This window comes from Cerasicoccus arenae (assembly GCF_014651635.1).
GTDB lineage: Bacteria > Verrucomicrobiota > Verrucomicrobiia > Opitutales > Cerasicoccaceae > Cerasicoccus > Cerasicoccus arenae.
Window position 1 is genome coordinate 91,279 of the sequence record NZ_BMXG01000001.1, and the last position, 57,671, is coordinate 148,949.

Genomic DNA, 57,671 nt, shown 5'->3' on the forward strand with positions numbered 1-57,671 from the left:
GAGCAGCCAAACCAACCCGGCGGTCAACCCCGCCAACTCAATTTGCAAACCTTGGCCACCCAATTAATGGGCGGCCTACAGCGCCATTTTGATATGCTGGCGTTTCATTTAGCCGCGCAAGACTGCGTGACTGAAGAGGCCTACCAGTCCCGCGTTACCGCGACCAAAATGATGCCTGCCCCCCCCGCTCACCAGAATTTCGAGCAAATGCAGGCATACGCACTCGACCTGATGCAGCGGAACACCATCGGCGATGTGCTGAATCTCTGCGTCGCCGGTCTGAATAATTACCATATTTTTCTAGCCGCCATTAAATCCCAGAAGGAACACGGTCAAAGCGCTGAAGGCCAGCAACAGGTCAACCAGACACAACAAGAGTTCCTCAAGGCCCAGATCGACGCCAAGTTTAATACCCTCGAAGAAAACTACGGCATTCTCTGCGAGCTGGAAGACACCATCATCTCGCTCGGTTTCGCAATCCAGGCAATGATGCAACACCAAGGCCTCGTCCAGCCCGCCCATCTTGATGACCAGGGCGAGCTCGCCTTCGACCTCAAATGTGTGGAACTCATCAACGAGCCCGCCTCCGGCGAACCAGCCCAAGGGCGCCTCGTCGACGAGCGCAAAGTCCTCCGCGAAGGCGACAAGGTTTACTTCACCAAGCATGAACTCCAGCTTTTGCTACTGACCGCAGGCTCGTTCCTCGACCAGCTTTACAAAGCTGTGGGCCGCTACGCACAGGAAAACAGCCAAGGCCAGCAAGGTGCCTAACCTTGAGACCCAACAATTTTTGAATTCTCTGCCAAATATCCGCAATGGCTGTGACAGCGGAATCTCTTGCCGCCTTTCGGTGAGAGAATACTCATAATTCTGATGGAAAAGGGGTTGACAGAGGGGCCTGTTAGCCTACTTTCTCCGCTTTTCCCTATTTTCGATGAAGACAACTCTAGCAAAAATTGACGCCGACAAGAAGTGGGTGCTCGTAGACGCCGAGGGCAAAGTCCTGGGCCGACTCGCTGTGGAAATTGCGAATATCATTCGCGGTCGCCACAAGCCACTTTACACGCCGCACCTGGACACGGGCGACTACGTCGTGGTCATTAACGCCGAAAAGGTCGTCGTAACTGGCAAGAAGGAACAGGACAAACAATATATGTTCCACACCGGTTGGGTCGGTAATGAATACCGCCGCAATGTCGCACACTTCCGTGAAAAGAAGCCTGCATTTTTGATCGAGAACGCCGTCAAGGGTATGCTCCCACGCAACAAGCTCGCTCGCCACATGATGAGCAAGCTAAAGGTTTACGCTGGCACAGAGCATCCTCACGAAGCACAAAACCCGCAACCGCTCAGCAAATAATTTAGTTACCTCTCATGACCGAAACGCAAACCGTTTTTACCGCTGTTGGCCGTCGCAAGACCTCCTCTGCACGTGTGCGCCTGATTCAAGGTGGCACCGGCAAGTTCACCATCAATGGTCGCACCTTTGAGGACTATTGCTTCTCTGAATCGATGCAGCGTGGCGTTGCCCGCCCACTCGATATTACCGAGAGCAAGACCGATTTCGACGTGGTAATCCTCGTCGAAGGTGGTGGCCCAACCGGCCAGACCGGTGCTATGGCACACGGCATTGCCCGCGCTCTCCAGAAATTCAATCCGGAGCTGCGTCCTGTCCTCAAGAAAGCCGGCCTTATTCGACGTGATCCTCGCATGAAGGAACGTAAGAAGTCTGGTCAGCCCGGCGCACGCAAGCGTTTCCAGTTCTCCAAGCGCTAAGCAACACGCGAAGGTTCTTCACTTTTCGAACCCTTCTGTGGCCGTTGCCTAGGAGGGTTTTTGCATTTTTACTATTAACGTCACGCAAATTTTTTCTTTTCCCGCCATGAAACCAGTCAATGTAGGCATTGTCGGTGCCGCCGGATACTCCGGCGAAGAACTGGTGCGGCTCATTGCCGGCCATCCACATACGAACCTGACTGCAGTGACCTCTCGGTCGCTTGCGGGCCAGCCCGTGGTGGATGTCATGCCTCGTTTCCGGGGATTATTGCCAGCCGATTTCACTTTTACCACATCTGACTCACAGGCCCTAGCGGAGCGGAGTGATATCGATGTTTTCTTCTTGGCCCTCCCCCATGGCGTTGCCGCCGAATACGCCGAGGCGCTTGTCGCAGCGGGTAAGAAGGTCCTCGATCTCTCGGCAGACTTCCGGCTTAGCTCTACGGAAACCTATTCGGAGTACTACGGACAGCCCCATCCTGCGCCCGATCTTTTGAGTCAAGCCGCCTATGTGATCCCCGAAATCACAGCAGCTGATTGGCAGAACGCGAAGATGATTGCCTGCCCAGGTTGCTACCCGACCAGCGTCATCACCCCCCTCGCCCCCCTTCTCAAGGCCGGTTTGGTGGATTCCAACGGCATCATAGTCAATGCAATGAGCGGTGTCAGCGGCGCTGGCAAAAAACTCGCTGAAGACTATCTTTACTGTGAGCGCAATGAGTCTGCGAAGGCTTATGGCGTGCCAAAGCATCGGCATTTGTCTGAGATCGAGGAGCAACTCAGCAATGCTGCTAGCAAACCGGTAATTATCCAGTTCACTCCACACCTGGTGCCAATGAAGCGGGGTATCGCAACGACCATCGTCGCCAAGGCCAAGCAAACCGGAGTCGATGCCATTTACTCGGCATGGCAAGACGCATACGGGCAACGGCCATTTGTTGGGATACTACCCAGTGGTAAAACGCCTGACACTGCACACGTCACTGGCACCAACCGGATCGATTTTTCCGCTGCCTACGATCAACGGACTGGCAATGTCATCATCACCAGCGCCGAGGACAATCTCCTCAAAGGTGCCAGTGGCCAAGCGGTCCAAATCATGAATCTTTGGCTCGGTTTCCCTGAAACCACCGGCCTCTTGTAACAAGCCATGAGCGACGCTATCCAGGTAAATGATCCTTCTCCCGGTCTCGGCGACGTGCCGGGATTTCTTACTGCGGGCACCGCATGCGATGTCCGTAACACAGGCAAGGAGCGCCTCGACCTCGCGCTCGTTTACTCGCCCACCGCATGCACCGCTGCGGGCGTCTTTACGACCAACGACGTTAAAGCCGCGCCGGTACTCGTCGACCAAGAGGTCCTTGCAAGCGGGAAACCCATCCATGGTTTTGTCGTCAATAGCGGCAACGCCAACGCCTGCACTGGCACTCAGGGCATGGCTGATGCACGGGAAATGCTCACCCTTTCTGAGCAAGCGGCAGGTGCCCCAAGTGGCTCATTTTTCGTTTGCTCAACAGGCCGAATTGGCCGGGTCATGCCCATGGCAAACCTTCGTAAGGGTATTGCCAATGCGGGTTCAGCGCTGGATAGCTCGACCACACAAAGCGACAAGGCGGCCAACGCGATCCTCACCTCCGACACGAAACCCAAGACTGTTACGACACGCTTTGTTTGGCAAAGCAAGACCATCACAGTTTCCGGTATGGGCAAAGGTGCAGGCATGATTGAGCCCAACATGGCCACCATGCTTGCCTTCATTGCGACCAATGCATCCGTGGCCCAGCCCCTGCTGCAGCAGGTGCTTATCGCTGCAAATGCTCGTTCCTTTAACGGCATTACGGTGGACGGCGACATGAGCACCAACGACACTGTTCTGCTCCTCGCCAACGGCATGAGCGGCATCGAAGTAGCCAGCGAAAACGCCGAACTTCTCTCACTTTTCCAAGAAGCCGTTGACATCGTGTGCCGGAAGCTGGCAGAGAAAATTGTCGGCGACGGCGAGCGGGTTACCAAATTTGTCCGGCTCTTCATCAAAGGAGCGCCAACACCGACTGCTGCCGAAAAAGTCGCCCGGGCAATCGGCAATTCCCTGCTTGTTAAAACCTCGTGGTTTGGCAGTGACCCCAATTGGGGCCGGCTAATGGACGCAGCTGGCTATGCGCGAATCGGTCTGATTGAAGAAAAAATCGATCTATTCTACAACGATGTGCCAGCACTGCTGCAAGGAATGCCGCAAGATGCCAACCTTGCTCAGTGGAAGTCGATCGTCACACAGAAAGAATTTTCCATCACGCTCAATCTCAACCTTGGCGAGGCTGGCTTCGACCTGCTTGCAACCGATCTTTCGACCGGTTACGTCGACTTTAATAAATCAGAATAAACCACACCATGTCAGCTGACACTGCGAATTCCCCCGCCGTTCTCGACGGCATTGACATCACCACCAAGGCAAAAGTCCTGCTGGAAGCCCTGCCCTATATCCAGCGCTTCCGCGGCTCCATCTTTGTGGTGAAGTATGGTGGTAGTTTCATGGACGACCCCGATCCCGAAGTGCGGACTCGGGTAGCGACAGACATTGTTTTTCTCGCTTCAGTCGGCATCAAAGTTGTGGTCGTGCATGGCGGCGGCAAAGCGATCTCACGCGGAATGGAAGAAGCTGGCCTCAAACCGGTTTTCACCAATGGCCTGCGGGTAACGGATGAAGCTGCGATCAAGATCGTCGAAAAAACGCTCAATGGTCAGATTAATCTGGATATCTGCGAGCTCATTCAACAAAAGCACGGTCGCCCGCTCGGCATTCCCGGCAATAATGTTTTCCTCTGCGAAAAACAGCGCTCTTACGATAACGAAGGCAACGAACTCGATCTAGGCTTTGTCGGCTCTATTAAATTCGTTAAGGCCAAGCTGATCAAGAAAGCGCTCACTGATGGTTATACGCCCATCATCTCCCCCGTCGCGCTCGACGACAACGATCAAGCACACAACACCAATGCCGATATCGCAGCAGCAGCGGTTGCCTCTGCTCTACGCGCACGTAGACTCGTTTATCTCTCCGACGTGCCTGGTCTGCTGAGTAACCCCAGCGATCCGAGCTCGCTCATTTCTACCCTTCGCGTCGACGAAGTTGCGCCGTTGAAAGCCAATGGAGTCATTGGAAAAGGCATGATTCCTAAGGTAGACAGCGCTGTTCATGCCCTCAATAACGGCGTGCATCGCGTCCACTTTGTCGATGGACGCGAACCACACAGCATCCTGCTAGAAATCTTCACCGACCGGGGCATTGGCACGGAAATCGTCAATCGCTAATTTCACTTCGTCATGGCTACGACCACCTCACTTTACGAACAATATGTTTTAGGGAACTACGGCCCGCCCAGTTGCACTCTCGTGCGGGGCGAGGGTGTGCATGTCTATGATGATTCCAATCGCCGCCTTCTGGATTTCGGTTCAGGCATTGCGGTAACTGCGATCGGGCACTGCCATCCCCATTGGGTGGATGCACTGCAAAAGCAAACCGCACAACTCGGCCACATCAGTAACCTTTACGCTCATGAGTCCCAGGGCCGCCTCGCTGAGAAATTAGTGAAAATAGCTGGGCCTGGCCGCGCATTTTTCTGCAACAGCGGTGCCGAAGCCAACGAAGCACTGCTAAAGCTTGCCCGCTTGCACGGACGGAAATTATCCGACGGTCAGGAAGGGGTGCGCTATAAAGTCATCACTGCGGAGAACGCCTTCCATGGGCGGACATTCGGCGGCATGGCGGCCACACCTCAAGAGAAGATCCAAGGCGGATTCCGCCCGATGCTTGAGGGCTTCTCCCACGGCAAGCTCAACGATCTGAACAGCTTTGCCAGTAAGATAGACGCACAGACCGCCGCTATCATGGTCGAAACGATTCAAGGCGAAGGAGGCATTAACTCATGCACCAGCGAGTTCCTCCAAGGCCTGCGTAAACTCTGTGACGAGCACAATTTGCTTCTGCTGATTGACGAAGTCCAATGTGGCATCGGACGGACAGGCCAGTTTTTTGCTTATGAAGAATCTGGTATTAAGCCGGACGCCATTGGCATGGCCAAAGGCCTCGCTGGTGGATTCCCCATTGGTGCGGTTTGGATTGCCGAAGAGCACGCGGGGCTCTTTACACCAGGCTCGCACGGGACTACGTTTGGCGGTGGCCCACTCGCCTGCACGGCAGCTCTGGCGACACTGGATGTCATCGAACACGAAGACTTGCTGAGCAATGTGCAGCAAAACTCCGCTCCTTGGATTGCTCGCCTGCAAACCTTGATCCGCTCCTACCCCAACCTCGTGGATGAAGTCCGGGGCCGCGGATATATGGTTGGTCTTGTTCTGAAAACCGATCCACGGCCAATCGTCACGCTGCTGCGCGACGCTGGGCTCGTCACCATTCCTGCTGGCGGCAATGTCATCCGCTTGCTACCGCCTCTCATCGCGACTGAAGAAGACCTACAGACCGCGACCGATATTCTCTTCAAAGTCCTGTCCGGAATATAATCATGAAGCATCTGCTGAAAGTTACCGACCTGTCCATCGATGAAATCGGCGAAGTGTTCCGGTTGGCTGCTGCCTACAAACGTAATCGCGCCGTCACCCCCAAAACACTCGAGGGGCAGAGCTGGGGCATGATTTTCTACAAGAACAGTACGCGGACAAGGGTTTCATTTGAAGTCGGCCTACACGAACTCGGTGCCCACCCTCTGGTGCTCAGCTCAAGCAATACCCAGCTATCACGTGGAGAAAGTGTGGCCGACACCGCTCGAGTGCTCTCACGCTATGTACACGGTCTAGTCATTCGCTGCTATGACCACTCGATTCTCGAAGAATTTGCGTCAGCTGGGAACATCCCGATCATCAACGCCCTCTCCGATTTCACTCATCCTTGTCAAATTTTGGCGGATCTGTTTTCCATGGCGGAAAAATGGACAGAAGGTGACGATTTCCTCGCCGCGCTGGCAGGCCGCAAAGTTGCATTCTTAGGCGACACCAATTGCAACATGGCTAATTCCTGGCTACTTGCAGGGGCACACCTTGGGGTAAACGTCGCTCTAGGTGGCCCTGAAAGCCTAGCTCCCGGCACCGAAGTCCGCTCCGTGCTCGCCGCAATGGGCAAATCGGTGGACGGACATTATTTTACGGATCCACACATTGCTGCGCAGAACGCAGATGTCGTTTACACCGATGTCTGGGTCAGCATGGGTGCCGAAGCCGAACAGGAAGCACGCCTACAGTCACTGGCACCCTATCAAGTCAATGCGAGTGTAATGGCGGACGCTAAGCCGGATGCCCACTTTATGCACTGTCTACCCGCGCATTTGGGCGAAGAAGTCTCTGCTGACGTATATGAAGGAGCGCAGTCGATCGTTTTTGATCAGGCTGAAAACCGGCTTCATGTGCAAAAAGCGATTCTCTCGCTGCTAGCTGGCAAATAGCCTAATTCAACATGAGATGCATTTGCATCTCTTTTTCAAGACTTTGTCTTGATGGCAGGCCCACAGGGACTCGAACCCCAACTAAAGGTACCAAAAACCTCTGTGCTACCATTACACCATGGGCCTACGTAAGCGGTGTAAGTTACAACTGATCCTATTCTCGTCAAGCTCCGAACTGAGGATTTTTTAAAAAATCAGGCGAATGCCCGCAAACACAATAACCGCCCAGACCAGCCACTCGAACTGCCTTTGAGGGATGTATTTGACAATGCGCGGAGCGATCAAGCAGGCCACTGCCGCCACTGCCCCCAGTAACAGGCTGACCCTGATCGACGTTACGTTCACGTTGCCCAACTGCGCCTGAAGCGGAATTTTGAAGAAATTAATGAGGAAAAACAACCACGCCGAAGTCCCAATGAAGGCAAATTTGGGCAGGCGCACAGCCATTAAATAAAAAGCCGCCACCGGGCCAGCCGCATTAGCAAGCATCGTCGCCAGCCCCCCCCCTACTCCGGTAGTCCAGATAAACCATTTGGTGTGCGGCACTGAGTCCTCCCCTTCGTGGTTTCGCATCATCCATTTACGGCCAAAATGCAGCCCTGTCATCAACAGCAGCAGGAAGCCCATCACGATTCGGAATTCGTTTGCGGGTATGATGTGGAATAGCTGCCAACCCAGCAATACGCCAACCGCCATCGGTGGAAAAAGCCGCCAAACATGCCCCCAGTCAGCGTTGCGCCGATAAATGATAATCGCGACGGTATCGCCGCAGAGCAAAACCGGCAGGAGATAACCCACAGATTCCTTGGCACCAAATACTTCCGCAAATATCCAAATACTGACATTGCCTGCGCCTGGAAGCCCGCCTTTGGCCAAGCCAATCATCGCCGCCCCAAGAGCTGCAAACAACCAATCACCCATGCTGATGCCCAGAAATTCCATTACCGTACCGCTGCTGCTTCGTCTTCGAAAATGCCGTCTTTGACGTAAATCACCTTCCAGCTTCGCGCATCGCCAATTGGCGGCTCAGTGCCCGTGGCGATAACCTGCAAATCTGGGCCAACTGCGCGCCAAAAGCCAGCACGGCGGCTTGGATCAAGCTCTCCAAGGACATCGTCAGCCAGCACAACTGGCGCAATGCCGCTACACGCTTGGAAATACCGTAATTGAGCTAAACGAAACGCCACCACCAGCCCGCGCTGCTGTCCATCCGAGGCGAATTCACGCGCAGATTTACCTTTAAGGCGAAACGCTAAATCATCGCGATGAGGGCCACGTTGGGTCGATCCAAGCGCTTCATCCCGCCGAGTTTGCTGCTCCAGCAAGCTCAGGAACGCATCCGCGTCCAGCGCCGTGGCATCTGCTTTGTACTGTAACTCTGGCGCTTCATTTACTTCGCACAGTTGCTGATAGCATTCGATGAGGGATGCGGAAATTCGCCCCACTCCAATCTTGCGCGCCGCGATCAATTTGACTGCTTCAGTCGCCAAAAGGCGTTCAAAGGGGCGACGATTCGCGGTGGGCGCTCCGTCTTTCAGCAGCTTATTTCGGTCGCGAAGTGCGCGGTGGTAGCGTGAAAGCGTTGTAAAATAATCGGCGTCGGTCGCGGCCAACGTCAGGTCCAAAGCTCGGCGGCGCAGGCCCGGTGAGCCGCGTAGTAGCTGGATGTCTTCCGCCGAAAATACGACCGAAGGGAACTGGCCAATGAAATCTGCCAAACGGCTAACCGACTCCCCGTCCACCTCAATCTGCTTGGTACCGCTAGCCAAAGTCAGCGTTATTTCAGTTTCGCCGCGACGCTCGTGCTCCAAACGAAAAAAAACGCGCCCCTTCGCCTGACCTTGTCGAATCAACGGCCGAGTTTCAGTCGTGCGGAATGAGCGGACGGCAGTCACCAACCCCGCCGCCTCCAGCAAATTGCTTTTGCCCTGTCCGTTGTCACCGAGCAGGAACACACTGTCAGCGGATATATCCACCGCTGTGAGAGCGATGTTACGAAAATTTTCAGCGTGAAGTCGGAGCAGGCGCATTGGTGTCAGAGAAGCAGGGTGACAGTTGAACAATCTAAAGCAAGACGATCCAATCAATACCAACTGCCATCGATTTACTGTAATGAGGCATCGACATACTGACCTTTGAGAGTGTAATGTTCATTGATAATTACTCATGAAAAGCATCTATGTAATCGAAGATAATGAAATATTATTGGATCTCTTAAAGAGTTTCTTGGAGACTGAATTCAGCGACATGACCCTATTAGGGTTTTCCATCAATGGTGCTGATGCCATGCAGAAATGTCTTAAACTAAAGCCCGATCTAGTTATTGCAGACGTGGAGGTCCCCGAGGTGAATGGATTAGAAATTCTCCATCTGCTCAAAATGAAAATCCCTGAAACAAAGATCGTTATTTTCACCGGCAAAACAGATACCGAAATTATACGAATTGCTAATCATGGGCATGCAGATGGCTTTGTTAGCAAAGCATCTGGATTAGGCGAATTAGAAAATGCCATCCGGGCCTTGATAAAAGGCGGAAGCTACTTTAGCCCAGATGTTTTTGGCAAAATCTCTCGCGAGTAATTCAACCCGGTGGGATTACCAAAAGTTGGTAGAGAACGGCATCAAAGGCTATCCAGCGCATTCTTGCCGATAACTTTGCCACTCTCCTGCTGTGTCAAATGCCTTGGTTTACATCCGAATATTACTCGATTGTGTTTCTGAGTCGTCGTTGGGTTTGACGATGACCATGCCATCGCGAAAATCCCACTCATAACCAGTCTTCTGGCAAATAATTTCCAAGGCCGAGCCTAACTTTACATTGCGCAAAGAAAGCTTCACCACAGGCTCTTGGCTCTTATCCTTGGGCGACATATAAATGAACCGCACACCCGTAACCACGGGGCCGGGATCGTTCTCCACGGACTCTTTTTCAAGATACGCAATAACTTCGGAAAGAGGTGTATTCTTGAACTTCACTTCGGGTATTCGAATGAGGCTCAGTTTTTCGTTAGTGACCGTATTGGGGTTGATTTCGTCGTCAGCCAAAGCCGTAGGAGACAGCCCGCAAATAGTCCAGCCACATAGCATGGCGAACAGCATTAGCATTTTCTTCATGGTTGTAACAAACTAAGGGTTATCGTTAAACTGTCATATACCCTCATTGCTAAATTTTCTCCCTAAATTAGATTACTGAGCTTGCTAAATCGCTAAAAAATACAAAGAATAGACCTACCCTCCTAGCCATGAAAGCACTACTCATCACCACTTTTTCACTCATATTCGGTCTGACTGCTCATTCAGCAATTGTTTCAGATTATTCAGGGGCTTCTTACAGCCCTTATTCCATCCGCTATACCGACAACTCACAAATCAAGGGCTTCGGCGATTATAACGTCGGCGACATAACCGGCGATTTGCAGTTTATGCAAACCAACGGTATTACCCGCATCAAGACCTACGATGCCGGTCTGACCCAAGTGCAGCCTTTCTCTCAAATCCAGGCCTATATCACCAATTTCAACGCAATTAATAGTAATCCAGCCGGTGCGAGTAGCAACATTCAGACGATGAACGACCCATTCGCAATCGGGGGTGGCGCGATTACTGGAAACAAGTGGATTATGAGCCAGGCAGCAGTTGCCGGTTTAGACGTCTATCAAGGCACTAATGTCAGCAGCGGCATGCTTTCAGTGCCCACTGGCACACAGACCAATCAAACTGTCACCTTGCTAAACAGTGATGGCACGACCACCCGCAACGTCAATGTCACGCCAAATAGCTACTCTTATACGGATTTCAGTGGTGCCACAAAGAACGTCACCTACACAATGGCCCATTGGGACATTGAGCTGGCTTTGATGAATATCGCCAACGGCAAAATCCAGATCCAGCAGCCAGCAAGCTCAGGCGGTAATTACACGGCCACTCCACTTGGTGGCTTGAACACTGCCAACGCAAAGGCCCTGATCATCGGCAACGAAGTACTCTCCACTGGTGGATTGACCGCCCCAGAAGTCGCTCAATACATGGCATTCGCCAAAGCTCGACGAACTGACTATGGACTGACCGAGGCCGACCTCCCCATCACATCCAGCACCAATAGCCCTGGCAACTGGCAAGGTGACATGGCCACCGACGTGCTCCCTTACGTAGACGGTGTTCTTTTCTACAATACCTATGGTTTTCCTTTTAGTGGAGGCGAGGCCTCCAGCGGCCCAGGCGTCACCCCAGAAAACGGCATTGAAAACGTAGTCATGACCCAAACTGACTTTGCGGCATGGCTCGCAACCAACGCCCCCACCGTAACCGCAATTCTAGGCGAGCACGGTTGGCCTTCGGACTCGCTCGATAATGGCGACAATAGCTTCAATATAACCAATGAAAAAGAATATTTCCTGGGTGACGGCTCAACCTACGAAGGCGCTCTCAAGCAGTTGGCAGCGATGGGGTTAACGAACTTCCTCTTTGAAATGTTCGACGAGCCTTGGAAAAATTCCGGTAATATTGGAAGTTCCGAAAACCACTTTGGCATAGCGACCGCCACTCAGCAGGCAATGCGGGAGAACCCCGCCACAGATCCCTCACAATATCCTGAGGTACGGACGATGAAGTTCACCGGTTTATCCGACGAGCTTGGATCTGCGATTCCCGAGCCCCGCTACTACGCCATGATGCTGGGTGCCGTTGTTCTGGTTATCTGCTGGCGGCGACGGAAGTAAATTTGCCAAGGGCTCTCAAGCCCCCCCCCCCCAGAAAAATTTTCCATCATTGGGACGCCATCTGACTTGACGCCGTCGCCCTAATTGCCTTCGGGTGACAACGTGGAAAATAAGGAGCAACGCAATTTGCGGCTGGGCATACTGGAAGGGCTCCTGGCCACGCCATGGATGCTGCTCTCGCTGCCTGCTGGTTTCATCATTTCAGGCCTGCTGACGCTTTACTATGACGTTTCGCCTGTAGTCTATGGCATTATCGCTTCCTTGCCCGCATGGAGCAATGCCCTACAGATCGTGCTAACGCCCGTCGTGGCCAAATTCCTCAATGCGCGCGACCTCGCACTGGTCTTGTCGTGGATGAACCTTGGCCTTTGGTGCATGTTGGCTGCGGTGCTGGGCTACCTCCCCCCCGAAGACTCCAAATCCGCTGGCCAAGTTTTTCTAATTTTCTTCTCCCTGGCCGCGCTCAGCCAGTCACTCGCTGGCGTAGGATGGACAGCCTGGGTACAGCAATGGACCCCCACGAAGGTACGCGGGGCGTATTTTGGGAATCGTAATCGCCAGATCAGCATCGCAACGGTAGGCTTCCTGCTGATCGCCATGGGCACACTAAACTGGTTTGGCGAGTCCATTTGGGCTTACCAAACGCTGATCATTGTGGCGCTACTTTGCCGCTTCTTTTCGCTCTTGTGGCAGCATTTAATCGTAACCCCACCAGAAGCCAACGGCACGCTGGTGACCGAGGGATGGCTGCGAGAGCTGGCTGGCCTGCGTAAGCACAAGAACTTCCTCTTGCTGATCGCTTTTGGATCTTGGTGCGGTTTCTGGATGAGCCTAACCGGGCCCTTTATTCCACGGTTCGTATATGAGCACCTCTCAGTTCTCCCTTGGCAGTTTGCACTGGTAAACATCCTCGCCACACTTTCTGGCGCACTGACCCTGCCACTGTGGGGCAAAGTCATAGATCGGCATGGCTGCATCCCCGTAATGATGATTTCCCTGTCCCTCTGGCAGGCCCAAAATTACCTGTGGTGTATTCTAACGCCCAGCCTGTCTTGGCTACTCTATCCCATGTGGTTTTGGGGCGGCATGGTTGGTAACGCTTACCTCCTTGGACTTTTTAACTTAATTTTTAAAATCATCCCGAAACAGGGTCGCACTGCCGCTATCAGTGCCAATATTGCCGTGACATCCGTCGCCGCTGCCATTGCCCCGGTTCTCGCCGGCCAGATTATAGAAATGAGCGAGTCATTGGGCTGGCCAATTCTGACTGTTTACCGAATCGGTTTCGCTCTGGGACCTACTTCCTTACTGCTTTCATTGCTCATCTTACGCAAAATCAAGGAGCCTGAAATCGATGGAGAAGGCTCAGTAATGGGAGCCATGCGAAGCGTTCGACAGATTCTCCAAATCCAAGGTCTGAACTTCCTCGCCAACGCCAGTTTCGTTAGCCCAATAATAAAGCGGAAGAAATAATCCATGTGAGCCCATTAAAAAGGGATTCATCATAACGCTTGCCGTCATGGGGGTGATTTTTCTAATGTGCAGAATACGAAACTCACTGCGATGGCTCAGGTACTAATAGTTGACGATATAGAAGGTGTTCATGAGATGCTCGATTTGGTGTTCGAAGATACTGGCATCGAATTACATCATGCTCTCTCTGGGGAAGACGCGGTTAACGTCTTCTCTGCCAACACTATCGACCTTGTGCTTACGGACATTGAGATGCCTGGCATGTCTGGATTGGAACTTTTCTCAGCGCTCAAGAATGTGGACGAGCGAGTGGTGGTCGTCATGATGACCGCTGCAGAGTCCCGCGATTTTGTGCTCAAAGCCCTACGTCTAGGCGCTTACGATTACATTGAAAAGCCTTACGACGAAGACGAACTAATCGACGTAGTCCAACGGGGGATTGTAGAGCGACAACAGCGACTACATGCCGCAACTGTGGATGGCAATAATCCCGAGCTCATAGACGAGATGGAGCGCTTGCGCGAGGAGTTGAACTCTTTTGAAGAAGCGAAAACCGAGAATGAACGCCTCGCTGCCGAGCTCGAGATGGTCCGCAACGAGTTAACCGACCGCAAAACACATGACAAAGCCCTCAAGCAAAAGCTCACAGAGCTTGAGCTTAAAGAAGGTGCCATGAAGACCATGGAAAACGTCATGAAGGAACGCATGAATGCGTTTAAATCTGCGGAAAGAGAGCAATCCGGCGGGGGTATTTCAGTCGAAGCTCAGGCCGAGCTACAGCGTCTGAAAGAAGAACTCGAAATGAAGGAAACAGAGCTTCAGAGCATGGAAACCAGCATTCAGGAGCGTGAACTGTTCCTTCAGGAAAGCGAAGAAAGCCTCTTTGAAAAAGGCCAGCGTCTACAGGAAATCGAAACCGAGCTGGAGCAGCTACGAGAAGACCTTGGTAAACAGGGCGCACGTAGTGGTGCCAGCGGTGGTGAAGGTCTATCGGCGGAAGAACTTAGCGAACTCGAAAATATGCGTTCCCAAATTAAGGAAAAAGAGGAAGAACTCGTGGCTCGTGAACGCTCTCTGGCAAAAACTGAAAGGCTGATCAAGGCGCGCGAACAATTTTTGGCCCAGAGCGAAACCATTTTATTTGGCGATAAGGAAGACGAATAATCCATCGCCTCTAACTACTGTTCTCTTTCCGCTGCCCCGATAAATCCGGAGCTCACTAACTATGCACATTCTGTTGGCATTTGATAAGTTTAAAGACTCAATGAACGCCTTTGAGGCCTGCGCTATCGCGCAAGAGGCACTACTCAAAGCGCATCCCAATTGGGAAGTCACCGTGGCACCACTAGCCGATGGAGGCGAAGGCTTCTGCCGCATCCTCACTCGCGCTTTATATGGGGAACTGATCACCAAGCCCATCATTGGCCCCCAACTTGAGCCATTGAAGGCCGAAATGGGATACGTGGACTCCGCCAAGGTGCCACCCAGCGTCAAAAAAATGCTTGGCCTGCCCTCTTTCGGCAAAATTGCCATTATCGAGATGGCACAAGCCAGCGGACTCGAGTCCATCCCCATCAAAGCGCGTGATCCCTGGATCGCTACCTCCTACGGTACGGGCCAGCTCATCGCCGAAGCAGCCGACACTGGCGCAAGCGCCATCATTCTTGGCGTTGGCGGCAGTGCCACCATTGACCTCGGTCTTGGCGCACTTGAGGCTATCGGCTTGGAATGCCTTGATGAGAAACACGACACGATGGATCACCTCGTGCCACGAGATTGGCCGCGAATTTCCCGTCTGCGCGGCGAAATCTGGCCACACATCCCCCCAATTTTCATCGCCTGCGACGTCCAAAACCCTTTGCTCGGCCCCAATGGTGCCGTAAATATCTATGGCCCCCAAAAAGGACTTACTCCGAGTGAGATTCCTACTTTCGAGAAGGGATTGGGCGATATGGCGAAGAAATTCTGCAGCTTTTTTGGTAAGGACCGTACTGAAATGATGCGACCTGGATCTGGTGCCGCCGGTGGTATTACATTCGGCCTCTCGGTCGCTTGCGACGCCCAGCTCGTCCCCGGATACGACTTGGTGGAAGCTTGGCTTGATCTGAAGAAGAAGATCGCCGCCGCTGATTTAGTCGTAACAGGTGAGGGTCGTTTCGATTCCAGTTCATTGCAGGGCAAAGGCCCCGGCTCCATCCTCAAAGAAGCCGCGCGCCAAGGAAAGCCAGCGAAAGTCATGGCGGGCATCATAGAGAGCGGTCTCAAACTGCCTCCCAAGGCGACTGGCGACGTGATTGCACCGTCAAATTATACCCGCGAACGCTCCATTGCTGATGGCAAGAAGCTCTTGGCCAAAAAAATCTTCGAAGTTTTTTCTCAATAATCAGAAAGGATTTACTCAATTAATCGACTACACGACCATGATGAAAATTTGCTCTCCATGCCTAGCCATTAAACTTTCGGCCCTTGTCCTTCTCGGCTCGCTCTATCTAGGTAGCGAAGCTTTGGGGCAATCATGTTGCGCAAGCGAAACCAAGACCACGCAAATCCCAAGCCTACAAAAGGATCTTGATGACCGCGCGGACAAATTTGCCGCCACTGCGCCAGAGGGCATGAAGCAGACGTTCGCAAATGGCCTGGACCACGTCGCAAAATCCGGAGTGCTCGACACGGCAAAAAAAGCTGGAGACACTGCGCCGGACTTCACCTTGCCCAATGCCAACGGAGAGGAAGTCAACCTATCGGCATTACTCAAAAATGGACCGGTGGTCCTTGTCTGGTATCGTGGTGGCTGGTGCCCCTATTGCAACATGCAGTTGCACGCCATGCAGGAAATATTGCCCATGCTACAGAAAGCTGGCGCACAATTGGTCGCCATTAGCCCAGAGTCACCCGATAAAACCCTCTCCACCAAAGAGAAAGACGAGCTGGAATTTTTCGTACTGAGCGATATGGGCAACGTAGTCGCAAAAAAATATGGTATCGTCTATAAGCTTGATGATGCCACACACGAAATTTACGAGAATCGCCTCAAACTTTCGGAATTCAACAAAAACAAATCCGGCGAGCTTCCGTTAGCAGTGACCTACATTGTTGACCAAGATGGCGTAATTGCCTGGGACTTCATCAATTCAGACTATAAGAAACGTGCTGAACCTGCTGAAATACTTAAAGCGGTCCAAGCGCTGAGCACGGAACAATCCGTTCCCGCGAGTTAAGAGGTAAACGAAGAGGCGGGGTTGATGCAACGACTCGCCTAAAATAATTTCGACACGGAGCGCCCACTCAACAGGGTGAATGGCTTGCTCGGGTTTACGGACTTATTTTTCGCGATTGTGCCAGTGTTTCTGCTAATGAGCAGCGGCGGGCTAGCACGTGCCTTAAAATGGATCAATGACGCCGGTGAGCAGGCATTACTGAAGCTAGTCGTTAACCTGCTTTACCCTGCATTCATTTTTTCTGCCGTCGCAAATAATGAGTCCCTACGAATGAAGGGACTCATTATCAGTGCGGTGCTGACTGGATTTCTCTTTGTGATGATTGGCTACGCGCTCTGCTATTTTGCCGCACCACTCTTCGGCATGAAGGAGAACGCCGAGCGGCGCACGTTCAGTTTCACTGGAGGTATATACAACTATGGCTATTTTGCTATCCCCGTGTGCACACCGCTTTTTGGATTAGAAACCGTAGGCGTTTTACTCGTTATCAGTGTGGGGGTTGAGCTAGCGATGTGGAGCTTTGGTATACTAATCGTCAGCGGAGAATTCAATCGGCGAAGTTTGAAGCGAATGATTACACCGCCATTAGTGGCGATTTTAATCGCGATACCAGTCAACTTACTGGGTGTCACGGAGATCATTCCTGGTTTCGTCGAGAGCACCCTCGATTTACTGGGGAGAAGCGCGATCCCCATCGGATTGATCATGATCGGTGCCACGATGTGGCAGCTCATGACGAAGGAACCGCTATTTACTCGACCTTCCATTGCCTTGGGTGCTTGCTTGATGCGACTAGGCGTACTTCCGCTTGTTCTCATCACTGCCTACGCTTTTATCCCCTCCCCCCTCCCCCTGCGTGAAGCGGCATTAGTCCACGCAGCAATGCCTTGCGGTGTCCTGCCCGTTGTCCTAACCCGTGTCTATGGAGGCCGGACGAACATTGCTCTCCGAACGGTTGTCTCCACTTGTCTGGTCAGCCTGATAACAATACCGCTTTGGATCAAATTCGGAATCAGTTGGTATGGTTGGTGACATACCCCCCTCCCATGTTCATGTTATTATTTTCCACAAAGCCTAGCTGGATTTACATGGAAGAAACGCCAGGTAAATCGGCACGCTAAGGAACAAGATAAACATGACGTCGTACTGTAGCTCGTAACTGTGATTGCAACAGCTATATCGCCAACGAGATTGCGGTCCAATTGACGTCATTAATCTGGAAGCCGAAGTTTACTTTGTCCAGTTACATGCATTGAATCACCGACGCCGTGACAGTGCTCACCGGCCCGGACTCCGGCAAGCACATTGCGAGCCAGCATGACTAGCGCTAGCTATCAGTCAAAACTGACGAGATCTGCAATCTTCACTGGAAGACCAGTGGCAAAAGACTGATTGGCAGCAATACCCGTCAAAATCGATGTAGCACCATCACGGAAACCAGCCGCACGGCCTAACGGATCCTTAGTCGATTTCGAGGCAAAGAGATCCGCTAGTAAAAGTAAATCACCGCCGCCGTGTCCGCCCTCTCCCACTGCAAAATCGACATGATAAGGTTTTTCCCAATGCGGAAACACTGTCAGCCGAGTGCTAAATGTGCAACCATCTGAGATGTGTCCGTTACCTGCACTGATATACGATTTTTCCATTTCATCCAGCTCCAGTCGCCCTTTAGTCCCGTTGAAAGCGATGCGATAGCCTTCCCAGGGTGAATAAGCCGTCAATGAATAAGACATTTGAGCGCCATTACGATAGCGGACAGCCAAATTCATTGTATCTTCAATGCTAATACCATCACCAAAGACATTCTGGTCGCGCAAGTAACCATCCTCCTGCTCAGCTTCCAGGTAAAGTCCTTCGAGATTCTCTCCATCACGCAAGCTCTGTGCGAAAGGATCATCTTTGGCCGCATCTGAATCTGTCGCGCGGTAATACGGACGATAATTGCCATGCTGTTCGCCATTCGCCCGACCGTAGAATCCAAGTGATCCGAGGCCAAAGACATTAACGGGTTCACTGCCTAGCCACCAATTTACTAAGTCAAAATGATGCGTCGACTTGTGTACCATCAATCCACCAGAGTTGCGTTTGTCGCGATGCCAACGGCGGAAATAGTCGGCCCCATGTTTTGTGTCCAGCAACCATTCAAAGTGAACAGACTTCACCTCACCGATTGTGTCGGCCATCAGCAATTCCTTTACTTTGCTGCGTGAAGGAGAATAGCGGTAGTTAAAAGTGACACGAACATTTCGCCCGGTTTTTTTAGCGGCATCTATAATGGCTTGGCATTTCTCCGTGTCGATGGTCAGCGGTTTTTCCGTAATAACATCACAACCAAGCTCCATTGAGCGAATAATATAGTCATGATGAGTGCGGTCCATCGTCGTAACGATTACAAAGTCTGGCTTTTCTTTTTCAATCATCCGATCAAAGTCTTTCGCCAAATATGTTTTGAGCGGCTTTACTCCCCATTTCTCCTGATAGCTATTGTTATGAAACTCTAGGCGCTTCGAATTAAGGTCGCAAATTGCAGACAGCTTACAGTTACGCTTGTATGTATTCAATAAGGCATCAGCGAACATAAAGGCGCGGCCCCCAGTTCCGACAATAACGTAACGTTTCTTCGTGGTTCGTTTTTTATTCATGTCTATATTATAGCGTTTACTTTACCCATGTGAATAGCCCTACCAATCAATCAGTTGACATTTTCGCTCATCGAATGAAGCATAACGTATGCTCTGCTATCTCGGAAGCGGTTCACGTTTTTATGGAGAACAGCCCGTTCATATTCAGGCGCGGCCTTATTGGGAATTTCAAGCTGTCCTAAGTGGTGTTGTTGGTATGCAACTGCCGGGCGAAACTGCTAAGTTACATTCCCGCCAGCTTTGGCTAACGGCTCCCGGCCACGCTCATGGGTGGACTGGAAAGTCTGGCCAAGGTGCACGTGTTGCCGTCTTCCATTTCCTTTCCATTCCCGAATTGGTAAAGCAGCAACTGAATCAAATCTCCTGCTTAGAAACAACGCTATCTGCGGCACAGTGTAATCGGCTACGTGAATTATCTGAGAATATAGCAGGGTCTTGGCGCTCTCCACAACCCGATATGCTATTGCGTCATGAGCATCTGCTGCTGGAGCTCAGCTTGCTCGTTTGTGGATCAAACAGCGAACCATTTGGCCGAGATGCTCTCAATCGGAAGCGGGTCAATAACGCGTTGAACTGGTTTCATTTGAATATGCATTACAATCCGTCTCTCAACGAAATCGCCAATGCTGCGGGCAGCTCACCTGCTCACCTGCGGCGTCTGTTTCATGAGATCATGCAAACATCTCCCAAGAAGCTTTTTGACCAGCTACGTTTCCAGCGGGCAATACATCTGATGACGGATCAATCGGCCAAATTGGAATCCATCAGCCAAGACTGCGGGTTCCAAAGCGCCAGTGCCTTTTCCCGCGCCTTCAAACAAAAATTCGGATGCAGCCCAGAACAATGGCGAGGTAAGAAAAAGCTCCATTAAAAAGCCCCTTCTTTACCTCACGATGAATCCTGATCCCTACGAACTTTTTTTGGGGGGGGAGGCTGAGCCGTTAGAACAAATCTTTGTCCGTCACGGCACCTTCGCTGGCAGTGGCGACGAGCTTGGCGTATTTGGCCAGCACCCCGCGAGTCTCTCGGGGGGGGGGGGGGGGTATAAGCCGCCATGCGCGCGTCATATTCCTCGTCGGGAATGAGCAGACTGATCGAATTTTTGACCGCGTCGACTTCGATTTGGTCGCCGTTTTTGACGATGCCAATTGGGCCGCCACAAGCCGCTTCAGGAGTGATGTGGCCAACGTCAAAACCGTGGCTTCCGCCCGAGAATCGACCATCAGTGATCAGCGCAACTTCCTTGATGAGGCCACGTCCGGCAACGGCAGCTGTCGGGGAAAGCATTTCGCGCATACCTGGCCCACCAACGGGGCCTTCGTTACGGATGACCACTACGTCGCCGCTCACGACATCACCGCGCAAGATTCCTTGCAGCGCGTCTTCTTCGTTTTCGTAAACCTTGGCCGGGCCCTTGAAGTGGAGGCCTTCTTTGCCGGTAATTTTACCCACGGCACCGGTTGGCGCGAGGTTACCGCGAAGGATGCGCAGGTGTGTGTCGGGCTTGATTGGGTCGTCCCAAGGACGCACGATGTCTTGCTTGTCCGGATAGGCTGGATAAGGCTCAACACCAGCCAAAGACTCAGCCATCGTCTGTCCGGAAACCGTGAGGCAATCGCCATGCAACAGGCCGCGATCCAGCAGGACTTTCATCAACGGACGAATACCGCCAATGCGAATCAAATGGCTCACATTATAGCGCCCAAAGGGCTTCACGTCGCAGAGGACAGGCACGCGTTTGCCGATTTCGGCAAAATCATCAATGGTCAAGTCAACCTCTGCCGCATGCGCAATGGCGAGCAGGTGCAGGATAAGATTCGTCGAACCACCGAGCGCCATGCCTACGGTAATCGCGTTTTCAAAGGCCTTGCGCGTCATGATGTCGCGGGCGGTCACGCCCTGCTCCAGCAGCTTGCAAACGGCCTCACCCGCGCGGGCGCAGTCTTCGCGCTTGGGTTTGCCAATGGCAAGTTGGGCCGAGGAATTTGGCAAACTCATGCCCATCGCTTCAATCGCGCTGGCCATGGTGTTGGCGGTATACATACCACCGCAGGAACCGGCACCAGGAATGGCGCTTTTTTCCACGCACTTCAGGCCCTCATCGTCAAGCTCGCCGCGGGCGTGGCGGCCAACCGCCTCAAACACCGAAACGATATCGAGCGCGTCTTTCTCCTCTTTGTCCTGGGGAAGAAAGCCAGGTAAAATGGTGCCGCCGTAAACAAAAACCGATGGGCGATTCAGCCGCGCAATGGCGATCATGCAACCGGGCATATTTTTGTCACAACCACCGATGGCCACGAGACCGTCAAAGCCCTCCGCCGCAACGGCGGTTTCGATGGAGTCGGCGATGACCTCACGCGAAACGAGCGAGTAGCGCATCCCGGCAGTGCCCATGCTGATCCCATCAGAAACGGTGATCGTGCTAAAGTTCACTGCCTTGCCGCCAGCGGCGTTCACACCGTCGGTCGCGTGTTTGGCCAGCTCGCCCAAGTGCATGTTGCACGGAGTCAGATCGCTGGGGGAAGATGCCACCCCAACTTGCGGCTTCTTAAAATCATCGTCCTCAAAGCCCACAGCACGGAGCATGGAACGGGCGGGCGCACGGTCGCGGCCGTCAACAACAACGGATGAATGTTTGCGGGAGTTTTCTAAAGCCATAGCAAAAGTAGCATGCCCAAGCGTAGGCGCGTGAGGCGAGCAAAAATATTGCCGACCGGCAGACAGCGATTCGCCGCCCAAGGAGCGGGGTAATGAGTTGATTGGACAGGTGGATGGAATTGGGGATATTGGTTTCATGTCCCCATATTATCATGCCCCCATCTTACTGGCAATGACTCGGCTTGTTCAGTTGGGTCGGCTGGCTCAGTTGGTTCCATTGGGCAACTTTTTCGGCAAAAAAACGCCTCCAAGGCCCAATCGATATTATTTTTCGGCCTTAATTAATAGTGAGCACGAGAAAATAGCTCCCGATTCCCCTGAAACGCCCGAAAGCTGACACATTTTTTCTAATTGGTGCGTTAATGCTCAAATATCTACGCCCAAGCCGAGTGAAAGAGTCACGTCGTTTTTACTGGGCACGCTGCCATCAGCCTTGGCCATTGGGTCTTCCACCCGGTCTACTTGCAGCATAATGAAGACGTCGAAAATGGTCGTAATTTCATATTCCAGCGATGTCACCAGATGCTGTGTGAGTAGGCCGGATGCTCGATTGGTTAAGGTGGCCTGATAGTTGAGTTTATAGGTGAGATCATCGGTAATGTCGGCATCGAAAGTCGTCGTAAACAGCGCAGCCGGGCTTTGCGCCTCACTGTCTTCACCGGGCTGCACAGTGCTGAATACCGTGTATTGATAGGCTGGCCCGATCTGGATTTCCCAATCCATTTTTTTCGTATCCACGAGCTTGTAGCCGATACCAGCGCCCAGCGTTAATTGCATATTTAAATTTTGGAAGGGGTCGCGGTAATACTCGCCATCGAAGGGGCGCACGAAAATTCGCTCGTCGAAGAAATAGTCAAAGGAGGAACTAACCCGGTGGTTATTGGCGGATTCGACGTCGTCGGTCTCGGAGTAATTCCCGATGTAGGAAAGCTTCAGGCGCGTTGTTGCGGTGCGGCGTGCCAATTCAATCGCGCCCGTATAGCTGGTCTCGTTGGTGTTGCCCGTCTGATAGTCTGCGCCAATCTTGGCATTAAGCTCCCAGCGATCCCATTCATCATGAGCGACCGGGGCAATGGAGACCACCTTGTCGCGCTTCACCGTTTCACCAGTTTCAGTGAAATGCATTTCGCCATCATCCAAAGTCACTCGCCCGCGATGAACGGTACGATTATCCAGCCGAACGCCCATTGGCCCACCGAAACGCACTTCCTTGATGTCCGACCAGTCAATGGTGAGGACGCCGAGCTTGTCGCTATCGAACTCGACCGAATCATTATACATATATCGAAAAGTGCCCTTGAGCCACTCGCCCGAAGTCAGCTCGATCCAGTCAAACGCCTCGTCCACCTTTGGCGGTGGAGGTACCCACGCCGTATCGTCAGCATACCCTGCCGAATGAAAAAGCACCGTTAGCACTAGCCCAAGCAAACAACTTCTGCCAAAATTTCTAAATTGAATATATACTCCCACGCTCGCGTGATCGAAACCCCCAACGCTCGCCTGTCAACGAAGATTCGGATAAAATCGCTTCGCCGGTCTCGCATTTGTAGATTGCCGTAATCAGATACATGGAGATGATCTCAAGTCATGGCACAATTTCCCGATGAAGCCGGCCAAGACGGCTCCTTTCAACGGCAACCCGACGAGTTCCGCGAGTGGGTAAAGACTGAAGGCGAATTCACGCCTGAGCCTAATCGCTACCAACTCTACATCTGCAAAGCTTGCCCGTGGGCGCATCGCTCCTGGATCGTGCTGCGATTGATGGGGCTAGAGCACGTGGTCGGCGTCAGCGTGGCGGACCCAATTCGCACTGACGATACTGGCTGGGCCTTTCGCGAAGGTGACGGTCATGGGCCAGACTTGGCCGAGGGCTTTCACTTCCTATCTGAAGCCTACCGTGCGACGGCACCCAATTTCAGTGGCCGCGTCACCGTGCCCGTTCTGTGGGACAAGCAAACACGCCGCATCGTCAACAACTCCGAGGACGATATTTGCCGCATGTGGGCGACCGTTTTTGAACCGCTTGCGAAACATCCCGTGGACCTCTTCCCGGAGGCCATAGCCGAGGAGCAAAACGCCCTCAGCGACTTAGTTTACGAGCACATCAACAACGGCGTTTACCGCGCTGGATTTGCAGATAAACAATCCGCCTATGACCAAGCCGTGACAAAGCTCTTCGTGGTGCTGGACCAGTTGGAAGCGCGGCTGGCACATGGAGGTCCGTATCTGTTCGGTGAGCAAACCGTGGAAACTGATTGGCGGCTTTTTTGCACGCTGATCCGGTTCGACGCAGTTTATCATGGCCACTTCAAGTGTAACCTCCGACGCATCATTGACTACCCGCATTTGCAGGATTACCTGGAGCGACTTTACCGTCTGCCCAGCATTGCCGAAACCGTGAATTTCGACCACATCAAGCGCCATTATTACGTGACTCACGACGACATTAACCCGACGCAAATTGTGCCACTCGGCCCCAAGGTCGTGATTCGTGCGGAGATCAAAAATGCCGACTAGCCAAGCAGGCGTCTTTACGCACAATTTTTCAGTGACCACAGAGGCGATCGACGGCAATAACCACGTCAACAACGTCGTCTATGTGCAATGGATGCAAGACGTCGCCATTGCCCATTCAACCGCCAGCGGTGGATTCGCGGCAGTTGAGGCATCAAGCGGCACGTGGGTTGCGCGTTCGCATCACATCGAATACCTCAAGCCCGCATTGCTGCGCGATGTCCTCTTGGCTCGAACTTGGGTGGCCGATGTCAGCAAAGTGCGTTCGCGGCGACGTTATCAATTCCACCGCGAGTCCGATGGCGCGCTCATTGCTCAGGGTGAAACTGACTGGGTTTTTGTGGACACAGAAACTGGCCGCCCAATGGCAATCCCAGAAAGTGTCCGCGCATGCTATCGCGTTGTTGAAAAATGATTACGACCTTCTAAAGTCATTAAAGAATGAGCACGGAATCGTTCCAACGAATTAATAAACCTGCGGAGGAAAATCTTTCGGCAGAAGAACAAGCAATTCGCCAGATGGAGGAACATGCCGAGCTGCTCACTCGCGGAAAACTGCTCAAGCATCTGCGTAAAAAGCACAAACTCACCGGATGGGCACTACAGGAATTTGCCATGATTGCCAGCGAGGTCTCGGAGATAGAAACTGGCATGCACGAACACGGCGTTTTGACTAAGGCGAACTGGCGATACAAGACAACCAAACAATCCGGTGCCAAAGTAGTCGCCAGCCTCCTCATTGGCCTGTTCGCCGCCCTCATTCCCGGAGATGAGGAAATCAAAATCGAATACACCACGGTACATCGCCTTGAGCATTCAACGATCCGTTGGTATTTCTGGCGCAAAATTTTGCTCACTTTCCTTTACGTCGTCATGATCGCACTTGGCACGATCTCAATCATTTGGCTGATCATCGGCGTGGCGCTCCTGCTGGATCGCACGGCGACTCAAGAGGAAAAAATGTGGGGTTTCATTCCGCTAATCATCTCTCCGCTCTGCTTCTTCATCGCCCATAAATTAAAGAAAAGCATCATCCCGCCGATGCTGCGTATTTACGGCGGCAATCATTTCGAGCTGGTTTCGCTCAAACCGGCGGAACCAACCTCACTCGCAGACATTCGTTAGCAGCGCTCCTCTTGCTAAGTAGCGACGCTTATTCCATCGAAGTAAGACTTGATCCCGGCCTCAGTAGGCTCATTAATACTCTGTTTTCGCGATCATGATAATTCCGTCCCACGCACCCTTCAGCGAACCGCAACGCAATACGCTTAACCAAATCCTGCCGACCCTTAGCGATCAGCAGACAACTTGGCTGAGTGGTTTCTTGGCGGGCGCTCAGTCGTCGGCCAGTGGGCCATCCGCCGCAGCCGCCGCGCCAGCAGCGCCATCCAGCATTCCGCTGACCATCCTTTATGGCACCGAAAGCGGCAACTGCGAAGAACTCGCCGCCCAAGCGAAAAAGGCCGCCGCTGCAAAGGGATTTGCCGCAAAGACGCTCGACATGGGTGACATTAAGGCCGCCGATCTAGCCAAGGTGAAAAACCTGTTGGTCATCGTGAGCACCTGGGGCGATGGTGAGCCGCCTGACCGTGCCGTTATTTTCTACGAACAAATCATGGGCGACCAAGCCCCCAAGCTCGACCAAACACATTTCTCCGTCCTCGCTCTCGGCGACACCTCTTACGAAAAGTTCTGCCAAATCGGCAAAGACTTCGACGCCCGCCTGGAAGCTCTCGGTGCCAAACGTTTCCACCCGCGCACTGACTGCGACCTGGACTACGAAGGCCCGTTCAAGAAGTGGCTCGATGGTGCCTTGCAAAACCTCGGATCGCTCGCCGCACCAGTCGCTCCTGTCGTGAGCAATGGCTCTGCGCCCTCCGCACCCGCGATTGAATACGGCAAGAAAAACCACTTCCCTTCCGAGCTCAAAGAACGCGTGCTACTCAATGGCCGTGGCTCGATCAAGGAAACCATCCACTTGGAACTTTCCCTCGCTGGCAGCGGCTTGACCTACGATGCTGGCGACGCGCTGGCGGTTGTTCCCTCCAACTGCCCGGAAGATATCACCGCGGTGATTGAAGCCGGTCGCTTTAAGGCCGATGACATCGTGCCTGCGCCCGATGGCAGTGATGGCCCTCTCAATGAAGTCCTTGCCCAATACTACGACATCACTGGGCTGACGAAGAACATCGTCAAAAAATACAACGAACTCGCCAAGAGCGACGTGCTCACCGCCATGCTCGGTGACAAGGAAAAGCTCCAAAGTTACCTGTGGGGCCGCCAAGTTTGTGACCTTCTCACAGACTACCCGATCGGCCTGCCCGCCAAGGAATTTGTCAATTTACTGCGTAAGATGCCGCCACGTCTTTACTCGATTGCTTCTAGCATGAAGGCACACCCCGATGAGGTTCACCTGACCGTGGCTGCCGTCCGCTACGATGCGCATGGGCGCGCCCGTAAGGGTGTCGCCTCGACCTACTTGGCTGACCGCGTGGCCATCGGCGAAACGATCCCCGTTTATACGCACCACAACAAGAACTTCAAGTTGCCCGCCAACAGCGATACGCCGATCATCATGATTGGGCCTGGCACCGGCATTGCGCCGTTCCGCTCATTCATCGAAGACCGCGCTGCTGATGGTGCCAAGGGCAAGAACTGGCTCTTCTTCGGCGACCAGCGTTTCTCCTACGACTTCCTTTACCAACTTGAGTGGCAGGACTACCTGAAGGACGGCTTGCTGACCAAGCTCAACACGGCCTTCTCCCGCGACCAACCGCAAAAGATCTACGTGCAACAACGCATGATCGAGGAAGGCAAAGGGATCTATGACTGGCTACAGGATGGCGCGCATTTCTATGTGTGTGGCGACGCCTCGCGCATGGCCCATGACGTCAACGAAGCCCTCATCACGATCTACCAGACCCACGGCGGCCAATCTCGCGAAGACGCCGAAGCGACCGTGAAGCAGCTCCAGAAAGACAAACGCTACCAGCGCGACGTTTATTGAGGCTAAGAATCCTCTAAAGGCGTACACCAGTTTCGATAATTCCCCACCGCATATTGCGCGGAGTGCTGTGCTACGCGGCAGTTCGCTTATGCTGGGTAAATGGTCAATGTGCTAGCAGCGCCCATCCTCAATCATAGACTTGAGGACATCAGGGCGCAGAATGCCATGAGCACCTTGACGAAGGCGGCGCGCACGGTCACGAAATCGCTCTGGTCGTTCCTCTTGGGCCAGACCGGCGTTGAGACAATAGAAGATTTCCGTCTCGAGCGAACGATGTTGGCGGCGGGCGCGGAACTTTAATCGACGCATCAATTCCGGTGGGATATCTACACCTGTGGGGTCAAGCATAAGCAAAACTTACCCAAGTGATTAGGAAAAAGCAAATCCAGGCGAGCTTTTCCCCGCTTATTGATTCTACTCAGGGATAATGCGGGCCAACACAAGGCGAAAGCCGGAACTGCCGCTACGCGACTGCTCACTTAAGCCTTCGCTACGAGAAGCCGCACGGGCGCGGATGGCAAAATCTTCCCAGCCACCACCACGAGTGGGCCGGCGGGTATTATCTTCCAGACGCACCCAATCCGCCACTGCATCTCCTGGTAAACGCGCATTGTAATTATCGTAGCACCACTCGCGCACATTCCCGTGCACATCGTAGAGGCCCCAAGCGTTCGGAGGGTAACTGCCAACTGGCTTGGATCCGTAATGGTCAGTGCCATCCAGCTCACTAGACTCGAAATCTCGCGGATACTTGCCTTGAAAATTGCCATTGGCAGCGGTCGCGGTAGCTCCCCAGTTGAAAGGCGTATTCGTGCCCGCGCGGGCCGCGTATTCCCACTCTGCCTCAGTAGGCAGACGGTATTCATAGCCAGCCGGGATGCGACCCGCCGCTTGCTCACGCTCATTAAGCTTGCTGCAAAAAGCCATTGCCTCGCGCCAGCTAACGTAATCCACTGGCCGGGTCTTACCCGCCTGACGAGAAGGATTAAAGCCGATCAATTCCTCATACTGGGTCTGGTTAACTTCATGAGCACCAATCCAGTAACCTTGCGTCAGCCGCACTTGGGTAATCGGCCCCTCCTCGGGTAGGCGGGAAGGCTCGGTGAGAGGGCTCCCCATAGTGAATGAGCCTGGAGACACCCAGACCAACGGCATTTTCAGGAACGGCACGTCGTAGTCTTTACCCGTTTCCGCGCTCGGAATACGCGTGAGTTCGGGTGCCCAAGTGAGCTTTTCATTGGGTTTGGGCGTGAAGGCCTTACTCATCTCGAAGAAATTCTCATTACTGATCGTCAAGGTCTGCTTGACATCCGGTTTGAGCGGCGCGCGCATCTCATCAAGTTTCACCTTTTGTCCGTTCAGCTCGATCGTCCATTGCTCACCGGCTGGCTGAGGGGACAGCGTCAGGATGGCGGGCTTGGGTGCCAGATCATAAATGACCTTCATTCGGACTTGGTTCTCCAGCGTAAACGTCTTAGTTTCATTGAGATAATCCGGGTGCTCCACAGTCATAGTAATCTCACCCTCATTGATGTCTGAAATACGAAACTGCCCAGCGACGATGTTACTGCTGTTCGCCGAAAATGTCTCATCGCCAAGCTTTGCGTTAACGCTTTTTCCGCTGATGGTCACAGCCTTCAACTGCTCAGGTGTCGCCTCCTGCCCACCAAGCTTAATGACTGGGGCAATTTCCCCCGAGAGCGGCGTGAGCACGCCAAAATCCAGAACATCACGAGTATCCGGCTTCACCGTCACAGCCAAAATCGATTCGCGATAACCCTCCAGTTTCAAGGTCAGCAGGAATTCCTCGTTGACGGGCAAATCCTGCAGCGTGGCATTGGTCATCCCAATTTTACGATCCTCGTAATAGATTTCCGCCCCACTGGGATCGGACTTTACGCGCAATACGCCCAGAATCGGGTCCAGCGGAATATCGAAGCGATTATCCTCGCTGGGAGACAGCTCAAAAGGTCCGGACTTCGTAACGAGGTAACCGTCTTTTTTTGCAGTAATCGTGTATTCACCGGCAGGAATCTTGCCCTCCAAGGCCAACACGCCATCGGCGTTTGTTTCACCCAATTCAATGATTTCGCCGTCCGAATCTTTCGCAGTCAGCTTAGTCTCAGCCAAACTGGTGAAGCTAACATTTGTAAAGGCCGGCTTAAGGCGCACACTGATGCTTTGCGGCTCCTGTTCGATCTGAATCAAGCGCGAGGTAGTAGTAAAGCCGGGCGACGAAAACTCCAACCGATAAGAGCCTGGCAGGATATTCAGGCCCAGCTTACCATCACGAACGATGTAATTGAGGTCCGTGGAGCTGATCTTCATGCTGGAGCTTTCTGGGAAAATCGAAATGGATAAGCGAGGCACCTGCCCCTCAGGCGTTCGTATCGCCGTCATGCCATCCATTGATTCATCACCAATCATTGAATTGAGCATTGAAAAAACGAGGAACCCAACGCCCAGACAGACGATGCCGAGCACCGCAAGTCGAAAGGCCCGAGCCGATTTTTCCCCACGCGCCTTAACCTGTTTGGGCACTGGGATGAATTCCAGATGGTGGAAGATGGTCTTGGTCTCCGACGTGCCAATGCTCGACCTAGCTGAACTGCTGCGCAATGGCCGAATTTTATCGAACTCGTCAAAGTCGGCCTTCGCCTTAGCCACAGTCTGGTAGCGCTTCTCAGGCTCGCGGTCGAGGCAGTTGGCAATAAACACGTCCCATTTCTCATCGAGCCCGTGCACCATTTCGCTCGGCGGCGTGTAGTCAGCGGTTGGCTTGCGACCAGTGAGTAACCAGTAAGCGGTAATGCCCAGCGCATACACATCGGAGCGGGCATCAGAGGGTTTTCCTTGGCGTGCTTCCGGCGATAAGATGTCCACCGAATTAATACGGATGGCGCGGCCACCCAAGGCAATTGGGGGAATGCCCGCCGACACGATTTCCTCAAACCGCTCTTGTCCGATCAAAGTCAACAGCCCAAAGCCTGCAACTTTGACCACGCCATCCTTGGTCCGTAGAATATTGGTCGGATTGAGGTTAAAATGCTGGATTTTGTTCTGGTGAAGGTAGGTCAGGCCCTCAAGCACCTGCGACAGGATCGGAGTAACCTGATCAGCCGGGAGGCCCATTGGCATATCGGATACGAGCTCACGAGGCTCGTCATTTTCCGTACGACGCTCCTTGAGCTGCTTGTTGACGTAGCTCTGAAGGTAGTCCGCCAAGTTCTCCCCATCAAAAGGGTCACCCAAAAATGTAAAGCGGTCTTTGACCTCACTCGCCTCGCTAAACGAGAATACATTCTCATGTTCCAAGCCACATAGCTTTGGGGCCACTTGAGCAAAACGCTGCTTAAAATCAGGTGTCGCCTTGATAATCGGTGGCATGACAAAGACTGTCTGCTCTTGTTTGGCACGTGGTTTACGAACACCATATAGGCTGCCCAGCAGGTCATAAGACACGCAACGCAACACCTGATAGTCGCCAAATTTTTCACCCGGCGTCAGGACTTCGTAAGCGCGCCCAGGAGGTGCCGAAACAGATGGAGGTAGTTGATCACTCATAGCAGCAGGTAGAGATCGAGACAAAATTACGGGTTGATCACATCAGGCGCACGCTTGTCTGTACCAGCAGTCCGGTGATATTGGCCTGTTAGTTTATCGCGCTCATATTTGGTGAATCCAGCCCGCTCGACGTTTTTGGTTTCAAGCTTTTTCTGGGTGCCCTTGGGCGTGTAACGGGTGGCAAGGTTGGGGGCCTGATAAACACGGCGCACGGGCTCCCCTGTACGCGGATGTTTTGTCAGCGCTGAGTCACTCATAGGCTGCTCAATCTCAAAGCAATCGCCCTCACTGCCATCAGGATTGATCACCTGGTATACATAAATCGGCATGGATCATCTATTTCGCGGATTCTCTCGACTGGGGCAAGTCGTAATAACGGCCTTCCAATGATTGCTTAACGAAAAAACAAGCTCGTTACGCACTTAGCTTGTAATTTTTGACTACAGAATAATACTAAGGCGGATGGATTCAGCTAAGGCAGCGCTAAAGGCTCCCGCCACGGTACCCGATAACCGGGCCGAGGCAAATGCCAGATGGTGGATAATCATCTTGCGCCACTTGGCAGCTGTTTTTTGCTACCTCTTCCTGATGGAACTTGGCACCTGGATGCCAATCAGCGCCGTCAAGGAAAGCAGTGCGTTCCTCCTTTGGCCAGCTACGGGCTTTGCCTTGGCTATCACCATTCGCGGCGGCTGGACGTATCTCGCCACTTTTGGCATAATTGCCCTGGTTTGGAATAGCTATAACATGCCTTTCGGTTGGTTTTTCTCTGCCGAACGCGCGGGTGCTATCGTAATTTCTGTCGGTGCCACGGCCTTCCTCATGCGCCGATTTCTGGAGAACCGTAGTGCGCTGGAGTCCATTAAGGATGTCTTTGTTTTCCTCGCAATTGGCCCCCTACTCTGTGGACTCTTACTCGCCACGCTCACGACCAGCTCATTGTGCCTCCACGTAGAAGAAATTCCGTGGTTTGAATTCTCCCGCTTGCTCACACCTTGGTGGTTGGCTGAAGCCGTGGGGATCCTCGTGCTGGCACCCTTTGCATTGGTCTGGACCGCCCGCACCAAGATAAACTGGCGCAATCGCCAGATATTTGAGGTCGCGATCTGGCTGGTTGTGTTGCTTGGCGTAGCGTTTGCGGTATTCGATAGCTGGGCACCGACGGACACCCTCAAGTATCCGCTTGAGCTGGCAATGTTCCCCATTGTCTTCTGGGGCGGTATTCGCTTTGGCCAACGCGGGGCCACCGCAGGCGTCATCATCATCGCCATCATGGCAGTCTGGGAAATCCTCCAGGTTCTCGGGCCTTCTCAGAAATACATTTCTACTCCCCCAGAGTTCATCTGGGTCTTCGTTGGCATCCTCAGCGCCACAACCTACTTCCTAGCCGCCATCATCACCGAGGTGTTACGTAGTGAAGAAAAAGCCGCCTCCAACGAACAACACCTACAAGCCTTCATTGACGCCCTGCCCGACGCCGCCTTCATCATCTCCAGCGAAGGCCAATACCTCGAAGTGTATGCCTCTCAGCTCGGTGCCTTCAATGAGGTGAACGCTTGGAAGGGCGACCACGTGTCAGACCGTTGGCCCATTGAGCTGGCTCAGGACTTTCAGAACGCCATTCGCAATGCCTTGGACTCGGGCCAAGCCCAGAGCATTGAATATCCGCGCTACGATCAAGGCCAAGAATACTGGTTCGAAGGTCGAGTCGCTCCCATGAAAGAACTCACCGAGGCCACCGACCGCGTCATCTGGGTGGCCTATGAAATCACCGAACGTAAAAAAGCGCAGGAAGCACTGGAGCTACGCGACCGTATTCTCCAAGGCGTTGCTGAGGCCACCAATGCCCTACTTGCCAGCAAAGAACTCAATGAAGGTGTTGGCAAAGCCCTGTATTCCATCGGCCGTTACGCCCAAGTGGAATCCATTCGCCTGATCGCCAGTAACCCTGCCCATGAGCAACGTAAGTCCAACGAACGCATCCCTTGGCGCTGGTCCAATGCCCCCTTTAGTCAGATTAAGCGCACCAACGAACCAAGCCTCAACTGGGATGAATTGCCCGAGAACTGGACCAACCGGGTCGCCAATGGAGAGGTCGTCCAATGCTCCATTGAACAGGCAGACGGGATCAGCGAACTCATGGAAAAACGCGGCGCACGCTCCATCCTTCTGACACCTATTTACGTGGAGGGGCAATTCTGGGGCGCACTGGAGCTGTGTGATCACAGCCCACGCCTCTGGGACGAAAGCGAAATCGCCTCCCTAAGAGTCGCCGCTGGCAGCCTTGGCAGCTTCATACAGAGCCGTCGGGGAGAGGAAGCCCTCCGCTACGCCAAAGAAGCTGCCGACCGCGCCAATATGGCCAAGGGCGAATTCCTCGCCATGATGAGCCACGAAATCCGCACCCCGATGAACGCCGTCCTCGGCTACACCGACCTCCTCGCCGAAACTCATGTTGATGACCAACAGCGCGAATGGCTAGGCATCGTCAACCGTAGCGGCAAGGCTCTCCTGGAGCTGATTAACAACATCCTCGATTACTCCAAAATTGAGTCCCGCGGCGTCGAGCTGGAATACCTCGCATTCGACCTTGAGCAGACGATTATGGAGGCCCTTGAGCTCATCCTCGTGAAAGCCAACCAGAAGGGTGTCAAAATCAAGTATGAGATGGCTGGTGAGCCAGCCGGCAGATTTATTGGCGACGCCCACCGGCTTCGTCAAATTCTGCTCAACCTCGTCAACAACGCCGTTAAATTCACGGAAAAGGGCAACGTCGATGTCCTCGCTGTCATTCAGTCGACAACTGAGGCCGGGCGCTGCCGCATCGATGTCCACGTGAAGGACACCGGAGTCGGTATTCCAGCGGAAAAACTCGTCAATTTGTTCCAGCCTTTCAGCCAAGCGGATTCCTCCACCACACGGCGCTTCGGCGGCACGGGTCTGGGGCTAGTTATCAGTAAGCGCCTCGTAGAAAAGATGGGCGGCGATATCGTCGTAGAGAGCGTCAATGGCCAAGGCTCTACCTTCTCCTTCCACATCTTCCTCAACCGCGCACCACAGGAGGAGGCCGAACAAACAAGCCTGCCCATTGACAATAGCGTGCCCCTAGCTGAACTCGCGCCCCTCCGCATTCTCGCCATCGAGGACGAACCAGTGAACCAGCAGCTGACGCGAGACATTCTCGCTCGCATGGGCTATGTCTGCGACACGGCCACCGATGAATCCGAGGCTGAAAAATTGCTCAATAGCAATGCCTACGACTGCATTCTGATGGACATTCAACTACCCGGCAAAAGCGGCCTCGACATCATCCAAGACATTCGCGCCAACGCCTATGGTGCTACACACGCCCGCGCCTGCATCATCGCCCTCACCGCCAATGCCCTCCCCGGCGACCGCAAGAAATGCCTCGACGCCGGTGCCAGCGACTATATCTCAAAGCCCCTCGTAATCAGCGAATTGAAGGAAGCCCTCATCCGCGCAGCCAATCATCCCAACCCGTAAAAATGCGGCCCGTAAAGCCTTCAATCAATCACTGAAAAACGCCCGACATTCGAGCCCCCCACGCCACAAAAATCAGAAGTTTTTGAATAGGAATGCCTTAAATTAAAAACCGGTTGTGTCAAAAAATTAAACCGATTAGATTGGCCTCTAGCTACCAAATGTAATTTGGAGTTCCCAAGAATAAACTCCGCGGTTAAATCGGGCAAGTTTCAGTATTTAAACGAAAACTCCTCCCCGGCTTGATTAACAACCTTCAACTCGCCTCCGTCTTTATGCACGACGAGTTCCTGATAGGATTCACCATTTACGGACTTCAATGGAGTAATAAAGGAAGCGCCGACGAGCTCCTTGTAGGAAACCGAAGCAACGCCTTCTTCCATCATATACTGCTGCCCGGCACTCCCAACGCGACGCAGATTCTTGATATATGGAGCTTTGGCGTTCCTTAATCTCTGCTTGGCAATCGCCTCATCAATTTTTTCCTGAGACACCGGCCTGATGAAGTAAATGACATCATCACCGCGCCTCAGGGCAACTGAGTCCCCCAACGAACGAACGGTCTTAGACGGCGGCCTTACATGGAGTTCACCTATAACCTTTTCTCCGATTTCGCCGGTATCTGGGTTCTGCCCGAACAAGTCGGCACCATACTTCGTTTCCTTGAGAACAACCCAAACCGGCATTACAGCGCCAATAATAATACCAGTTGCGTCAGCCCGAAACTCTGCACTGGAAATGCCCCACTCCCCCGGCCCTTGCCAATTACCCAGTAACGCAGCATTTGTGATCCGAGGATACTGCTTCCTAAACTCAGAAACCCGCTCCCGATACTCACCCGCCTTATCCAAAAAATCGAGGATCTCGAGTGCTTTCATGTTGTAGGCTAATTGCAAAGTTTTAGCTTCACTTTTGGCCCCTAGCTCAACGAGTCGCTTAGCCATTTCGAGATTATTCCAGAACACAGCTTTGTTTAAGGCTTCAGTTCCGCCTTCCTTAAATGAAGCTCCCTCAGCAAGCAGATAAAGCACTGCCTTTTCATCCCCAGCCTCGATGGCTTGAACCAGCCATTTATCCTTAAACCGATCCCATCGCTTAGGGTAGTATCTCTTCAACGACTGATAAATAAACACTGAGTGCTTTTGAAATGTTTCTGATGGATTCGCACCAACCCAGTAATCATTATCCCCGTCGGATAAAAGTAAGTCTGCAATCTCCAACTGATCATGCCTGAGGGCTGTCGTAAGAAGATTATATTTCCTATACTCACCGCGCTTAATTTGATGTGAATCCTTGAGCGCTTTTATCTCTTCTACCTTCCCCTCGATCACTAGGCTATTCGCCTGCTCAAATGCCTCCTCGAGTTGCTCCCATTCACTTTTTTCAGCATGTAAGTTGCAGAACATGCTAACAAGCGCTATGTAAATATATGTTATTTTTTTATGTCTATTCATGAGATTTAAACGTTAAATATACGCATCCTGCATACTTCCCAGATCGACACAAGCCTTTCCACACCCCAAAGTTTCAACAAAGAAGATCCATCAGACGGCTGACAGAAAAAATACGCGACTTAAATTACACTGAGTTACACAACTGATTACACTTCAATAAACTGCCCCAAAGCCGCCTCACCTCGTTGGCATCCGTGTTTAATTCGCGTTCATCCGCGGCTAAAAAAGACCTGACCATCACTTCTCCTTCATCGGTCGCTTAACCGCTTGGATTTTCCCGCCAACGGCGTTGACCTTTTCGCGGGTGTCCTTAATCAAGTCACCAACATGCCGCGAACGACCGATCCCGAACTGCGCGAATTCATTCGCCGCCTGCCCAAGACCGAAACGCACCTGCACATCGAAGGCGGGCTGCCGCTCAACCTCCTGCGCGAAGTTCGGCCCGACGAACCCGAGCCTGAATCTTGGGCCCACGATTTTAAATACCGTGACTTCGCCCACTTCGAGCAGCAGCTGCTCACTTGGGGCTTCGCCTTCTACACCTCGCCCGAGCAGTATTACCGCTCTGCGCGCCAGCAGTTCGAGCAGCACTTGGCCCTCGGCGTGCGTTATGTTGAGTGCAGCTTCGCCAGCGGCGTTTCCGAGTTTGGCGGAATCAACGCCAAGGAGATTTTTCAAGCCATCAAAGAGGCCGCGCCCGCCGGTCTGGAAGTCCGTGTGTTCATGGGCATTCACCACAGTGGTTGTGGCGAAAAAATGCGCCATGTGATCGAGGATTCGCTCACCTGGGATGGCTTTGCGGGCGTCGATTTGCATGGGCCGGAAGACCTGCCCATAGAGCCGTGGACCGCTGAAATCTGGGCCGCCGCCCGTGCTGTTGGCAAATACACCAAGGCACACGCTGGTGAGTTTCTAGGCGCGGATTTCGTCCGCCGCATCCTTGAAGAAACGGGTGCCCAACGCATCCAGCACGGCATTCGCTCAGTGGAAGATCCTGCCCTCGTTCGCCTCCTTGCGATCAGTGGCATCACGCTCGACGTCTGCCCAATCAGCAACGCCAAGCTCGTGCCCGGTGTCACATTGGAAAACCACCCGATCCGCGAACTCGTCGACGCAGGCGTCAAGGTCACGGTCAATACCGACGACCCCATCAGCTTTGGCAACAACTTGATTGATGACTACGAAGCCCTCTTTCACGCCCGTGGCTTCACTCGCGCCGAGCTCAAGCAGCTCGCCCGCAACGGACTGGAAGTCGCACTCGTTGACGAGTCCACTCGCGCCAGCTGGCTCGCCGAGCTCGACGCCATCAGCGTCTAGCAGACAACATCAGCAGTGCTCCCGCTCTGCACCCGACACACACCTGTCCATTAAATGGTAGCGCAGGCGCGTCCCCGCGCTACCATTTAGACCAATAGAGCAGGATGATCTCATGCCTCTCGGAAATTTTCCGTCACTACAGAAATGACCTGACAAAGCCTTCGTTGCGTGGGACTCTGCTCGCGATGGCCATCCGATTTTCCAGCGTCTTATTTGCCCTACTTGCTCTCTGCCTGAGCGGATGCGGGCAGCGTGAGACGCCAGTCGAGCGCGCCAACCAAGACCGTATCCTACTACGCGCAAATGGAACCGAACCTGCCGCGCTGGACCCGCATCTAGTCACAGGTGTGATGGAACACAACATCCTGACCTCACTCCTTGAGGGGCTCATCCGGCCGGACCCGAAGACGCTCGCGCCGTTGCCCGGCGTCGCCGAGGCCTGGGACATCAGCAGCGATAGGCGCGTTTACACCTTTCATCTTCGGCCGGAGGCCCGCTGGTCTAACGGTGATCCCGTTACGGCCAAGGATTTTATATTTTCATACGAACGCATTCTCTCGCCCAAACTGGCAGCGGAATACGCGTCAATGCTTTACCCAATGGTCGGTGCCGAGGCTTTTAATACCGGCGAATTGACAGACTTTTCCCAAGTCGGCGTCAAAGCGCTGGACGAGCATACGCTGGAGATCACGCTCAAAGAGCCGACGCCGTATTTTCTCTCCCTGCTGACGCATTACACGTGGTTTCCTGTCCATCCCCCCACCATCCTCAAGCACGGAGAAATCGATCAGCGGGAATCACGTTGGACGCGCCCCGGTAACTTCGTAGGCAACGGCCCCTTCACTCTCGAAGAGTGGCGCGTGCATGACTACATCGACGTGAAGAAAAACCCGCTTTACTGGGATCGCGACAGCATCTGGCTCAACGGCGTCCGCTTCCTGCCCATCGACAATCGCAACACCGAGGAGCGCGCTTTTCGCTCAGGACAGGTCCACGTGACCTATGCTATGCCAGTTCATAAAATCGAGCCCTACAAGGAATCAGGCTCTGAGGCGCTGCTCATCTCGCCGTATCTGGGCACATATTATTACGCAATCAACGTTAACCGCCCCCCCCTAGACGATGTTCGCATCCGCCAAGCGCTCTCGCTAGCAATTGATCGTGAGACGATCACGCGGAACATCACCAAAGCTGGCCAGATTCCCGCCCCCTACTTTACCCCGCCCGATACCGCAGGCTACACCGCAGAGTGCCCCATGAGCTTGGACATGGAGCAAAACATCGCTGAGGCCCAACGCCTCATGGCCGAGGCTGGTTATCCCAATGGTGAGGGTATGCGAGATATCGAATTGCTCTACAACACTTCGGACAGCCACAAGCCCATCGCCGAAGCCATCCAACGCATGTGGCAAGAACATCTCGGCATCAACGCCACCTTGCTTAATAAAGACTGGAAAACCTACTTGATTGCCCGCCGTGAGGGGGACTTCGATATCGTCCGGGCAGGTTGGATCGGAGACTACAATGACCCCAGCACCTTCCTCGATCTCCTCACTAGCTGGTCTGGCAACAACGCCTCCAAATGGTCCACCCCCGACTACGACACGCTCATCCGCGAAGCCGCCAAGACCACCGACCAAACTGCCCGCTATGAACTCTTCCAACAGGCCGAAGCCATTCTCATGGAAGAAATGCCCCTGATTCCAATTTACTTTTACGTCAGCGCCTATCTGGTCGATTCCTCCGTTCAGGGCTGGTATCCAAACATCCTCGACCAACACCCATACCAAGGCATCCGCTTGGAAACCGCTACTGACTAACCATCAGCGATATATTCGACCTCGTTCTCTTCTTTGGCCAAGGCAAAGATGACATTGTCCATACCACCGAGCTCACAAAATCACAAGGCGAGTTCAATAACGGCTTCGATGTTGACGCCTACATACAAAACAAACCGACGCGCTGGAGCAATTTGGCCGGGAATTTCATCGTCAAGCAGTCCGCGAACTCATCCATGTGTCCTGCCACAAGGCCCGCATTTTCCCATTCTGCCAGATGACCAAACTCGGCCAGTTGCACCCTTGTGCAGCGGAATTGAGCGGCGATCTCGCTCATGATGGCTACCGCATTTCCATTCTCGAAAACCACTACGATCAGGGCAAATACACCGACAAACACGAGCTTGTCATCCACTGCGGCGACAGCGCCTGATTTCTCATTGCTGTTTGTCGGAAAGGCGGAAAAATGGTCCTCATGAAAAACGCCGTCATTTTTCTGTCAGTTGCCTTACTCGCGGCCGTCATCGCCCTGGTCATCATCTTCACCCAACCGGATAAAGAGCCCCCCCCCCCCCCCCCCCCGCTCACCCAACCAACCACTCAGGAAATCGAGGCTGCGCGTATCAAAGCCGAGAATGAGGCAGAACAAGCTCGAGAAGCCGTCCGCATGGCCGAACTGGCCACCGCCCGCGCTGAGGCTGAACGCGAGGCCCGCGTAAAAGAACTCAACGGCCGATTGGCTCGCGAAGCCGAGGCCCGTATAGCCGCTGAGGAAGCCGCCGTGGTCATGCGTCAAAAACTCGCCCTGATCGAAGACCAAAAACGCAAGTTGGAAGCCGAGGAGGCCGCTTTGGCCAAACGCACTGCCGATCTGAATGAAGACACTGAGCAGACCAAGGCCCTCATTGCCGAGATGGAGCAGCGACAGTCCGAGGTGCGCAAGCGCCAAGCTGAGATGCAGATGCTCGCCGAAAAAGCCGAGGCGCTGGAAGCCCAATCTGCATCCATTGCCCGTCGCCAAGCCGAAATTGAAGAGACGATTCAGGCCGAAGGCGGCATTATTACCATCCCCAACTATCGAATCTGGTCGCCGAACTACCGTCCTTCGCGTACAGCCGAAGAAAAGCTATAGCAACCATGGCCGATACACCGCCAGCACTGCCCGGCAGCCAAGATGAGGATTACCTGAAAAGCCTCTCTCTCGCCTACTATATTGTTGGCGGTATACTCGCATTCTTTTCACTCATGCCCATCATGCATATGGTCATGGGCCTGCTCATTTTAACTGGCGGGCTGGAGCAAATGACCAATGATATGGCCAACGCAAATCCGCCGTTTCCCTTTCCTCCCAAGCTGTTCGGGTGGTTATTCTTCTTTGGCGGTACCTTTTTCGTTATATTCGGTGAGGCGGTCGCGATCAGCATTATTTGCGCCGGACGCTTCATCAAGCAGCGCCGGAACTATACCTTCACCTTTGTGATCGCGTGTATTGCCTGCGTATTTTTCCCCATTGGCACAGCGCTAGGCATTTTCACCATCATCTTGCTGACTCGCCCCAACGTAAAGTCACTCTACGGCAAAAGCTGATCCAGTCCCTCCTCACGTGAAACTGCGCAATAAACCCGCTTTTTCCTTGGCGAATTGGCGCAAATTCCATCCAATCACCGCCACATCATGATCACTTCCGAAACATCCGCCCTCGACGCCACGCCGCTCGCGCAACTTGATCCCGAGATCTTTGCCGCAATGGAGCAGGAACGCGCGCGTCAGCAAAGCCACATCGAGCTCATTGCCTCGGAAAACTTTACCTTGCCTGCCGTCATAGAGGCCGCTGGCAGCGTGTTGACGAATAAATACGCCGAGGGCTACCCGGGTAAGCGTTATTACGGCGGGTGCGAATTCGTCGACATCGTAGAGCAGGTCGCAATCGACCGCGCCAAAGCACTCTTCGGAGCCGACCACGCCAACGTGCAGCCACACTCCGGCAGCCAAGCAAACTTCGCCGTCTATGCCGCCACACTCAAGCCCGGTGACAAAATTTTGACGATGAACTTGTCGGACGGTGGTCACTTGACGCACGGTAATCCGGCTAATTTCAGCGGTAAACTATACGAAGTCGTTCACTATTATGTGAGCCCAGAAGACGGTCGCATTGACTACGATAACTTGGCCGAACAGGCAGAAAAAGAGCGCCCAAAGATGATTACCGTAGGTGCCTCGGCCTACCCGCGCGTCATCGACTTTGAGCGCATGGGCGAAATCGCCCGCAGCGTCGGTGCCTTATTGCTGGCAGACATTGCGCACATCGCAGGCCTCGTTGCGACCGGAGAGCACCCCTCCCCTGTCCCACACGCAGACTTCGTTACTACGACGACGCATAAGACCCTTCGCGGCCCTCGTGGCGGACTGATTTTGTGCAAAGAAAAATTCGCCAAGGCGATCAACAGCGCAGTGTTCCCAGGCGGCCAAGGTGGCCCATTGATGCACATTATCGCAGCGAAAGCTGTTTGCTTCCAAGAGGCAGCCAAACCATCGTTCAAGGCCTACGCGCAACAGGTCAAAGCAAACGCCGCTGCCATGGCTAAAGCCTTAATGGCAAAAGGGTATAAACTTTCCAGCGATGGCACCGATAATCATCTTGTGCTCGTTGATCTGCGCCCCAGCCACCCAAACCTCACTGGTAAAGTTGCCCAGATCGCTCTTGACCAAGCCAACATCACCACCAATCGTAACACCGTCCCAGGCGAGACCCGTAGCCCGTTCCAAACCAGCGGCTTACGACTCGGCTCCCCCGCCGCAACTTCGCGCGGAATGAAGGAACCTGAGATGATTCGTATTGTCGAAGCTATTGACTTGGTGCTTAACGACCCAGAAAACCCTGATAAAATAGCCCAGGCAAAGGCCATTGCCATTGAATTAACCGATAGATTTCCACTCCCTTACTGACAATAATACCTTTGGAAGCTTGTAAATATCGCCCTTCGCGCAAAAAATTTCCTTTTCAGCCGAAACAAAGTGATATTCATAAGTAACCTGAATATAAAGATAATAACAGCACAGGTGTAATCACCCGTGTTCTACCAATCCCAAACCCGACTCCCGGAATATGACACTATCTCGTAAAACCAGAAGCCGCAAAGGCTTTACCCTCGTCGAATTGCTGACGGTCATCGCGATCATTGGCATTCTCGCCGCGCTGATTATCCCAGCTGTCGGCAAAGTGCAGGAATCCGCCAAGAAGTCCGCTGCTGCCAGCAACGGACGTCAGATCGGCCTTGCTTACAACACCTTCGCAAACAGCGGTGGTAAAACCCGAAACATCACATCTGGTGGTACCGGTGACAGCGCACTGAATGCTGGCGATGCCGGCGATTATGCCTTTATCCTCGCTAAATACGGCGGCTTAAATGACGCCTCCATTTGGTACATCGATAGTGATGATGAACTCGCTGATGCCATTATTCCCAAGACAGTAATGGATGCTACAGAAGAGTCTCATCAGTTGGTCGGACCTGTCAGTTGGGATGTTATTGCCAATCTGACTAAAAATGCCCCCACCAGTACTACGCCACTTGCCGCAACACGCGGAACTGATGGTACAAATAGCACATGGGACGAAACATCCCCTTGGAAGGGCGATGGCGGTCATATTATTTTCTTGGATGGCCATGTCGCGTGGTATGACGACTTAGATCTCGATCCGCTATTGAAGTATAATAGCAGTGAGGAAGCGAATAATCTTCAAGAAGCGGTCAACGATAATGCCGTCGTCCTTAAAGGAAAAGACATCTAGGACATTACGAAGTTGTTAGCACCTAATCTTTCAAAAGGCCGGATATATATCCGGCCTTTTTTATATCCAGCGAGCAGATGACAGATAACGACCAAATTCCGCCACTTTCTTCCACATATTGCTTTCGTTCTCGTCTTTTACATTTGGGACAGTATCTTGCTTAAGGTTTATCGATTACCCATTTTCCATGACACCGACCTACATTATCGGCCATAAAAATCCGGACGCAGACGCCATTTGCTCAGCCATCGCCTACGCCGCCTATAAGGGCGCAATCGGAGAGAAAGGTTTTATCGCTGCACGCTGTGGTAACTCCAATGCCCGCATCGACGCGATTCTCAGGCGTTTTGATCTACCATTGCCTTTATTCATGGGAGATGTGACTCCTCGCGTCCATGATATCATGCGCCGCGATATTCATCGTATCGGGCGCAAGGCAACCTGTGCGGAAGCCTTGGAAATCATCGACGAGCACGATATTCGTGCCCTACCAGTTGTCGAAGAAAACGGGCAATTGGCTGGTCAGGTCTCAATTTTTTCGCTTGGTGAATTCTTTATTCCCAAGCCCAACGATCCGCGCAAAATGCGCCATGTCCTCACCAGTATCGGGCACATTATCCGATCGTTGAAGGCGGAAGTGCTTAACGTGGTGGACCCGGAGCTGACGCAAGACCTCTACGTCCGCGTTGGCGCAATGGACATTCGTTCATTTGGTGCCTTCACCGAAACCGAGGGCATTACGCTCAAGGAAAGTGTGGTCGTCGTGGGCGACCGCTACGACATCCAGCAAAAGGCGATCCAGGGCGGTGCCCGCCTACTCGTGATCACGGGCGGATTGGACGTGGAAGATGAAGTAGTGGAGTTTGCGCGTGATCGAGGGGTGTCGTTGATTATCAGCGCGGCCGATTCAGCGACAACGTCCTGGATCATTCGGACCGCCACCTTGCTCGAACCCATGATCAACTGCGATGTGCCCACCTTTGGCTCAGACGAAAAGGTCATGTCGGTGAAGCGAAAAATCGCCACCCAAAGCGCTCCAATCTTTTGTGTCGTCGATGAGAACAAAAAGCTCATTGGGCTCTTTTCCAAGGCAGACCTGCTCAAGCCCGTCCCTACCCGCCTTGTGCTCGTGGATCACAACGAACTCGGTCAGGCGGTGAACGGAGCTGGGGAGGTGAACATTGTTGAAATCATTGACCACCATCGTCTTGCGAATCCAGCGACTGCCCAGCCCATCTTTTTCCGCAACGAAATCATCGGATCAACCAGCAGCATCATTGCCAGCCTCTACCAAAGCGCAGGCATCCAGCCGACACCAGCAATCGCGGGCATCATGATGGCCGGCCTCATCTCAGACACGCTTAACCTCCAGAGCCCAACGTCCACCCAGAAAGACGCCGACCTCCTACCATGGCTGGCCAGCATTGCGGGCGTCACGATTGAGGAAATTGCGGACTTGGTCTTCAATTCCGGCTCAATCATTCTGACCTCTAGCGCAGATCGCGTCATAGAAACCGATTGCAAGCAATACGACCAGGGCAGCATTCGATACTCCGTGTCTCAAATTGAAGAACTGGGTTACGAGAATTTCTGGAAACATAGCGGAGCGATTGAGAGCGCCCTAGACACTTACCGGGAAAGCAACCAACTTGATTTCTCCTGCCTCCTCGTTACCGACATTAATCAACAGAATTCACTGCTTCTGACTTCAGGCGACAGCGATATTAATAATAGTATTTCGTTCAGCCACGTGGATAATCACAGCAATATTTTCGATATGCCGAGTATTGTATCCCGCAAAAAACAGTTGATTCCATACATTAGCAACCTGCTCGACAGTATGGGCGTGGAAGCTCTTTAAGTTGCACCGCTTGCATTTAAACCACAATTTTAGCCGCATGAACCTGACTAATGATGAGGAAACATCTCTACGTTCCATCGTCCACGACATGAACGGACAACTGTTCCTCATCCGAGGCCATTGTGAAATTGCAAAACGTTGTGATGAGGCCATCCAGCTCGAAAAGAGCATGTCTCAGATCCAATGCGGCACCAACGAGCTGGAGCGATTGGTCCATGAATTGCGGACTCATTTAGGTTTCCCTAAAATATGAGGGACGTTTTTGATGGTTTCCGGGCTTAATCATGCGCATAATGCTCCGATCAATGGTTTAACGCATTCATGAAACTCTTCACTCATCGTCGCCCCCAAACCTTTAGTCAATCTCCGACCATAAGCTTCTCCAGAGCCGAAAATTCGGACGATACAGCTGTTCGATACGCAGCGGAGAAGCTTCTCGATACCGCGCTGGCAGACATTTGGCTCGCCAATTCAACCGTCTCCAAAAAAAGCGCTTCCAATACGCAACATCGTACTCCCTGAGGCGACAGCAGCTTCGAGATCTCCGCTCATGCCCATGGAAAGTTCGGGCAAAGACACCCCAAACTGAGCTGCTAATTCATCACGTAAATCGCGCATTCGAGCAAAGCATCGCTGCGCGACAGCTGGCTGATCGGACAATGGCGCAATCGTCATCAGGCCATCGATCTGGATATGGGCTAAGCCCAAGGCAACCTCTAATAACGCAGGCGTCGCCGCACACTTCAGACCGAACTTCGCTGGATCATCCCCCGCATTAACCTGAAGTAGGATAGATAATCGGCGGCCATGCTCAGCAGCGGCTGCATCAAGCCGGCGTAGAAGTTTTTCGCTGTCCACGGACTGCACCCGGTCAAAGCGCTCTGCCACCACCTTGGCCTTATTCGATTGCAGATGGCCAATCAGTTCCCAGCGACAGGTGGTCTGGCCAGCGGACATTTTGTCCAATGCCTCCTGCACACGATTCTCACCCACTGCAGCATAGCCTGCCCGCTCCGCGTAGGCAATGGCGTCAAAAGGATGGTTTTTAGTCACCGGCAATACACGCACTTCTGCTGGCTCACGTCCAGCTTGGGCACAGGCTTCCAGAACCCTCGCCTGCACGCGTTCATGGTTTTCCCAAAATGTTTCAAATGTAATCACAGACAAGTTTCGATTAGTATTACTGTTTTTTAGATTGCATTTCAATAAGGTTTAGTGATATTAGATTCTATTATGCACATTGAAAACCTGAAGATTTTTTCCGATCTCGTTGAAAGCCAGAGTTTTTCCAAGGCCGCTAAGTTGAATGGCATTACCCAGTCTGCCGTTAGTCAACAACTACGCGCCATGGAAAAACATTTCAATGCGCTAATCGTGGATCGCAGTCAAAAGCAATTCCACCTCACCCGTGAAGGTGCCAAGCTATATGAATCCTCCAAAGAACTGCTCCATCTCTACGAAAAGTTGATGAGTGAGCTGCAGGAGATGAAGAAAGTCATCAGCGGCACAATCCATATTTCGACTATTTATTCAATCGGCCTACATGAGCTCCCCCCCTACGTGAAGGAATTTTTGCAAGAGTTCCCCGATGTCAATGTCCGCGTGGAATACCGCCGTGCCAACATGGTCTATGAAGACATCCTCCACAACGCCGTGGACTTTGGCCTCGTTGCTTATCCCGTCAAGATGCGCCAACTCGAAACCATTCCATTCCAAGAGGATCAACTCGTCGTGATTTGCGCCCCTGAAAACCCATTAGCCAGTCAAAAGTCTGTCGAACTCAAGGACTTGGAAAAATACAAATTCATCGGCTTCGATCAGGACATCCCCACCCGTAAAGCTACCGATCAAATCTTCCGCGATAACAAAATCGACATCGATCCTGTCATGGAGTTTGACAACATTGAGACCGTAAAACGCGCGGTCGAAATTGATGCTGGCATCGCCATTGTCCCCTCCACTACCGTACTTCAGGAGGTCAAACAAGGCCTGCTCGCATCCGTACAAGTACGAGGTAAAAAGATTTCCCGGCCACTCGCCATCGTCCACCGCAAAGGACGCGTCCTCACTCCTGCAATGAAGAAATTTGTCAAGCTGCTCACGACCAAAGACCTCATCCACAAGGACAAGGAATAACAACGGCCATTAGACGTCGATCACATCGTCGTTGCGCGTTTTTTTCTTCACTGGGCGGCCACCATTTTGCTGCACGCGAACCCGGACTCGAGAACTGCCAAATAGCACGTTTGCCATAAAGGAAGTGAAGCTGACCACCAACGCGCCCCATAGTGCGGCCCAAAAGCTCACCACCTCAAAGCCCGGCACCAGACTTCCCGCCAACCAGAATAGCAGCGCATTAATCACCACCACGCCCAGACCAAGCGTCAAGATCACGAAAGGCAACGTCAGCAGAAGAAGAAGTGGGCGCAGAAATACATTCAGCACACTGATCAGCAGAACGCCAAGTATAAGCGACAGATCGGTTTCGAAGCGAATGCCTTCGCTCGTCCAAGCGGCTAGCAGCACCCCCAACGCAATCAGCACCCAAGACCGTAGCCAGCCGATCCAGTTATCCGGTTTGGCTTCGCTCATCAGCTCTTGGTCGCCTCGTCTTTAACTGGTTCCTCGGCCGCAGCTTCCACCTCTACAGGGACACTGACAGGCTCAGTTTTGGACTTATCGTAAAATTCTCCGCCCAACTGATTGATCATGTGCATGCCGATGTATTCCTTTTCTTCGTAGGGCTCCTTATAGTATTCTGTAGGCGTCACCATTTTCTTCAGGAAAACCCGCACCTGATAGCGGTAAGGCGGTGAAATAACACGATTAGACGTCAACATCATGCCATCTTTTTTCAGCACAATCGTCAGGTCAGCATTAGATTTCTTGATGAAATTGCTATAGTGCACGATCACATCTTCCAAAGGCGGCTTGATCAACAACTTGTCCGCATCTAAGAAATACATTTGAAAGTTGTTGTTCACGATGCGCAGATTGGCCTCGGCAGCACCCCATTTCGCCTCATCTATAGGCATATAAACGCCCAGCTCGGGTTCTAGCTTTTGGCCCTCCTCCACTTGGGCGCGCAGTGCGGAGCCGGAGAAAAGGACCATCAGCGCAAAAGCGAATCGAAGGCTAGTTACAAATTTCATGCTAAGCATGGTATCAGCCTTGAGACCATTGCTCAAGAGACAAGTTCCCAGTCGGGTCAATCACCTAGATCGCCTATGGTGGTCAGATTAAAGTCGGAAGATTAAAGGTTAAAGTTACTCGGTGAACGCTTTATGGGTTGTATGTGGCATGATGATTACGCCAGTTGAAATCCGTTAAGTGCTTCCACTTTAGCCTTTAATCTTCCGATTTTAACCTGATCTCAGCCTTCATCGCGCGCCAACGCGCCAAACGCTCGCCGATCGCTGCCTCCGCACCCGCAGTCTTGGGCTGGTAGAGCGGCAATGGCTCGACCATATATTCCTGGCCCGAAACTGCTTCTGGAAACTCATGGCTATAGCGATAGCCTGCGCCCTGCCCAAGTTGCTTGTTCAGCTTGGTATGGGCGTCACGTAGCCACATTGGCACCGCCTGCAATGGGCCTTCTTTAATGGATCTCTTGGCATTCCCGAGCGCCACGGTCGTAGAATTGCTCTTGGGCGCAGTCGCAAGAAAAACCGTTACGTGGGCCAGCGTCAGCTCACACTCGGGTAGACCAATGAAATCGCAGGCCTGAAACGCTGCTACCGCTAAGGGCAGCGCACGCGAATCCGCTAAACCAACATCTTCACTGGCCAAAATGACCAAACGCCGCGCAATGAAGCGCGGGTCCTCCCCCCCCGCCAACATTTTGGCCAGCCAGTAAAGCGCCGCATCGGGGTCCCCCCCCCGCATGCTTTTGATGAAAGCTGAAATCGTATCGTAGTGCTCATCCTCATTGTTATCATAGCGAATCTGCCGTTCACGGGCAAAAACACTGAGGTCCTCTGTCGTTACCTCGCTACCCATCGGACGGCTGAGCACCAGCGTCTCTAGCGCATTCAGCGCCCGACGCGTGTCACCATCGCAAAGTCGTGCGAGTCCCTGCAAAATCTCATCCGTCGCCGTGCAATGGGTTTTGCCCAAGCCCCGTTCAACGTCCTCCAACGCCCGGCGCAACACGATAACCACTCCTTCCTCCGGCAAAGGCTCCAATCGAAACAAATGGCTGCGCGAGAGCAGCGGTGGGATCACATAAAAGCCCGGATTATGCGTCGTCGCACCAATCAGCCGAACATGCCCAGCCTCCACATCGGGAAGCAGCAGATCTTGCTGTGATTTATTGAAACGATGGATCTCATCGATGAACAATATCGTGCGTTTGTCGGGCTGATAGCGTGCCAACCGCAGTACATCGCGCAGCTCCGCCACATTGGATAGCACTGCGTTAAGCCGTACGCAGTGACTGCCTGTCTCCTCGGCGATCACCTCGGCCATGGTCGTCTTCCCACAACCCGGTGGGCCATAAAAAAGCAAGCTCCCGAATGAGTCTGCCCGAATCAAGCGCGGCAACAGGCTATCCCCCCCCAACAGGTGCTCTTGGCCAATTACTTCCGTTAAGTTTCGCGGACGCATCCGCACTGCCAATGGTCGATGCGCGCCTTTGGCCGACGCCTCGCCCGAAGCCGCTGTTGGCGACGGTGTCTGGAATAGTGAAGGCTGTTCGGAGCTTGCCATAAAGTTAACGGCACTTTGCCGCGTCTTCGGGAATCTGGCAACTATTCGCTTCGAGTTTCCCTTCCCCCCGTTATTACTGCTTACGCCCCAAGCTGTCCGTAGAAAGTATCTGCTGACAGGCCATTCTCAAGCGAAAGGCCACTACGTCGCCATCATTTCGACAAAGTGCCAAATCTGCCTGATGCGCCTCAGCGATTTCACGCGCCAAGCTAAGGCCTAATCCGCTGCCACCTGAGTTCGCCCGGGCGGCATCGGCACGGTAAAAACGATCAAACAAACGCGCTGCCTGATCCGCAGGTATTGGGGACGCGGTATTGGCAATTGTTAGCTCCATTTGCTCACCACTGAAGCTCAGGGTGACGCGCATCCAGCCGTCACGGCAGTTGTATCGAATTGCATTCACCAAGAGATTCTGTGCAAGCAGACGCAAGAGATCGAAGTCGCCCAGAACAATCACACCAGGAGCGATATGAGCCTCGAATTCCAACTCGGGATTGATCAACGGGATGTCTTCCCACAGGTCCTCAATGAGCGCAGATAAATCGACCTTCTTACGCGTAATAGGCATCTGCCCAGTATCGTATTGAGCCAATAGGAGAAGCTTCTGAGCCATCGATTTGAGGCGCATAATTTCCTCCAGCATGCTTTCACAGAAACGAAGGTCTGTGGATGACGCATCCTCGGAACGCAGATGCGCTTCGACTTCGCTTTGCATCACAGTGAGCGGTGTATTGAGTTCATGCGCGGCATCAGCGCTAAATCGTGAGGCCTGATGAAATTGTTTTTCGAGACGATCTAGCATCCGATTATGATTCCGGATTAATTCGCGAATTTCCGATGTCACGCCAGCCTCATCCAGGCGACGATCCAGACCGTCCGCATCGATCTCGCGCATTCTCTGGGCCAGCGCCTTAACGGGTCGTAATGTTCGGCGCCCAATTTCCCAGCCCCCCGCCCCCGCAGTCAGTAATGCAATCGGGAGTAAAAACAGAAATGCACGGTCGAGTTTGGCCATCGCAATTCGCACGCCGTACTGTCGCCGAGCCCACACGAACATAATACCATTTTGCTGTGTCGCCGCGCAGCGCCAAACGTGTGAATCGGCTGAAAAATCAAAGTAGCGGAAACCTGAAAAATCGGCTTTAGATTCGTTCTGAATCTCTTCCCAAACCAAAGCGGGGTTGATATGCAACGGTAAGCGACGCTGTAGCAGCAACTCGCCATCTTCGCCATAGACTAAAAACGTAATTGGCACGTCAAACGGCGGCATCTGCGGAAGTCGCGCCTCACTTATTTGATAAGGGTCAGCGCTCAGGAAGTCGCGGATCGGCATGTAGCCCTCGGCCCTTGCAGCAAGTTGCTGGTCGAGACTATCGGTCAGCAGCTCTCGCATCATAAAGCGCAAGGTCAGCGCCAACCCTGCCACAATTAGCAAGATGAGCAACGCACTGAACAAAGCCACCCGAGCACGAAATGACTGCAACCAACGCATCTCAAGCCGCCAAACGATATCCCACGCCCCGAACTGTTTCAATACAGGGGGGGGCACCTTCGTCCATCAGTTTACGTCGCAACCGCTTGATGTAGACATCAACCAAGTTTGTGCCGGGGTCAAAATGGTACTGCCAGACGTGCTCTAGGATTTGCGGGCGTGTATAAACACGTCCCGGAGATCGCATGAAAAATTCGAGCATATTAAACTCGCGTGCGGTCAACTCGATCAGGTTCTCGCTCCAACGGACTTCACGGGTGGCGAGGTTGAGTGTCAGATCCCCATATTGGCGCAAATTCAGGTGCTCCCCCGTAGTCCGGCGGCTCACTGCCAAAAGGCGCGCAGCGAGTTCTTCCATATAAAAAGGCTTCACCAAATAATCATCCGCGCCCAAACGTAGACCTTCCACACGATCATCCAACTGACCACGGGCAGTAACAAGAACCACCGGCATATTCAGCCCTTCTCGACGTAAACAACGCAGCACGTCCAAGCCATCTTGCTCGGGCAACATGATGTCTAGCACCACAGCATCGTAGCTCTGTTCACGCGCCCACAGAAGACCTTGTTTACCGGTTTTGGCGGTGTCCACGACATGGCCTTCAGCTTCCAGTCCTTTACGAATGAACTCCGCGATCTTTCGTTCGTCTTCTACAGCAAGTATTTTCACAATGGCGTAAACCTCGAAACTTCTTGAAAGTTGCACTCATTGACCATATTCGAAAACCGCTTAGCCCAATTTCTAAGGAATTAAAGAGGCCATCATTTCAGGCATGCCGCTTACTTCATGCTATCTTGGCGACAGATTGTAGCAACTCACGAACTCCATTTCTCTCAAGCGTTTGGACACGCGCCGCCACGTAACCATCGGGACGCACCAACACCGCTCCATCACTCTGAACACCATATTGAGTCATGAAATCCGGATGATCAACGACATGTAGTTCAGTTGATAACATACCTTTGAGCGGCCAATTGGAATCGTCTAATGCCGCTTGCCAGCCCGCGCCATCTGGGCCAGTCAAAAGCACGAATCCCTGGCCAAATAAATCGAGCGTAGACTTGCCTTCAGTCAACCAGAGATGCGGTGCCCGACCCCCTGGACGACCACTTGGCGTGTAGTCATTGAGTGGATCCGCGAGAGATGGAGCAGGTGTTCCATCATCAACGAATGCCCCGCTCGTATATGCGACTCCCAAATCTTGCCCAAGCATTCCTCCGGCTCGACGACTTTGCCCGATTTGTTCCTTCGCACGGTCCCAATCTCCGCGTAGAGCACATTCCACAATGCTGTATATTTCCATGAAGTTACGGTTGCTATTTTCCGAAGAAAATTTCGCGGCATCAACCCGCTCAGCTTCATATGAGTCAAGCAATGCCTCCGGCGCATCTCCCTTAACGACAGCAGCCAATTTCCATGCTAAATTATGTACGGCCTGCAACCCTGTGTTCATACCAAGACCACCACTTGGCGAAAGGCGAGCAGCCGAATCTCCGACCAGAAAATGTCGCCCCTTCCGCCAAGCCAAGGCAATCTTCGGACTCATCACCCAAGGCTGCATCGAGATAACTTCCACTGGCGTATCCGGCATCCCGGAAGCGCGTTTGATCAATTCCACCATGCGCGATTCGGAGTATTCTCCAACGCTTTCGCCATCCTCCAAGAAATGATGCATCAGCCAGAGGTCCTGACCATTCACGGTGACGAAAAACTCCATAAAGTCCTCCCCCAATGCATTGTAAAGCAGCGCCTTCCGCTGCGCTAATCGTGCACCGTAGTTTGCACGAAAATAGGTATTGATGAAATGCCCCATGTCGCCGGGACCATCGACAGCAATCCCCAAACGCTCGCGAATCGGGCTACGCGCTCCATCGGACGCGATCAAATATCGGCCCGTCACGGTGTACTCCACATCCGTTGCCCGATCGACACAAGTCACCGTAACGCCGTCAGCAGTTTCTTCAGTCGAAGTAACTTCTCGATAGTGCCAAAGCGTGGCGCATTGGTGCTCATTAACCAAGCGGGCAATTACCGCCTCAGTATGCGGCTGAGGGCAATGAAATCGTACACAAGGGGTATAGACCTCTGCACCTTCAACGATTGGCGTGCGGCCTAAAATTTGACCACTCAAGCCCTTGGACCAAACGGTCAAATCATAATCTCCGTGCGCGGAGACATCTGCCGCACGCATGCGGTCATAAAGACCTAGCTGACGATAAATTTCGCCTGTGCGCCGCATGATCCCCATCGCCTTTGGGTGAATCGATATATCGGGGTGGCGCTCGATGACGAGACTCGTCACCCCATAGCGTGCCAATAACAACGAAGATAACAAGCCACAGGGGCCGCCGCCAACAATGATGACGTCGTAATCATTCATCTGATAAATCCTCCAGTAATTCCTTTAGTACATAACGCGGGCGCTGCTGCACGCATTGGTAAGCTCGGCCAACATATTCCCCGATCAGCCCGATACCGACCATACAGACACTCACCAGGAAAAACAGAATACCAAACAGCGTGAACAAACCGCCCTCTTCCGGGCCAATGATCAAGCGCCGCAAAGCCAGCACGATAACCAACGCCAAGGAACCGCCCGCACACAGCATCGAAAACAGCGTGAACAACTGAAGCGGCACCAGCGTAAAGCCTGTAACCAAATCGAAGTTTAATCGAATTAGCTTATAATAATTATATTTGGACTCACCTGCTGCCCGCTCCGCATGAACTACCTCCACTTCGCCTGGCTTGGCGGCAAACTTATAGGCCAACGCAGGGATAAAAGTCGCCCGTTCGCCGCTACGCGATATCGCATCGACAACACGGCGGCTGTAAGCACGCAGCATGCACCCCTGATCACTCATGCGGATATCGGTCGTCCATTCACGCATGAAATTAATCAGCTTGGAGGCATAACGACGCCCAACACTATCTTGTCGGTTTTTGCGTTTGCCGCCCACTGCATCAAAACCCTGGTCGTAAAGCGCTAGCAACTTCGGAATCTCCTCGGGCGGATTCTGCAAGTCTGCGTCCAAGGTAACAATCACCTCACCACGTACGCGCTCAAACGCGGCCATGATTGCCATATGCTGGCCGAAGTTGCCATTAAAGTCGATCACACGAACTGTGCGCGGACGTTGCTCATAAAATTCGCGCAATAGTTCTCCGGATCGATCACGCGAGCCATCATTCGTGAAAATAACCTCCCAAGGGCGGCCATCCTTATCCATCGTCGCAGTCAGGCGATCGAACAGAGCCGCGAGGTTGGCCTCTTCGTTGTAAACCGGAATAACGATCGAACAATAAATCTTCGCCATGTGCAGGTCATTCAGCCAGAGGCAGAATAGAGGTTAAAGGTTAAAGTTTAGGGTTAAAGTGATTGAATGGCATCTTAGGACAATTACGCCCGGCTGCCTATCCTTCTTTATTTTTTTGTTCGTTAAGTTCAATCGCCCAAAACCTCTTGCGGTATTGGCTGGGCGGCACGCCATGAGCTTGCTTGATCAGCCGCGAGAAATGATAGGGCGACGGAAAACCGCAGCGATCGGCAATCTCCTGTACTTGTAGGCCAGTCTCCCGCAAGAGACGTGAACCAGCCTCCACGCGAATTTGCCATAGACGCCGTGTGGGCGTCACGCCGAGATGCTCACGAAAGAGCCGAATCAGATGCGGCTTGCTAACGCCCGACTGCCTCGCAATCAGGTCCAAAGTTAATTTCTTGGCGAACAACTGCGTCATCGTGCATTGCGCACGTAAAACGGCCGGCGGCAGATGCCCATCCTCCGATTCAAGTAATCCAGCTGAAAGCAGGGCCTCTTCAACGATCGCACGGCCAAGTGCTCGGCGCAAATTACCATCATTGCTAGGAGATTCGCGGGGGCATTCAATTGCGAGACTCGCCAGTGTTCGCATGCGATCAGTGAATGGAAATGCGCGCATAACGCCGCCAGCCTGCATTGACCAAGGGGGGGGGTGATGAACGCTCAGCAAGTCGACCCAGCCGTGGCAAACCTGCTCATTCGGGTCAAAGTGAATCCGGTAAGTCACTCCCGGGATCAAAAATAGCGCCTCTCCTCCGTGGAATCCGCGTTCGGCATCGTCACCTATAATTCGCACTTGGCCGTTGTAAAAGTACACCAACTGCAAATGAGGCTGCTTGCGTGGCCCAAACTCGCCGCGCTCACCATAGACAACGTCACCTACTATATTTGGCTCAATATCCACAAGAATGCTCATATTAGACAAATATATGATTACTGCAGCCATGGATTTCCAGTCTAAAACATGGTATGCTGATAGCCATGATTACCAGCTCTACTCACTCCGGATATTTCACCGTAAACGAGCTCGGCGACGAATCGACTGCCTTTTACCGCGAAAACGGCTTCATCGTGCTAACCGACGCCTTCAGCGTGGATGAAGTGGATGAACTCCGCCGTGACGCCGTGGCGATTTGCCGGGGCGACTACGGAACGCTCAGCCCTCAGGGCAATCACATGCACCAGGATCAGCCATCCGACGCGCCCGACTTCACCAACATGAGCGACGACGAAATCATCGCGCAGTTCCTGTGCATTCATTTCCCACACAAGGCTTCCGCAATCATGAAGCGCGCCCTCACCCACCCGACCGCCGTGCAAGCGCTAACCGCGATCATCGGGCCCAACGTCAAATGTATGCAGTCCATGCTTTTCATCAAAGCCTCAGGCAAGCCTGGCCAAGCCTGGCACCAAGACGAATATTTCATCCCCACCCGTGACCGTTCCTTGGCAGGCGCGTGGATCTCATTGGACAACGCCACCGTAGACAATGGTTGCCTTTGGGTCATTCCCGGTTCTCATCGTTCGGGCGTGCTCTGGCCAATGTATCCTCACAACAAGTCCGAATACGACTGTGCGGCAGAGGCTTATAATTTCCCCTACTCAGACGAAGACGCGGTTCCGGTCGAAGTCCCCGCGGGTGCCATAGTTTTCTTTAACGGATATTTACTGCACAAAAGCCTGCCCAATCGTAAAACTTCTGGCTTCCGACGCGCATTGGTTAACCACTACATGAGCGCTGAAAGCTTACTGCCTTGGGCTCGCTCGGAAACCCAAGTAGCGATTGGCCATTACGATAAGCGCGACATCGTCATGGTTGCCGGCGAAGATCCCTACGCCTATAAAGGCACCGAGGACATCGCAAAACCCACAGTCCGCTCAGCGGGTGAAGGTGGCTGTGGCGACGGCCGGATGAGCAAGGAAGAGTTCCTCAAGCGTCAGGCCAAAGAAAAGGCCAAGAAAGCCTGCAATTGCGAATCGAACGACAGTGGCAGATGAGTTGAGGACGCCTAGAGAGAAAAGGTAAAGAGGAATTGTAGACGCTTCACTGAAAAGTGATTGTTGCAGTCGCTTATCCACTTTAACCTTTAACCTTTGAACATTAAGCCCCCACCATACGTCGGTCGTCTCGCTCCCACCCCCACTGGATATTTGCACCTCGGGCATGGGCAGACTTTTCACACCGCATGGAAACGCGCGCGGGAAGCCAATGGGACATTGATCTTCCGCGAAGAAGACTTGGATAAACTGCGCTGCAAAGCAGAATACGCCGATGCCGCAGTTGAAGACCTACGTTGGCTAGGGCTTGATTGGGATTATGGGCCAGATGTTGACGGTCCACATACTCCCTACCGTCAAAGCGAGCGCACCGCGCACTATCTCACCGCATGGGAAAAACTCAAAAATGCTGGCTGGATCTACCCTACGGACCGCTCCCGCCGAGAGCTGCGCGAAGCAACTGAGAACGGCTTGGCACAACAGGCACCAACTGACGACGACGAACAAGACGGCGAAGCAGTCTTCCCGCCAGCATGGCGCCCTGCCACCAACGAAGCGAATGACGCGACCGAGCCCGGCGTTATAAACTGGCGATTCCGCGTTCCGGATGGCGAGTCATTGTCCTTCGTTGATGGGCACTGTGGATTGCAAACGTTTACGGCGGGGGAAGACTTTGGTGACTTCCTTGTCTGGCGGAGAGACGGCATTCCTGCCTATGAGCTGGCCGTCGTCGTGGACGACATTGCGATGGGCGTCACCGAGGTCGTACGCGGCGCTGACCTACTCCGCTCAACAGCACGCCAGTTACTCATCTATCGCGCTCTAGGCACCAAACCTCCTGCATTTTATCACTGCCCGCTTGTGCGGGACGAGTCCGGCCAGCGTCTCGCCAAACGCAACGACAGCCTGAGCCTCCGCGCCCTTCGTCAGCAAGGCGCAACTCCGAAAAAACTACTCTTAGCCGAGCAATAACCGCTCTCTAGATTCCTATTCAGCAAGCCAACCCCACACAGCAATCTGCTTCCCCACATTGAACAAGCTACTAATTTTTGCGCAGTGCGCAAAACTCCCGATCCAACGGGACGTTGGCTAGATGAACTCGTTGATTAGGTTTTCAAGGTATTCTTGGCGGCCAGAGGATTGCGCTGGATCGCCGTTTTCCAAGGCAAAGGCCTCAAGTTCGGCAAAGCTTGCCTGACCCGCTTGAACCTTCTGCCCCAGCTCGCCATCCCACGAAGAATAACGTGCCTTAATGAAGTCACTGAACCGGCCATCTTCCCGAATCGCATGAGCGATCTTGAGGCCACGCGCGAAGGCATCCATGCCACCAATATGGGCGTGAAAGAGGTCAACCGGCTCACAGGATTCACGGCGGCGCTTGGCGTCAAAATTCAAACCCCCTGTCGTGAAACCACCCATATTCAATAGA

Annotated in this window: 52 protein-coding genes, 1 tRNA gene and 1 pseudogene (1 of these 54 running past the window's edge); 32 read left to right on the forward strand and 22 right to left on the reverse strand. The window is 53.0% G+C overall.

The window, feature by feature from the left end; translation table 11 throughout:
- From IE065_RS00420 to argF, 8 genes are all read left to right on the forward strand, one after another.
- Positions 1–771: hypothetical protein (locus IE065_RS00420; protein WP_229792026.1), on the forward strand; the 771-nt coding region annotated here is incomplete at its 5' end.
- 163 nt (positions 772–934) lie between these two features.
- Positions 935–1,360, forward strand: a complete 426-nt coding sequence (gene rplM / locus IE065_RS00425) for a 50S ribosomal protein L13 (RefSeq protein ID WP_189510644.1) — start codon at positions 935–937, stop codon at positions 1,358–1,360.
- 14 nt (positions 1,361–1,374) lie between these two features.
- Positions 1,375–1,776, forward strand: coding sequence for a 30S ribosomal protein S9 (gene rpsI, locus IE065_RS00430; protein WP_189510647.1), 402 nt, complete (start codon positions 1,375–1,377; stop codon positions 1,774–1,776).
- 106 nt (positions 1,777–1,882) lie between these two features.
- Positions 1,883–2,920: an N-acetyl-gamma-glutamyl-phosphate reductase gene (gene argC / locus IE065_RS00435; protein ID WP_189510651.1), complete on the forward strand. Its 1,038-nt coding sequence runs from the start codon at positions 1,883–1,885 to the stop codon at positions 2,918–2,920.
- Positions 2,921–2,926: 6 nt separating this feature from the next.
- On the forward strand, positions 2,927–4,156 hold the full coding sequence (gene argJ, locus IE065_RS00440) for a bifunctional glutamate N-acetyltransferase/amino-acid acetyltransferase ArgJ (RefSeq protein ID WP_189510653.1): 1,230 nt from the start codon (positions 2,927–2,929) through the stop codon (positions 4,154–4,156).
- An 8-nt stretch (positions 4,157–4,164) separates the two neighbouring features.
- Positions 4,165–5,082: an acetylglutamate kinase gene (gene argB, locus IE065_RS00445; protein WP_189510656.1), complete on the forward strand. Its 918-nt coding sequence runs from the start codon at positions 4,165–4,167 to the stop codon at positions 5,080–5,082.
- 12 nt (positions 5,083–5,094) lie between these two features.
- A complete protein-coding gene (locus IE065_RS00450) occupies positions 5,095–6,291 on the forward strand; it encodes an aspartate aminotransferase family protein (protein ID WP_189510659.1) in 1,197 nt (398 codons plus the stop codon).
- A gap of 2 nt (positions 6,292–6,293) precedes the next feature.
- Positions 6,294–7,226 carry an ornithine carbamoyltransferase gene (gene argF, locus IE065_RS00455; RefSeq protein WP_189510662.1) on the forward strand — a complete coding sequence of 311 codons (933 nt, stop codon included), beginning with the start codon at positions 6,294–6,296 and terminating at the stop codon, positions 7,224–7,226.
- A gap of 52 nt (positions 7,227–7,278) precedes the next feature.
- Here the strand turns inward: argF and IE065_RS00460 are convergent.
- The 3 genes from IE065_RS00460 to recF all read right to left on the reverse strand — a co-directional run bounded on the left by IE065_RS00460 (position 7,279) and on the right by recF (position 9,256).
- Positions 7,279–7,352 (reverse strand) — tRNA-Gln (locus IE065_RS00460).
- Positions 7,353–7,412: 60 nt separating this feature from the next.
- A complete protein-coding gene (locus tag IE065_RS00465; protein WP_189510665.1) occupies positions 7,413–8,168 on the reverse strand; it encodes a sulfite exporter TauE/SafE family protein in 756 nt (251 codons plus the stop codon).
- Positions 8,168–9,256 carry a DNA replication/repair protein RecF gene (gene recF / locus IE065_RS00470; protein ID WP_189510668.1) on the reverse strand — a complete coding sequence of 363 codons (1,089 nt, stop codon included), beginning with the start codon at positions 9,254–9,256 and terminating at the stop codon, positions 8,168–8,170. Before recF ends, IE065_RS00465 begins: the two co-directional genes overlap by 1 nt.
- A gap of 136 nt (positions 9,257–9,392) precedes the next feature.
- Here recF and IE065_RS00475 point away from each other — a divergent pair, with 136 nt between their 5' ends.
- Positions 9,393–9,806, forward strand: a complete 414-nt coding sequence (locus tag IE065_RS00475; RefSeq protein ID WP_189510670.1) for a response regulator — start codon at positions 9,393–9,395, stop codon at positions 9,804–9,806.
- A gap of 108 nt (positions 9,807–9,914) precedes the next feature.
- On the opposite strand, the gene IE065_RS00480 is transcribed toward IE065_RS00475, so the two are convergent.
- Positions 9,915–10,340: a hypothetical protein gene (locus IE065_RS00480; protein ID WP_189510673.1), complete on the reverse strand. Its 426-nt coding sequence runs from the start codon at positions 10,338–10,340 to the stop codon at positions 9,915–9,917.
- Positions 10,341–10,468: 128 nt separating this feature from the next.
- On the opposite strand from IE065_RS00480, the gene IE065_RS00485 reads away from it, so the two are divergent.
- The 6 genes from IE065_RS00485 (at position 10,469) to IE065_RS00510 (ending at position 17,667) form a co-directional block, all read left to right on the forward strand.
- Entirely contained in the window at positions 10,469–11,944 is a 1,476-nt protein-coding gene (locus IE065_RS00485; protein WP_189510676.1) for a glycosyl hydrolase family 17 protein, read from the forward strand.
- A gap of 102 nt (positions 11,945–12,046) precedes the next feature.
- Positions 12,047–13,417: an MFS transporter gene (locus tag IE065_RS00490; RefSeq protein ID WP_189510678.1), complete on the forward strand. Its 1,371-nt coding sequence runs from the start codon at positions 12,047–12,049 to the stop codon at positions 13,415–13,417.
- Between the two features lie 66 nt (positions 13,418–13,483).
- Complete coding sequence (locus tag IE065_RS00495) at positions 13,484–14,581, forward strand: response regulator (protein ID WP_194499990.1); 1,098 nt, start codon at positions 13,484–13,486, stop codon at positions 14,579–14,581.
- Between the two features lie 61 nt (positions 14,582–14,642).
- The gene (locus tag IE065_RS00500; protein ID WP_189510684.1) at positions 14,643–15,800 is read left to right on the forward strand and encodes a glycerate kinase; all 1,158 of its coding nucleotides are present in this window, start codon (positions 14,643–14,645) and stop codon (positions 15,798–15,800) included.
- Between the two features lie 37 nt (positions 15,801–15,837).
- Positions 15,838–16,635 (forward strand): peroxiredoxin-like family protein, encoded by a 798-nt coding sequence (locus IE065_RS00505; RefSeq protein WP_200163146.1) that lies wholly within the window; start codon positions 15,838–15,840, stop codon positions 16,633–16,635.
- A gap of 117 nt (positions 16,636–16,752) precedes the next feature.
- The gene (locus tag IE065_RS00510; protein ID WP_189510687.1) at positions 16,753–17,667 is read left to right on the forward strand and encodes an AEC family transporter; all 915 of its coding nucleotides are present in this window, start codon (positions 16,753–16,755) and stop codon (positions 17,665–17,667) included.
- A gap of 302 nt (positions 17,668–17,969) precedes the next feature.
- On the opposite strand, the gene IE065_RS00515 is transcribed toward IE065_RS00510, so the two are convergent.
- On the reverse strand, positions 17,970–19,277 hold the full coding sequence (locus IE065_RS00515; protein ID WP_189510690.1) for a Gfo/Idh/MocA family protein: 1,308 nt from the start codon (positions 19,275–19,277) through the stop codon (positions 17,970–17,972).
- Positions 19,278–19,365: 88 nt separating this feature from the next.
- Here IE065_RS00515 and IE065_RS00520 point away from each other — a divergent pair, with 88 nt between their 5' ends.
- On the forward strand, positions 19,366–20,148 hold the full coding sequence (locus tag IE065_RS00520; RefSeq protein WP_189510693.1) for a helix-turn-helix domain-containing protein: 783 nt from the start codon (positions 19,366–19,368) through the stop codon (positions 20,146–20,148).
- Positions 20,149–20,218: 70 nt separating this feature from the next.
- Here IE065_RS00520 and ilvD read toward each other — a convergent pair.
- Positions 20,219–21,935, reverse strand: a pseudogene (gene ilvD / locus IE065_RS00525) (dihydroxy-acid dehydratase).
- 366 nt (positions 21,936–22,301) lie between these two features.
- On the reverse strand, positions 22,302–23,342 hold the full coding sequence (locus IE065_RS00530) for a DUF481 domain-containing protein (protein WP_189510696.1): 1,041 nt from the start codon (positions 23,340–23,342) through the stop codon (positions 22,302–22,304).
- Between the two features lie 180 nt (positions 23,343–23,522).
- Here IE065_RS00530 and IE065_RS00535 point away from each other — a divergent pair, with 180 nt between their 5' ends.
- From IE065_RS00535 to IE065_RS00550, 4 genes are all read left to right on the forward strand, one after another.
- The gene (locus tag IE065_RS00535; RefSeq protein ID WP_189510699.1) at positions 23,523–24,452 is read left to right on the forward strand and encodes a glutathione S-transferase family protein; all 930 of its coding nucleotides are present in this window, start codon (positions 23,523–23,525) and stop codon (positions 24,450–24,452) included.
- Positions 24,442–24,864 carry an acyl-CoA thioesterase gene (locus tag IE065_RS00540; RefSeq protein WP_189510702.1) on the forward strand — a complete coding sequence of 141 codons (423 nt, stop codon included), beginning with the start codon at positions 24,442–24,444 and terminating at the stop codon, positions 24,862–24,864. Before IE065_RS00535 ends, IE065_RS00540 begins: the two co-directional genes overlap by 11 nt.
- 26 nt (positions 24,865–24,890) lie before the next feature.
- Positions 24,891–25,574, forward strand: a complete 684-nt coding sequence (locus IE065_RS00545) for a hypothetical protein (RefSeq protein WP_189510705.1) — start codon at positions 24,891–24,893, stop codon at positions 25,572–25,574.
- 94 nt (positions 25,575–25,668) lie between these two features.
- Positions 25,669–27,456, forward strand: coding sequence for an assimilatory sulfite reductase (NADPH) flavoprotein subunit (locus tag IE065_RS00550; protein WP_189510708.1), 1,788 nt, complete (start codon positions 25,669–25,671; stop codon positions 27,454–27,456).
- 111 nt (positions 27,457–27,567) lie between these two features.
- Here the strand turns inward: IE065_RS00550 and IE065_RS00555 are convergent, their stop codons facing one another.
- The 3 genes from IE065_RS00555 to IE065_RS00565 all read right to left on the reverse strand — a co-directional run bounded on the left by IE065_RS00555 (position 27,568) and on the right by IE065_RS00565 (position 31,349).
- Positions 27,568–27,804, reverse strand: coding sequence for a FitA-like ribbon-helix-helix domain-containing protein (locus IE065_RS00555; protein ID WP_189510711.1), 237 nt, complete (start codon positions 27,802–27,804; stop codon positions 27,568–27,570).
- Positions 27,805–27,870: 66 nt separating this feature from the next.
- Positions 27,871–31,020 carry an SUMF1/EgtB/PvdO family nonheme iron enzyme gene (locus IE065_RS00560; RefSeq protein WP_189510714.1) on the reverse strand — a complete coding sequence of 1,050 codons (3,150 nt, stop codon included), beginning with the start codon at positions 31,018–31,020 and terminating at the stop codon, positions 27,871–27,873.
- A gap of 26 nt (positions 31,021–31,046) precedes the next feature.
- Positions 31,047–31,349, reverse strand: a complete 303-nt coding sequence (locus IE065_RS00565) for an FmdB family zinc ribbon protein (RefSeq protein WP_189510718.1) — start codon at positions 31,347–31,349, stop codon at positions 31,047–31,049.
- A gap of 133 nt (positions 31,350–31,482) precedes the next feature.
- Here IE065_RS00565 and IE065_RS00570 point away from each other — a divergent pair, with 133 nt between their 5' ends.
- Positions 31,483–34,524 carry an ATP-binding protein gene (locus IE065_RS00570; RefSeq protein WP_189510721.1) on the forward strand — a complete coding sequence of 1,014 codons (3,042 nt, stop codon included), beginning with the start codon at positions 31,483–31,485 and terminating at the stop codon, positions 34,522–34,524.
- 209 nt (positions 34,525–34,733) lie between these two features.
- Here IE065_RS00570 and IE065_RS00575 read toward each other — a convergent pair whose 3' ends face one another.
- Positions 34,734–35,975 (reverse strand): ankyrin repeat domain-containing protein, encoded by a 1,242-nt coding sequence (locus tag IE065_RS00575; RefSeq protein ID WP_189510724.1) that lies wholly within the window; start codon positions 35,973–35,975, stop codon positions 34,734–34,736.
- A gap of 327 nt (positions 35,976–36,302) precedes the next feature.
- On the opposite strand from IE065_RS00575, the gene IE065_RS00580 reads away from it, so the two are divergent.
- The 8 genes from IE065_RS00580 (at position 36,303) to IE065_RS00615 (ending at position 44,724) form a co-directional block, all read left to right on the forward strand.
- Entirely contained in the window at positions 36,303–37,292 is a 990-nt protein-coding gene (locus tag IE065_RS00580) for an adenosine deaminase family protein (RefSeq protein WP_189510727.1), read from the forward strand.
- A gap of 104 nt (positions 37,293–37,396) precedes the next feature.
- Positions 37,397–39,112, forward strand: a complete 1,716-nt coding sequence (locus IE065_RS00585) for a peptide ABC transporter substrate-binding protein (RefSeq protein ID WP_200163148.1) — start codon at positions 37,397–37,399, stop codon at positions 39,110–39,112.
- Between the two features lie 235 nt (positions 39,113–39,347).
- Entirely contained in the window at positions 39,348–39,503 is a 156-nt protein-coding gene (locus tag IE065_RS00590) for a hypothetical protein (RefSeq protein ID WP_189510730.1), read from the forward strand.
- Positions 39,504–39,545: 42 nt separating this feature from the next.
- Entirely contained in the window at positions 39,546–40,202 is a 657-nt protein-coding gene (locus IE065_RS00595) for a hypothetical protein (RefSeq protein WP_189510733.1), read from the forward strand.
- A gap of 5 nt (positions 40,203–40,207) precedes the next feature.
- Positions 40,208–40,657: a hypothetical protein gene (locus IE065_RS00600; protein WP_189510736.1), complete on the forward strand. Its 450-nt coding sequence runs from the start codon at positions 40,208–40,210 to the stop codon at positions 40,655–40,657.
- A gap of 87 nt (positions 40,658–40,744) precedes the next feature.
- Positions 40,745–42,016 carry a serine hydroxymethyltransferase gene (locus IE065_RS00605; RefSeq protein ID WP_189510739.1) on the forward strand — a complete coding sequence of 424 codons (1,272 nt, stop codon included), beginning with the start codon at positions 40,745–40,747 and terminating at the stop codon, positions 42,014–42,016.
- Between the two features lie 160 nt (positions 42,017–42,176).
- Positions 42,177–42,863 carry a type II secretion system protein gene (locus IE065_RS00610; protein ID WP_189510742.1) on the forward strand — a complete coding sequence of 229 codons (687 nt, stop codon included), beginning with the start codon at positions 42,177–42,179 and terminating at the stop codon, positions 42,861–42,863.
- A gap of 187 nt (positions 42,864–43,050) precedes the next feature.
- On the forward strand, positions 43,051–44,724 hold the full coding sequence (locus tag IE065_RS00615; RefSeq protein WP_189510745.1) for a putative manganese-dependent inorganic diphosphatase: 1,674 nt from the start codon (positions 43,051–43,053) through the stop codon (positions 44,722–44,724).
- Between the two features lie 67 nt (positions 44,725–44,791).
- Here the strand turns inward: IE065_RS00615 and IE065_RS00620 are convergent, their stop codons facing one another.
- Positions 44,792–44,956 (reverse strand): hypothetical protein, encoded by a 165-nt coding sequence (locus IE065_RS00620; RefSeq protein ID WP_189510748.1) that lies wholly within the window; start codon positions 44,954–44,956, stop codon positions 44,792–44,794.
- A gap of 239 nt (positions 44,957–45,195) precedes the next feature.
- On the reverse strand, positions 45,196–45,885 hold the full coding sequence (locus IE065_RS00625) for a YggS family pyridoxal phosphate-dependent enzyme (protein ID WP_189510751.1): 690 nt from the start codon (positions 45,883–45,885) through the stop codon (positions 45,196–45,198).
- Positions 45,886–45,957: 72 nt separating this feature from the next.
- Between IE065_RS00625 and IE065_RS00630 the strand changes: the two genes are divergently transcribed.
- The gene (locus tag IE065_RS00630; RefSeq protein WP_189510754.1) at positions 45,958–46,860 is read left to right on the forward strand and encodes a LysR family transcriptional regulator; all 903 of its coding nucleotides are present in this window, start codon (positions 45,958–45,960) and stop codon (positions 46,858–46,860) included.
- Between the two features lie 9 nt (positions 46,861–46,869).
- Here the strand turns inward: IE065_RS00630 and IE065_RS00635 are convergent, their stop codons facing one another.
- The 8 genes from IE065_RS00635 to IE065_RS00670 form a co-directional block, all read right to left on the reverse strand.
- Positions 46,870–47,316 (reverse strand): phage holin family protein, encoded by a 447-nt coding sequence (locus tag IE065_RS00635; protein WP_189510757.1) that lies wholly within the window; start codon positions 47,314–47,316, stop codon positions 46,870–46,872.
- Entirely contained in the window at positions 47,316–47,876 is a 561-nt protein-coding gene (locus IE065_RS00640; RefSeq protein WP_189510759.1) for a hypothetical protein, read from the reverse strand. The genes IE065_RS00635 and IE065_RS00640 overlap by 1 nt, the downstream gene beginning before the upstream one ends.
- Before the next feature lie 196 nt (positions 47,877–48,072).
- A complete protein-coding gene (locus IE065_RS00645; protein WP_189510761.1) occupies positions 48,073–49,431 on the reverse strand; it encodes a replication-associated recombination protein A in 1,359 nt (452 codons plus the stop codon).
- A gap of 73 nt (positions 49,432–49,504) precedes the next feature.
- Positions 49,505–50,965 (reverse strand): ATP-binding protein, encoded by a 1,461-nt coding sequence (locus tag IE065_RS00650; protein WP_189510765.1) that lies wholly within the window; start codon positions 50,963–50,965, stop codon positions 49,505–49,507.
- Complete coding sequence (locus IE065_RS00655; RefSeq protein ID WP_189510769.1) at positions 50,925–51,593, reverse strand: response regulator transcription factor; 669 nt, start codon at positions 51,591–51,593, stop codon at positions 50,925–50,927. Before IE065_RS00655 ends, IE065_RS00650 begins: the two co-directional genes overlap by 41 nt.
- 115 nt (positions 51,594–51,708) lie before the next feature.
- Complete coding sequence (locus IE065_RS00660; RefSeq protein WP_189510771.1) at positions 51,709–53,304, reverse strand: FAD-dependent monooxygenase; 1,596 nt, start codon at positions 53,302–53,304, stop codon at positions 51,709–51,711.
- Positions 53,297–54,241 (reverse strand): glycosyltransferase, encoded by a 945-nt coding sequence (locus tag IE065_RS00665; RefSeq protein ID WP_189510775.1) that lies wholly within the window; start codon positions 54,239–54,241, stop codon positions 53,297–53,299. The genes IE065_RS00660 and IE065_RS00665 overlap by 8 nt, the downstream gene beginning before the upstream one ends.
- 97 nt (positions 54,242–54,338) lie before the next feature.
- Positions 54,339–55,160: an AraC family transcriptional regulator gene (locus IE065_RS00670; RefSeq protein WP_194499991.1), complete on the reverse strand. Its 822-nt coding sequence runs from the start codon at positions 55,158–55,160 to the stop codon at positions 54,339–54,341.
- A gap of 65 nt (positions 55,161–55,225) precedes the next feature.
- On the opposite strand from IE065_RS00670, the gene IE065_RS00675 reads away from it, so the two are divergent.
- Positions 55,226–56,242 (forward strand): phytanoyl-CoA dioxygenase family protein, encoded by a 1,017-nt coding sequence (locus tag IE065_RS00675; protein ID WP_200163149.1) that lies wholly within the window; start codon positions 55,226–55,228, stop codon positions 56,240–56,242.
- 96 nt (positions 56,243–56,338) lie between these two features.
- Positions 56,339–57,214: a glutamate--tRNA ligase family protein gene (locus tag IE065_RS00680; RefSeq protein WP_229792028.1), complete on the forward strand. Its 876-nt coding sequence runs from the start codon at positions 56,339–56,341 to the stop codon at positions 57,212–57,214.
- A gap of 117 nt (positions 57,215–57,331) precedes the next feature.
- Here the strand turns inward: IE065_RS00680 and xylA are convergent, their stop codons facing one another.
- On the reverse strand, positions 57,332–57,671 hold the 3' portion of the coding sequence (gene xylA, locus IE065_RS00685) for a xylose isomerase (RefSeq protein WP_189510783.1). The gene runs 968 nt beyond the window's last position; the window shows 340 of its 1,308 coding nt (coding positions 969–1,308); its start codon lies beyond the right edge, outside the window; the stop codon is at positions 57,332–57,334.

Excerpts from the sequence above, each read along its gene's own strand:
- rplM (WP_189510644.1), top strand. The coding sequence starts at position 935 with ATGAAGACAACTCTAGCAAAAATTGACGCCGACAAGAAGTGGGTGCTC.
- rpsI (WP_189510647.1), top strand. The coding sequence starts at position 1,375 with ATGACCGAAACGCAAACCGTTTTTACCGCTGTTGGCCGTCGCAAGACC.
- argC (WP_189510651.1), top strand. The coding sequence starts at position 1,883 with ATGAAACCAGTCAATGTAGGCATTGTCGGTGCCGCCGGATACTCCGGC.
- argJ (WP_189510653.1), top strand. The coding sequence starts at position 2,927 with ATGAGCGACGCTATCCAGGTAAATGATCCTTCTCCCGGTCTCGGCGAC.
- argB (WP_189510656.1), top strand. The coding sequence starts at position 4,165 with ATGTCAGCTGACACTGCGAATTCCCCCGCCGTTCTCGACGGCATTGAC.
- IE065_RS00450 (WP_189510659.1), top strand. The coding sequence starts at position 5,095 with ATGGCTACGACCACCTCACTTTACGAACAATATGTTTTAGGGAACTAC.
- argF (WP_189510662.1), top strand. The coding sequence starts at position 6,294 with ATGAAGCATCTGCTGAAAGTTACCGACCTGTCCATCGATGAAATCGGC.
- IE065_RS00465 (WP_189510665.1), bottom strand. The coding sequence starts at position 8,168 with ATGGAATTTCTGGGCATCAGCATGGGTGATTGGTTGTTTGCAGCTCTT.
- recF (WP_189510668.1), bottom strand. The coding sequence starts at position 9,256 with ATGCGCCTGCTCCGACTTCACGCTGAAAATTTTCGTAACATCGCTCTC.
- IE065_RS00475 (WP_189510670.1), top strand. The coding sequence starts at position 9,393 with ATGAAAAGCATCTATGTAATCGAAGATAATGAAATATTATTGGATCTC.
- IE065_RS00480 (WP_189510673.1), bottom strand. The coding sequence starts at position 10,340 with ATGAAGAAAATGCTAATGCTGTTCGCCATGCTATGTGGCTGGACTATT.
- IE065_RS00485 (WP_189510676.1), top strand. The coding sequence starts at position 10,469 with ATGAAAGCACTACTCATCACCACTTTTTCACTCATATTCGGTCTGACT.
- IE065_RS00500 (WP_189510684.1), top strand. The coding sequence starts at position 14,643 with ATGCACATTCTGTTGGCATTTGATAAGTTTAAAGACTCAATGAACGCC.
- IE065_RS00505 (WP_200163146.1), top strand. The coding sequence starts at position 15,838 with ATGATGAAAATTTGCTCTCCATGCCTAGCCATTAAACTTTCGGCCCTT.
- IE065_RS00515 (WP_189510690.1), bottom strand. The coding sequence starts at position 19,277 with ATGAATAAAAAACGAACCACGAAGAAACGTTACGTTATTGTCGGAACT.
- IE065_RS00520 (WP_189510693.1), top strand. The coding sequence starts at position 19,366 with ATGCTCTGCTATCTCGGAAGCGGTTCACGTTTTTATGGAGAACAGCCC.
- IE065_RS00535 (WP_189510699.1), top strand. The coding sequence starts at position 23,523 with ATGGCACAATTTCCCGATGAAGCCGGCCAAGACGGCTCCTTTCAACGG.
- IE065_RS00540 (WP_189510702.1), top strand. The coding sequence starts at position 24,442 with ATGCCGACTAGCCAAGCAGGCGTCTTTACGCACAATTTTTCAGTGACC.
- IE065_RS00545 (WP_189510705.1), top strand. The coding sequence starts at position 24,891 with ATGAGCACGGAATCGTTCCAACGAATTAATAAACCTGCGGAGGAAAAT.
- IE065_RS00550 (WP_189510708.1), top strand. The coding sequence starts at position 25,669 with ATGATAATTCCGTCCCACGCACCCTTCAGCGAACCGCAACGCAATACG.
- IE065_RS00555 (WP_189510711.1), bottom strand. The coding sequence starts at position 27,804 with ATGCTTGACCCCACAGGTGTAGATATCCCACCGGAATTGATGCGTCGA.
- IE065_RS00560 (WP_189510714.1), bottom strand. The coding sequence starts at position 31,020 with ATGAGTGATCAACTACCTCCATCTGTTTCGGCACCTCCTGGGCGCGCT.
- IE065_RS00565 (WP_189510718.1), bottom strand. The coding sequence starts at position 31,349 with ATGCCGATTTATGTATACCAGGTGATCAATCCTGATGGCAGTGAGGGC.
- IE065_RS00570 (WP_189510721.1), top strand. The coding sequence starts at position 31,483 with ATGGATTCAGCTAAGGCAGCGCTAAAGGCTCCCGCCACGGTACCCGAT.
- IE065_RS00575 (WP_189510724.1), bottom strand. The coding sequence starts at position 35,975 with ATGAATAGACATAAAAAAATAACATATATTTACATAGCGCTTGTTAGC.
- IE065_RS00580 (WP_189510727.1), top strand. The coding sequence starts at position 36,303 with ATGCCGCGAACGACCGATCCCGAACTGCGCGAATTCATTCGCCGCCTG.
- IE065_RS00585 (WP_200163148.1), top strand. The coding sequence starts at position 37,397 with ATGATCTCATGCCTCTCGGAAATTTTCCGTCACTACAGAAATGACCTG.
- IE065_RS00590 (WP_189510730.1), top strand. The coding sequence starts at position 39,348 with ATGACCAAACTCGGCCAGTTGCACCCTTGTGCAGCGGAATTGAGCGGC.
- IE065_RS00595 (WP_189510733.1), top strand. The coding sequence starts at position 39,546 with ATGAAAAACGCCGTCATTTTTCTGTCAGTTGCCTTACTCGCGGCCGTC.
- IE065_RS00600 (WP_189510736.1), top strand. The coding sequence starts at position 40,208 with ATGGCCGATACACCGCCAGCACTGCCCGGCAGCCAAGATGAGGATTAC.
- IE065_RS00605 (WP_189510739.1), top strand. The coding sequence starts at position 40,745 with ATGATCACTTCCGAAACATCCGCCCTCGACGCCACGCCGCTCGCGCAA.
- IE065_RS00610 (WP_189510742.1), top strand. The coding sequence starts at position 42,177 with ATGACACTATCTCGTAAAACCAGAAGCCGCAAAGGCTTTACCCTCGTC.
- IE065_RS00615 (WP_189510745.1), top strand. The coding sequence starts at position 43,051 with ATGACACCGACCTACATTATCGGCCATAAAAATCCGGACGCAGACGCC.
- IE065_RS00620 (WP_189510748.1), bottom strand. The coding sequence starts at position 44,956 with ATGAGTCCGCAATTCATGGACCAATCGCTCCAGCTCGTTGGTGCCGCA.
- IE065_RS00630 (WP_189510754.1), top strand. The coding sequence starts at position 45,958 with ATGCACATTGAAAACCTGAAGATTTTTTCCGATCTCGTTGAAAGCCAG.
- IE065_RS00635 (WP_189510757.1), bottom strand. The coding sequence starts at position 47,316 with ATGAGCGAAGCCAAACCGGATAACTGGATCGGCTGGCTACGGTCTTGG.
- IE065_RS00640 (WP_189510759.1), bottom strand. The coding sequence starts at position 47,876 with ATGAAATTTGTAACTAGCCTTCGATTCGCTTTTGCGCTGATGGTCCTT.
- IE065_RS00645 (WP_189510761.1), bottom strand. The coding sequence starts at position 49,431 with ATGGCAAGCTCCGAACAGCCTTCACTATTCCAGACACCGTCGCCAACA.
- IE065_RS00660 (WP_189510771.1), bottom strand. The coding sequence starts at position 53,304 with ATGAATGATTACGACGTCATCATTGTTGGCGGCGGCCCCTGTGGCTTG.
- IE065_RS00665 (WP_189510775.1), bottom strand. The coding sequence starts at position 54,241 with ATGGCGAAGATTTATTGTTCGATCGTTATTCCGGTTTACAACGAAGAG.
- IE065_RS00670 (WP_194499991.1), bottom strand. The coding sequence starts at position 55,160 with ATGAGCATTCTTGTGGATATTGAGCCAAATATAGTAGGTGACGTTGTC.
- IE065_RS00675 (WP_200163149.1), top strand. The coding sequence starts at position 55,226 with ATGATTACCAGCTCTACTCACTCCGGATATTTCACCGTAAACGAGCTC.